General features: G+C 46.0%; 28 protein-coding genes, 8 tRNA genes and 1 pseudogene (2 of these 37 cut by a window edge). 20 read left to right on the forward strand and 17 right to left on the reverse strand.

What is annotated here, in order from left to right:
• The 4 genes in view from HJG39_RS07120 to HJG39_RS07135 are tightly spaced (at most 15 nt apart) and all read left to right on the forward strand, a layout consistent with a single transcriptional unit that may run on beyond the window.
• Positions 1 to 216, forward strand: the 3' end of a protein-coding gene (locus HJG39_RS07120; protein WP_268408209.1) for a TauD/TfdA family dioxygenase. Its footprint begins 618 nt before the window's first position; 216 of the gene's 834 nt are visible here — the last part of the coding sequence; the start codon falls outside the window, past its left edge; its stop codon occupies positions 214 to 216.
• A gap of 3 nt (positions 217 to 219) precedes the next feature.
• Positions 220 to 888, forward strand: a complete 669-nt coding sequence (locus HJG39_RS07125; RefSeq protein ID WP_268408210.1) for a class I SAM-dependent methyltransferase — start codon at positions 220 to 222, stop codon at positions 886 to 888.
• Between the two features lie 15 nt (positions 889 to 903).
• Positions 904 to 4,401: an ATP-binding cassette domain-containing protein gene (locus tag HJG39_RS07130; protein WP_268408211.1), complete on the forward strand. Its 3,498-nt coding sequence runs from the start codon at positions 904 to 906 to the stop codon at positions 4,399 to 4,401.
• A gap of 7 nt (positions 4,402 to 4,408) precedes the next feature.
• A complete protein-coding gene (locus HJG39_RS07135; RefSeq protein ID WP_268408212.1) occupies positions 4,409 to 4,852 on the forward strand; it encodes an ATP-binding protein in 444 nt (147 codons plus the stop codon).
• A gap of 95 nt (positions 4,853 to 4,947) precedes the next feature.
• On the opposite strand, the gene HJG39_RS07140 is transcribed toward HJG39_RS07135, so the two are convergent.
• Both HJG39_RS07140 and HJG39_RS07145 read right to left on the reverse strand, forming a co-directional pair.
• Positions 4,948 to 7,455: an ABC transporter permease gene (locus HJG39_RS07140; RefSeq protein ID WP_268408278.1), complete on the reverse strand. Its 2,508-nt coding sequence runs from the start codon at positions 7,453 to 7,455 to the stop codon at positions 4,948 to 4,950.
• 4 nt (positions 7,456 to 7,459) lie between these two features.
• Complete coding sequence (locus tag HJG39_RS07145) at positions 7,460 to 8,170, reverse strand: ABC transporter ATP-binding protein (RefSeq protein WP_268408279.1); 711 nt, start codon at positions 8,168 to 8,170, stop codon at positions 7,460 to 7,462.
• Between the two features lie 40 nt (positions 8,171 to 8,210).
• Between HJG39_RS07145 and HJG39_RS07150 the strand changes: the two genes are divergently transcribed.
• Complete coding sequence (locus tag HJG39_RS07150; protein ID WP_268408213.1) at positions 8,211 to 8,810, forward strand: arylesterase; 600 nt, start codon at positions 8,211 to 8,213, stop codon at positions 8,808 to 8,810.
• Between the two features lie 42 nt (positions 8,811 to 8,852).
• Here HJG39_RS07150 and HJG39_RS07155 read toward each other — a convergent pair whose 3' ends face one another.
• Positions 8,853 to 9,350, reverse strand: coding sequence for a DUF2721 domain-containing protein (locus tag HJG39_RS07155; protein ID WP_268408214.1), 498 nt, complete (start codon positions 9,348 to 9,350; stop codon positions 8,853 to 8,855).
• Between the two features lie 205 nt (positions 9,351 to 9,555).
• Between HJG39_RS07155 and HJG39_RS07160 the strand changes: the two genes are divergently transcribed.
• Positions 9,556 to 9,849 (forward strand): hypothetical protein, encoded by a 294-nt coding sequence (locus HJG39_RS07160; protein WP_268408215.1) that lies wholly within the window; start codon positions 9,556 to 9,558, stop codon positions 9,847 to 9,849.
• Positions 9,850 to 10,174: 325 nt separating this feature from the next.
• Positions 10,175 to 11,026, forward strand: coding sequence for a CPBP family intramembrane glutamic endopeptidase (locus tag HJG39_RS07165; RefSeq protein WP_268408216.1), 852 nt, complete (start codon positions 10,175 to 10,177; stop codon positions 11,024 to 11,026).
• A 190-nt stretch (positions 11,027 to 11,216) separates the two neighbouring features.
• On the opposite strand, the gene HJG39_RS07170 is transcribed toward HJG39_RS07165, so the two are convergent.
• The 13 genes from HJG39_RS07170 to gltX form a co-directional block, all read right to left on the reverse strand.
• A complete protein-coding gene (locus HJG39_RS07170; protein WP_268408217.1) occupies positions 11,217 to 11,765 on the reverse strand; it encodes a hypothetical protein in 549 nt (182 codons plus the stop codon).
• Positions 11,766 to 12,094: 329 nt separating this feature from the next.
• Positions 12,095 to 13,396 (reverse strand): amidohydrolase family protein, encoded by a 1,302-nt coding sequence (locus HJG39_RS07175; RefSeq protein WP_268408218.1) that lies wholly within the window; start codon positions 13,394 to 13,396, stop codon positions 12,095 to 12,097.
• Positions 13,396 to 14,781 carry an amidohydrolase gene (locus tag HJG39_RS07180; RefSeq protein ID WP_268408280.1) on the reverse strand — a complete coding sequence of 462 codons (1,386 nt, stop codon included), beginning with the start codon at positions 14,779 to 14,781 and terminating at the stop codon, positions 13,396 to 13,398. Before HJG39_RS07180 ends, HJG39_RS07175 begins: the two co-directional genes overlap by 1 nt.
• 162 nt (positions 14,782 to 14,943) lie before the next feature.
• A complete protein-coding gene (gene dusC, locus HJG39_RS07185) occupies positions 14,944 to 15,876 on the reverse strand; it encodes a tRNA dihydrouridine(16) synthase DusC (protein ID WP_268408219.1) in 933 nt (310 codons plus the stop codon).
• Positions 15,877 to 15,934: 58 nt separating this feature from the next.
• The gene (locus HJG39_RS07190; RefSeq protein WP_268408220.1) at positions 15,935 to 18,037 is read right to left on the reverse strand and encodes a pyridoxamine 5'-phosphate oxidase family protein; all 2,103 of its coding nucleotides are present in this window, start codon (positions 18,035 to 18,037) and stop codon (positions 15,935 to 15,937) included.
• An 87-nt stretch (positions 18,038 to 18,124) separates the two neighbouring features.
• Positions 18,125 to 18,748: a glutathione S-transferase family protein gene (locus HJG39_RS07195; RefSeq protein ID WP_268408221.1), complete on the reverse strand. Its 624-nt coding sequence runs from the start codon at positions 18,746 to 18,748 to the stop codon at positions 18,125 to 18,127.
• Positions 18,749 to 18,918: 170 nt separating this feature from the next.
• A complete protein-coding gene (arfB, locus tag HJG39_RS07200; RefSeq protein WP_268408222.1) occupies positions 18,919 to 19,335 on the reverse strand; it encodes an alternative ribosome rescue aminoacyl-tRNA hydrolase ArfB in 417 nt (138 codons plus the stop codon).
• Between the two features lie 156 nt (positions 19,336 to 19,491).
• Positions 19,492 to 19,567, reverse strand: a tRNA-Glu gene (locus HJG39_RS07205).
• Between the two features lie 70 nt (positions 19,568 to 19,637).
• Positions 19,638 to 19,713 (reverse strand) — tRNA-Glu (locus tag HJG39_RS07210).
• 70 nt (positions 19,714 to 19,783) lie between these two features.
• Positions 19,784 to 19,859: transfer RNA gene (locus HJG39_RS07215), tRNA-Glu, on the reverse strand.
• A 161-nt stretch (positions 19,860 to 20,020) separates the two neighbouring features.
• Positions 20,021 to 20,096: transfer RNA gene (locus HJG39_RS07220), tRNA-Glu, on the reverse strand.
• 67 nt (positions 20,097 to 20,163) lie between these two features.
• Positions 20,164 to 20,239: transfer RNA gene (locus HJG39_RS07225), tRNA-Ala, on the reverse strand.
• 86 nt (positions 20,240 to 20,325) lie between these two features.
• The gene (gltX, locus tag HJG39_RS07230; RefSeq protein WP_268408223.1) at positions 20,326 to 21,735 is read right to left on the reverse strand and encodes a glutamate--tRNA ligase; all 1,410 of its coding nucleotides are present in this window, start codon (positions 21,733 to 21,735) and stop codon (positions 20,326 to 20,328) included.
• Between the two features lie 328 nt (positions 21,736 to 22,063).
• Between gltX and HJG39_RS07235 the strand changes: the two genes are divergently transcribed.
• The 3 genes from HJG39_RS07235 (at position 22,064) to HJG39_RS07245 (ending at position 22,342) form a co-directional block, all read left to right on the forward strand.
• A tRNA-Val gene (locus HJG39_RS07235) sits at positions 22,064 to 22,139 on the forward strand.
• 25 nt (positions 22,140 to 22,164) lie between these two features.
• Positions 22,165 to 22,240 (forward strand) — tRNA-Val (locus HJG39_RS07240).
• A gap of 26 nt (positions 22,241 to 22,266) precedes the next feature.
• Positions 22,267 to 22,342 (forward strand) — tRNA-Val (locus HJG39_RS07245).
• A 75-nt stretch (positions 22,343 to 22,417) separates the two neighbouring features.
• Here HJG39_RS07245 and HJG39_RS07250 read toward each other — a convergent pair.
• A pseudogene (locus HJG39_RS07250) lies at positions 22,418 to 22,552 on the reverse strand (transposase); the annotation flags it as partial.
• A 1,098-nt stretch (positions 22,553 to 23,650) separates the two neighbouring features.
• On the opposite strand from HJG39_RS07250, the gene HJG39_RS07255 reads away from it, so the two are divergent.
• The 10 genes from HJG39_RS07255 to HJG39_RS07300 form a co-directional block, all read left to right on the forward strand.
• The gene (locus HJG39_RS07255; RefSeq protein ID WP_268408224.1) at positions 23,651 to 24,493 is read left to right on the forward strand and encodes a 3-hydroxyacyl-CoA dehydrogenase family protein; all 843 of its coding nucleotides are present in this window, start codon (positions 23,651 to 23,653) and stop codon (positions 24,491 to 24,493) included.
• 63 nt (positions 24,494 to 24,556) lie between these two features.
• Entirely contained in the window at positions 24,557 to 25,603 is a 1,047-nt protein-coding gene (locus HJG39_RS07260; RefSeq protein WP_268408225.1) for an HAD-IIIC family phosphatase, read from the forward strand.
• A gap of 28 nt (positions 25,604 to 25,631) precedes the next feature.
• Positions 25,632 to 25,892 (forward strand): acyl carrier protein, encoded by a 261-nt coding sequence (locus HJG39_RS07265; RefSeq protein WP_268408226.1) that lies wholly within the window; start codon positions 25,632 to 25,634, stop codon positions 25,890 to 25,892.
• Between the two features lie 2 nt (positions 25,893 to 25,894).
• On the forward strand, positions 25,895 to 27,055 hold the full coding sequence (locus HJG39_RS07270) for an acyl-CoA dehydrogenase family protein (RefSeq protein ID WP_268408227.1): 1,161 nt from the start codon (positions 25,895 to 25,897) through the stop codon (positions 27,053 to 27,055).
• Positions 27,056 to 27,161: 106 nt separating this feature from the next.
• Entirely contained in the window at positions 27,162 to 37,931 is a 10,770-nt protein-coding gene (locus HJG39_RS07275) for a non-ribosomal peptide synthetase/type I polyketide synthase (protein WP_268408228.1), read from the forward strand.
• On the forward strand, positions 37,928 to 39,181 hold the full coding sequence (gene fabD, locus HJG39_RS07280; protein ID WP_268408229.1) for an ACP S-malonyltransferase: 1,254 nt from the start codon (positions 37,928 to 37,930) through the stop codon (positions 39,179 to 39,181). The genes HJG39_RS07275 and fabD overlap by 4 nt, the downstream gene beginning before the upstream one ends.
• A gap of 34 nt (positions 39,182 to 39,215) precedes the next feature.
• On the forward strand, positions 39,216 to 44,171 hold the full coding sequence (locus tag HJG39_RS07285; protein WP_268408230.1) for an SDR family oxidoreductase: 4,956 nt from the start codon (positions 39,216 to 39,218) through the stop codon (positions 44,169 to 44,171).
• A gap of 45 nt (positions 44,172 to 44,216) precedes the next feature.
• A complete protein-coding gene (locus HJG39_RS07290; protein WP_268408231.1) occupies positions 44,217 to 48,986 on the forward strand; it encodes a type I polyketide synthase in 4,770 nt (1,589 codons plus the stop codon).
• 18 nt (positions 48,987 to 49,004) lie between these two features.
• Positions 49,005 to 55,964, forward strand: coding sequence for a non-ribosomal peptide synthetase (locus tag HJG39_RS07295; RefSeq protein WP_268408232.1), 6,960 nt, complete (start codon positions 49,005 to 49,007; stop codon positions 55,962 to 55,964).
• Positions 55,965 to 56,013: 49 nt separating this feature from the next.
• A protein-coding gene (locus HJG39_RS07300) for a non-ribosomal peptide synthetase (RefSeq protein WP_268408233.1) crosses the window boundary here: on the forward strand, positions 56,014 to 57,671 show its 5' portion. The gene runs 1,624 nt beyond the window's last position; the window shows 1,658 of its 3,282 coding nt (coding positions 1-1,658); it begins with the start codon at positions 56,014 to 56,016; its stop codon lies off the right edge, out of view.

Consider the following 57,671-nt stretch of genomic DNA (forward strand, 5'->3'; position numbering starts at 1 on the left):
GAGAAAAACGAAAAACAACCTTATGAAGAAAGCAAAATGATATTTAACTTCTTACAATATGCTAACAGCATAAAAAAGGCTCTTTTCTTAGAAGTTGGCGATATTTTAATACAAAACAATAAAGAAACTCTGCATGATAGAGGTGAGTGCTCGATTGAAATAGGGACAAATGGAAAACTGAATAGTAGAGAAATACTAGTAAGTTTTGCTCGATAAGATATGGAAACTTTCAACATACCTAAATATATTAAGAATGATAGAAGCTTCCCGTTCTGGTATTCAATGCTCATTGAAGCGAAGAAGCTTATTGATTTCTATAAAGTAAATAATATATTAGATTTCGGCTCTGGCAACGGAAAATTTTTACATTTACTAAATCATTTTAAACCAGACTTAAATCTTACTGGTATAGAGATTGATGAAGATTTATTGCAACTTTGCTCAAATGAAGCCAAAGTAAATATGCTTTTTGAAAAGAAGGTAGATTTAGATGGAACAAATTCGGAAAACTTCGACCTCATTTTTTCTCAAGAAGTCGTTTACACCATACCAAACCTATTAGAACACGCTAAAACCACTTTTTCTTTATTAAGAGGTGGTGGGTATTATATATTCACTATGGGATGTCACGTAAATAACCCAACATGGAAAAAAAGAAAAAAGGCCGTTCTATCTGAAGAGTCTTATCCTGCACATGACTATTCTGCCGAAGATATTTCATCTGCTTTTTTTAGAGCAGGTTATAGAGTTTCAGTTAAAAGGCTACCTGTACACTACCCTTTGAAATATGTACCGAATGAAAAAGGTGAGTTTAAAAGCATTGATGAGTTGTTAACTTCTACCGAGGAGCATAAATTACTTTTTGTGATGCTAAAACCTAGAAAATAGAATAAGGATGTCGCTTTGAAAGACTTAACTATAGTTAATGCCTATGAAAATAATCTAAAAAACATCAGTGCAAGTATTAAAGAGAATAGCGTCACTGTTATAAATGGAATTAATGGTTCTGGTAAGTCAACTTTGGTCAAGTCAGTTGTATATGGGGCATACTTACGTCAGGAAAGACTTCAAAATAAAAGTACGGATTATGATCTTTTAGTTAGACCTAAATTCGATTCAATCGTTAATCCATATAAAACGATTTATATAGGCCAGAAATCACCAAAGCAAACAGAGAAATCTAATGTATCAACGATCTCTGGTGTTAATAACATATTGAAGACGCAATTGGTCAACAAAGGGGAGATATGGTGTGGTAAGTGTTCAGTAAAAGTAAGTAACTTCGTATCAGAAGAAGTCATCAAGGCATTATTAAAAAAATATCCTAATGCAGAGCTAAGGTATAATTTAATAACTAATGAATATCCAAATGAAGTACATTTACGAGATAAGCTTCAAAAGCTAAAATCAAATAGCATATTAGTTGCAGGGCAAAGAGTTATTAGGGATGCAAGTTACATCCAAAAACTCAATGTTAATAAAAAGCTCACGATCGATTGCATAATTGATTTTGATAGCTTTAATTTTAGCCTTATAACTGAATTTAAAAAGCTGAAGCTATATTGCAAAGAGGAGTTGCTCTATGATTTTTCTAAACAGACATTTTGTGCTTGCCTTAAAGAGTATTACACTAAGCGACCACCATTATTTAGCACATCAACTTTAGGCGAATTTAATGGTTCTTGTACCAAATGTGAAGGAAAAGGACATGTTACCAAAGTAGATTTCGACTCGTTGATAAATGAAAATCCGCTTGACTCAACCTTTTTGAATTTGCCGCACAATGGTACTGCATACAAATATTGTTATATCCAAGACTCAGACATTCGAAAAATAGTTAAAACATTTTGCTCTTCTCTTGACATCCCCTTCGCCAAATTAGAGAGGCCACTGCAAGAAGAGCTTAAGCGCTACATAGAACCCAAGCTCCTCAGTAAAGGAACTAATAGTAATATCTCAAATTACCTTATGAAGGGGGTATGCGATTGTTGTGAAGGTACAGGTTTTAATTACCAGTCACGAGCGGTAAGTTATAAAGGACTTAACATAGCAGACATGCTATCACTGGATATTGATACACTAGCAAAAGCTCTTAAATTCGATCAACTTGAAGTCATCAACGAAAAGTTTAAGTTACTAGGTCTCCCGAAGTTTGAGCTAAGCAGGTGTTCAACAACTTTAAGCGGTGGAGAACTTCAAAGACTTAAACTTATTAAGTATTTGACAGATGAAATTGAAGACTCGCTAATTATAATTGATGAACCTTCAAAAGGGCTTAGTGTTAAAGATATATCAAACTTATTTATTGTCTTAAGAGGCTTAGCAAAGAAGAATACTATTTTGCTGGTTGATCACTCAGAGTATGTTATTAAAAACTCAGATTATAGCCTTACTTTAGGCCCATATAGTGGGGTTAATGGTGGTTATATCAGTGAAAGTTTACCTTCTTTCATAAACTTTCCTGAGCCTAATAAACAAAGCAGTAATGAAATATGTACATTTGAAGGGATTAACTATAATTTTGTAAAAAATCAAAATGTAAATATATTGCTAAACGGATTAAATGCAATTTTTGGTATATCTGGTAGCGGAAAAAGTAGCTTGGCAAAAGGTCTTTTTGATATTGTTCAGGATGAAAGCAAACATTTTCAACATAAAGCCTTACTTGAACAGACCGAAATTAGTGGGAATATTCGATCTACCATAGCTTCTTATCTAAAGGTTTCCGAGCCTCTTAGGGCTATTTTTTCCAGTCAGCCTATTTCTCGCTCATTTTGTTTGAATAAGGAGCATTTTTCTTCAAATACTGAAGCTGGAATGTGTAAAGTTTGTAATGGAACTGGTTTCGTTGACTCAGGGCGATGCCAATCTTGCCTTGGTACTAAATTAATACCTCTAGCCAATTATGTTTATTTTGGAAATAACACTCTAAATGAATACCTGTCAATGACAGTTGAAGAGTTAAAGTATAGTCAAATTTATGTTGAGTTAGAAGACGTAATTGAGCTGTTAATAAGTTTAGGCTTAGGCCACCTATCCTTGGGAAGAACTACTTCTACGTTAAGTGGAGGTGAATCTCAAAGATTAAAAATGGCTAAATATTTGATTGAAATGGCTACTGTTATTAATTCTGAAAATGATCATGTCTTAATGCTGTTGGATGAACCCATGAGGGGGTTAAGCGACCAAGATTCGTTACACATATTCTCAAAACTTAAATCACTAACTCATCTTAATAACACTATTTTAATTATCGAGCATAACCCCAAAGTAGTTCTGAGCTGCGACTATCTAATTGAGATAGGCCCGAAAGCAGGTGAATTAGGTGGTAAAGTTACTTTTAACGATTACAGCACACAATATCATCTAGATGTTTCAAATGATTTCAGTTTTAATACTGTTACTTCACTAAAAAATTTGGATGTTAAGAAGTTTCATTTTAATGAAGAAGATTTAGCGTTTCTGGCACAAAAAGAGTTCAATGGGAGCTTTAAAGTAAAGGATATTATAAACACCAAAATATTTTATGATAAACAAAGCCTCATTGAAGCTATTAACTTTGAAGTAGATAGTACATATTACTTCAATCCACTATACCCTCTGTTGCTAAACTCTTCTTCTGTACCCTATAGTGAGCTTAAATTTCTCACAACTAATTTGGTTAAACTAGGATTTGAAAGTTGTTTAGTAGATGGGGTCAATCTACCTCTAAAAGAGCTACCACAAGTATCGTCTTCTAAAAACTTCTGGGATATATTTATCCCAACTAAAAGCTTAGAGTTAGCTTTTGAACTTGGAGCTGGAATTATTATTCTAAAGAGAAATGGAGATATTACTCATTACTCTTTGAGAGTTATTGACAATGAAAACCACGTAATAGGTTCAAGGTTAGACAAATTAGATGATGACTTCTTTAATCTATATTTTCACAAATGCCCACAGTGTTCAGGAAGTGGTAAGGTAGAAATAATTCAAAAATTAGAACTCGATACAAAAAAGGCATATACTGATCTCTCGTGTTACCCCAAATTCTTACAAAAGGATATAAAAAAGTTATTTTTTCGACTAAAAGAGGCGTTAAACAAGTTCTCATCTGAGAAAATATTTGATTCAAATATGTCGATTAGCGAGCTATCAAATGATGACCATAGGAAAATCTTGTTTGGAGAGTTTGGGTTATCTTTTTTTAAAAATAGTGGCCGGAAAAATGCCATGGAAGATATGATCGAATGGGAAGGGCTTTATCAATTTATTTTAAAAAGAGCCTCTAAATTTAATGCTCAAAACCGTGAGTTTATCGAAAATAATATTACTACCAGTACGTGCCATCAGTGCAAAGGCTCACAATATAAAAAGGAGTTTAACTACTATATATACAAAGGTAAAAACATTTGGGAGTGAAGAGTGAATGGAAGTATTTTTAATCATGGGTGCTCCCGGAGCCGGAAAAACAACTTATATATCTGAAAAATTGAATGGTTACTTTGTTATCTCATGTGACAATATTAGAGAAGCAAAATATGGTTGTATACGCTCATTCGAAATTAGGCAAAAAGTTCTTCAAGATATTTTACTTTTGATTGAGTTTTGTATAACTCTCAAAATTAATTTTGTCATTGATACTACTTACTTCAATGATATCGAAAATCGGCAAAAACTTGTTGAGTTAGGCTTTTCAAAATATATAAATGTAATAATTATTGATACTTCATTAGACAAGTGTATTGCGAATAACCAGAAAAGAAAAAAAACAAGGGTTATTAATGAGAGAATGGTGAGAATGTTACATGAGCGAATGTCGGCCCCAACAATATTTGAGAAATTCCAGTCTTTAAAAAGGATTGCAAGCTAGCCTTATCAACTCTAGCTTTTTTAAAAACAAACCCGTATTCACTTCCCTCGGTATCCCATTACCTTCCCTTACGCATTTCAGCCAGACCTTACTTCCTACACCATCTGCCTTAATAAGCGTGTGGTGTTTAATGATAACAGTCGCCAGCAGCTCATTGCGCCGAGTAAACCGACAACGGCAGCGCCAACCACAGGGGCAACAACCCAATAAGTGTAATGGAACGACACCTGCATCTGGAACAGTTCGGTTTGTAAGAAGTACAAGGTGACTTCATTGGCGAGTGCGGCCATAAAGCCTGCAACTACACCTAAAATCACGAACTCAAACACCACACTTGCGCGAATCACTGAACCTTTTGCCCCAAGTGTACGCAAAATAGCGAGTTCCTGCTGACGCTCATCCATACTGGCTTGCACTTGCGCGATCAGCACTAACGCGCCCGCAACCAGCACCAATACCAGAATGAATTCCACGGCTACGGAAACTTGATCGATCACTTCGCGAATACGCTCAATACGCGCATCAACGTCTATCAAAGTAACGGTGCCAAAGGATGCCATGATTTTCGGCACCTCAGGCTTCATTTCTGGCGCAACGTTAAAGCTGGTAATGTAGGTTGGAATGTAGTTTTCCATCGCTTTAGGATGCAAAATAAAGAAGAAGTTGGGCTGAAGTGTTTGCCAATTCACTTCACGCAAACTGGTAACGGTAACGTCTACTACTTCGCTACCAATGTTGAAAGTCAATACATCACCAAGGGCAATATCCATGCGTTTTGCGGCTTGCTCTTCCACTGAAACAGGTAACGGTTCGCCTTCTTGCCATTCAGTTAGCCACTTGCCTTCAACAACCTTGTTTTGATATTGCAGTTCTAGGTTCCACGTTAAGTTGGCTTCGCGCCCTAAACCGTCGCGCTGCGCTTGCTCATCTTCATCGTTTTTGGCAACGGATGTACGTACACTTTCCCCATTCACAGCAACAAACCGCCCTCGCACCACGGGGTAAAACTGCTCTACGGTTATCCCGTTTTCCTCAAAATCTTGCTGAACTTGTTTAACCTGATCTTGCTCGATGTTGATCATAAAGTAGTTTGGCGTACCTTCTGGAAGTTGATCGCGCCATTGTTGAACCATGTCGTTGCGCATCACCAACACGATTAACAGCAACATGATAGTGATGGCAAAGCTAATGAGCTGCACGCTGTTATCCATTGAACGGCGCTTGATTCGGGCCCACGCTAATTGCCACGGCCCCATTCGGCCTTCACCTAGTCGACGACCAACAGCAATTAATCCAAATGTCACGAGCATTAATGCCGCCACCAATAGCACGCCTGAGCCAAACAAGATAAAGCTCATTTTCAAATTGCCGCTGTATACCCACATTAATGAGAATACACCGGTTGCGGAAGCAAAGAACTGCAAAGTTTTTGAACTTAGCTGCGCGCCTAAGTCTTTGCGTAAAACCCGTAATGGAGGCACGGAAAATAAGCGCATTAATGGGTAAACGGAGAACAACACCGCGCACACTAAACCGGTGAAAATGGCAATCCAGACCGGCCCCCAAAACCAAGCTTGTACGGCAACCGGTACTTGATCGGCTATGGCCCACACCACCACTTGTTGAATCACAAAGCCCATTGCGCAGCCAATCACAATGCCTAACACAGTGACGAGCAACACCTGCAATAAGTACACTTTTTGTACCAGTTTTTTGCTTGCGCCTAATGTTTTAAATATGGCAACAGGATCGTAATGGCGCTGGCTATATCGCTGTGCAGCAACGGCAATCGCCACCGACGCTAACACAATCGCCAACAAACTCGCCAACAAGAAGAATTGCTCGGCACGCTCCACGGAACGACCAATGCCGGAGTTGTCATCACCAACCGAACGCCAATTATGAATGTCGCGGGATAATTGCGGCTCTAACCATTCATAATATTGCTCGAGTTGCTCTGCTTCGCCAGTAAAATAAGTGACAAAGTCCACCCGTGCACCCGGCCCTAAAATGTTAGCGGAAGGCAAGTCTTCTATGCGCATTAATACCCTAGGATTAATAGCAAACACGCTAAAACCGCCATCGGGAATTTCCACCAACACTTTGCTGACTTTTAAGCTGGCATCACCAATGTCTATCGACTCTCCCAAGGCAATGCCAAGGGTTTCAAAAAGCTGAGACTCAACCCACACTTCACCCACACTTGGCAGGTTTTTGGTAACTTCACCTGCGGCAAAGGGAGTGTCTGCTACTTTAATGTCGCCTTTTAACGGGTATGCGCTGTTACTGGCTCTTACGGTCACTAACGACATCGACTCAGCGGCAAACGCCATTGAATTTGTGCGGGTTTGCGCGGCGGTTGTTAATCCTAAACTGTGTGCTTTGTTTAACCATTCTTCGCTGGCTGGGGCATTAGAAAACAACACGCTATCTGCCGCCAAAAATTGTGCAGAACGCTCGTTAAGCGCCGATTGCAAACGCTCGCTGAACAAGGAAAGCGACATAACAGAGGCAACCGACAACACAATCGCCAATAGGATAACGGTTAATTCGCCGCGTTTGGCTTCATGTTTGAACAAGCGCCACGCTAAATTTGCCCACATCACGCTACCCTGCTCTTAGTTTTTCGATATTGGCTGCGCCATCGGCATTTTGGGTGACTTCAGTAAGCTGCCCTGCTTCCATATTTAATTGCCTTTGGCAGCGATGCGCTAAACGATTGTCGTGAGTGACTAACACCAAGGTGGTTGCACTGGTTTTATTAAGTTCAAATAGCAAAGATTGGATTTTGTCGCCATTAACTGAGTCTAGGTTGCCTGTGGGCTCATCGGCAAACAAAATGGCAGGCTCGGTAATAAAGGCTCTGGCGATAGCAACACGTTGTTGTTCACCGCCTGAAAGTTGATTTGGATAATGTGTCGCACGATGCTCTAATCCCACTTTGCTAAGTAAAGACTGTGCCAGTTGTTTGGGGTTATCTAAGCCTGCTATTTCGGCCGGCAGCATCACGTTTTCCAGCGCGGTTAAGCTTTGCACTAGCATAAAGCTCTGAAAGATAAAGCCAACGTTTTCGCCACGAACACGGGCTCGCTGTTCTTCGTCCATAGCGTGTAACGCTTGTTCATTTAACAGGATTTCACCGCTTGATACTTCGTCTAATCCGGCAAGTAAACCTAGTAACGTGGATTTCCCTGAGCCTGAGGCCCCAACAATGGCAACAGATTCTCCTTGCTTGACATCGAAGCTAATCGGTTGAAGGATCTGTAACGAACCTTCCGAGGTGTCGACCGTTTTCGTTACATTACGGGCTTGAATCATAACTTTTGGAGAATCAGTCATAGTGTTAAAGCGTCTCTTTTTGCTGATAGTACTTATACCTTTTTTCGCGCATTCGGATCAATCCAACACGTCTGGGCATAAATTACTCATACTAGGGGATAGCCTAAGTGCAGCCTACAATTTAAAGCAAGAACAAGGCTGGGTTTCTTTGTTACAAAATGCATGGTCCAACAACGACATTCACATCGTTAACGCTGCCATTAGCGGCGAAACCTCTTCTGGCGGATTAGCGCGTCTTCCTAGACTACTTGAACAACACGATCCCACACATATGCTAATTGAGCTGGGCGCTAACGATGGACTAAGAGGTTACTCCATCACCAAGATGAAAGCGAATCTGGTAAAAATGATTGAACTTGGTCAAGCCCATGGTGTGCAAATTGCCTTGCAAGAAATGCAAATTCCGCCGAATTACGGCAGACGCTACACACAAATGTTCACGCAAACATACCATGAATTAGCTGAGGAATATCAGCTCACGGTTATTCCTTTTTTCATGCAGGATGTGGCGCTTGATAAATCGCTTATGCAAAAAGATGGTTTACATCCCAATGCGAAAGGCCAACCGATTATTGCAGAATTTATGCAATCACAACTCGGGACTTGGCTAGCCGAATAACGATGCTTTTAAGCTACTGAATCGGAGCGTGAAAGCCGCTAGTTAGGGCTTTTCTTGCTCCTTCAACTTGTTACTAGCATAGTGTGCATCATCCGTTTTTTGTGGCGGAAAGCCCGGTTTTAACACATCCGTTGCTAAGCGAATTTCACGTAAGAAAAGCAAAAGCGATACGATAAGAGAAACGAGTGCAAACACAAACAGCACCACCACGGCTTGGGCGATGGGTAAATGCCAAAAGTCACCAACAAACACGCCCACTACGACTGTACACACACACAAACCTGATGCCACACAATACCAAATAGATTTGTTGATAATGTCAGTTCGACGCCAAAGCACACGAAGCTCTGCGTCTGCCTTTTTAAGGAGTTTTTCATCAGTAAGTGCACGTAACATGCCCTCAACCTGACGCGCTCTATCGATAATGCGACCGAGTCGGCCCGACATAACATTTAAAAAACCTGCAATACCTGCCAACAAAAAAACGGGTCCAATTGCTAGCTGTATAACGCCTGCCAAAGCGGCGATTGAATTATCCATAGTTACTTCATCAAAAAAGGATTTAAATCACTGATTACTGATTACTGATTACTGATTACTGATAATAGTAATCTATAGCAAACATTCAGCAAACTAATGACTTAGATAAGTTTCTCCTTAGTTAGAGCGTATCTTATCGTGATATTGAACGTTTTTTGTTCTAGACTGAATACAGGTGAGTCATTCAAAAAGTGAGGTAAGTTCGATGGAAATAGGTGCATCAGGCGGCTCAGGTAGTGTGCTTTCAACACTGCAAAGCCGACAAGAGCAACAACAAGCTCAAAACGCCGAGAATCAAACTCAGCAATCTCAGGCGAATACGCAAGAAAACGCTCGAATTAGTACCGAGGATCAACAATCAAACGAAGCGCTCCAAGCGGCAAGTGCAGAGCCTGCTGAGTCTAGCGAGGTTGCTCAAGCTGAAACCGCAGCGGAAAATCAGGAAGTAGAGCGCGATCCAAACCAACGTGTTGGCACAGTGGTAGATACGCAGGTTTAAGCTGATAAGCAATACACTTTAAATTCGGATTAAATATGGAACTTCCACCTGCGTATAGTGGGTGGTTGTTTTATCCTTACTTTATTTTTGCCCACATTCTTTTATCTGCCGGCATCACTGCCTTACTCTGATTCTCTGTGTTTAATTGCCGGTCAACCATTCCATTTATAGCGATTGATACTTTTCTAAACATTTGAAAGCTTGCTCACTGCAAATAAACAACATACTTTGAAAGCGATTAGGTTTTACTGACTTCATCACTCTTACTCATCACAGCTAAAATAATCCAATTAAACTAGCCATCACCAAGTTAAAAGGAACTCACTTGAAACAGCATTCAGAAACTCTGTTCACGCTCATTACCTTCTTGGTTTTGATTGTCGCTTTTTACTTTTTAGGTTACTGGTTAATTTACCGGATGGGGCAAGCCACGCCTTTAATGCTGTCGGTAGGCGCAGCAACCATTACGACTTGTTTGATAAGAAAACGAAAATTTTCAAGCTTAGGTTGGCAATGGAGAAGTGGACAGGAAGGGTCGAAATATCAGTATATAAATTACCTCATTCCACTGCTGATTGCATTGGTTTCTTACTTGGTCATTTGGCTGTTTGGCTTTGGTGACGTTTATAACGCCGATTTTCTCTCCACACTAAAAGATAACTACAACCTTAGCCATTGGAATAACCTTGCCATATTGCTTCTGCATATTGGCATCATTGCAACCATCAGCTTCGTCGTGTCACTACCCTCTATTTTGGGTGAGGAAATAGGTTGGCGAGGCTTTCTGGTTCCTGAACTTGCGAAAATAATGCCTTTCGCGGGCGTAGCGTTAGTCAGTGGTTTGATTTGGTCTTTGTTTCACTGGCCATTAATTTTCCTTGGTTTGTACGGTAATGATGTCACTCCCTTGCCTTACCAATTGCTGGTATTTTCTGTATTTATTACATCAACAGGCACGATAATGGCCTATTTCCGGCTAAAAACGCAAAGTGTTTGGCCAGCCGTTTTTTATCATGGCAGCTCGAATATTTTCATTCAAAAACTCTTTACACCCATTACCGTTACCACAACAAACTCAGCTTGGTATATTGATGAATTTGGGGCTGTGTTAGCGATAACGGCAACCTTGGTTGCACTGTACTATTTGAAAAAAGGGAACGCTGAATTTACGCGATGAGCAAAGCGAATAAAAACCGCTGTTAGCACTATAGTAAGGAATCGGATTTATAAGAAATGCAATTCTAGACACCAGAAAAATGGAGCCTAGAATTGTTAATCGAAATTAAAGCTGCAACAGCTTGTTTTATACTTCTGAAACTCAGCCCTGAATTCATCAGGTAAAGAAGGTTTCACTAATACTTAAGACGCTATTTACCAGCGTTAATCAATTCTTCAACAATAAGTTTCGATATGAGTTCGATGTCTCTTGGTTCATCTTCTTGATCCCAAGAAAACGCTGCAATTTCCAAGTTAACGGCTAGATCTTCGAGATAAGCATATTTAGTTGTGTAATTCCTTTTACCAAAACTAGCTAACGCTTTATCTCCGTCTTGAATGACTACGCTGTGAGAAACCTCAGGTTTGCCCAAAGCACCGCCGCCCAAATGAAATCTTCTCTTGAAGTCGATGCTGAAAGAAACACTCAAACCTTCCGTATTTTCGGCAGCTAACAGGCCTTTTTCTTTAAGGCTTGCTTCTAGATAGTTTCTAAATTGACTCTCTAATTCCGTTTTATTTGCAAAAGTCGTGTCTCCTTCAATGGCTCCATGCCCTAACGTTAAGTTAACGGAAACTTGAGAAACTTTGTAAGGCGTCTTTTGTTTTAATATTGGTGTTGGCTCCACATGATATGTATATGGAGATGAGGCGCAGGCACTTAATAATACTGCCAAAGTGATAGCGATTACTGTTTTCATTAAAACTCCCAAACAGGTAATTATTTTGCTTCAACTTATACCCTGTATAAGCTGAGCTGCATAATATATACACAAAAGAAATAAAACAATCAGATATAAAGATGTAGGAGTAAAAGCCACATAAAAAGCTTATCCAATGGGTAATTCAACCACTCAGCACAACACCCGAGGGATATAAATATATCATCCTAAAAAGGAATTGAATGACCAGCAACGAAAAAGCCAGCAATGAGCGCTGGCTTTCATTTATTTAAGCACTTTTTATAAGCTCTTCATGTAAACACTTTACTTAAGAGCTTTGAAAGACACTTGGTATATCAAAATACCTATTACGGACGATTATAACGATACGGCATGTCCTGCCCTAGCGTCATGTATCGATCACGTAGTTTGGTTTGGCGAGATTCCATTGTAATCGGCTCACCATTGATGATAACCACTTCTGCGTAGGTCATGACTTCTAACGGGTCGCCAGACCAAATCACCACATCCGCTTGCTTACCTTTGGCTAAACTGCCGAGTGTGTCTTCTACATCGAGCAATTCTGCTGGATTAACCGTAAGCGCGGCCATCGCATCGGCCCACGGCATACCGTTAGCAACAGCATTACCCGCAAGTTGTGTCACCAAGCGCGTGTTGTGGCTATCAGCACTATATTTGCCCACATTGGCAATACTGACTTTTACCCCAGCACGAGACAAACGCCCAGCATTTTTAAGCGTTGCACCTAGCTCATCAAAATCAAACGGTAAGTTAGACTCAGGGTTCACCACCACAGGAATACCAGCTTCGGCTATTTCCTCGGCTACCAACCAACCCTCTGTGGCATGGACTAGCACTAAATCAAGATCGTCAAAGCGCTGTTTTAACGCAATGACTTGACGAATATCGGCAACACGATCGGCCGACACAAACAAAGGCATATCGCCTTTTACCACTGGAATTAAGGCATTAACATCGGTTTTAGCAAACTCCCCATTCCATTCTTGATTGATTCCCAGCGTTTTGCCATTTAGGGAAGCCGCTTCTTTCAGCACACGAATCAATTTAGGCCAAACCACCGCACGAGAACCACCCTCAGAATCAACAAAAGCACCTGAAAGATTAATCGACATAAACGCGTTAGTTTTAAGTAAGGGGCTATTTATGTCACCCAGTGAAATAACGCTGCCCTGCCCTTGGAACAAGGTATTACTATAATTCGCGCCAGTTGCGACCGTGGTTACACCTTCAATACGGGCCACGTTAATTAGGCTGGAATTCATGTTAATGCCAAATTGGCTATCAACACTGGCACCAAGCTCCTTCGCATCTTTTAGCTCGAAGTTGGCATCGTTAATACCGGCTGAAAAGCTCACTTCTTCAAGCCCAAGTCCAGATTTAGCAACAATTAATCCCGGCGTAACGATTTTGCCGCGCGCATCAATGCTGTTATAACCTTTCGGCGCTTCACCATCAGCCATAATGCTTTCAATTTTGCCATCTCGAATGAGAACCGTGGCGTTTTCAATGGAACCTTGTTTATCGAAGGTATGCACCAGCGCGCCAGTAATCGCGATATTTTCAGCCATCGCTGCCGCGCTTAAGAAAGTACCGGCAACCACGGCTGCAATTTTATTTAATCCGCTCATTATCGTTCTCCTTCACCGGGTTGATCTACTTCGAAATCGCTAACAGGCCAGATGTCAGGGTTGTTGGCGTCATAAACCAACGCGCCATCAATATAAACGTGTTCAGCCAAAGTGTAAGTCGAGAACGGGTCGCCACTCCACAATACTACGTCAGCATCTTTACCAGCTTCTAATGAACCTGTTTTATCGAATACGCCCATGGATTTGGCAGGGTTAGCAGACAACCATTGCCATGCGTCTGCGCGGCTAATACTGATCCCCGCACGATGTGCGTTCCCCAACACTTTTGCAGCTTCTTGATTCAAACGTTGAATACCCAAGTCGCTGTCGGAGTGAACGATGGCACAAGCTTTAGCTTGATGTACCAAGGCGATGTTTTCCTGAATGGCATCGTATGCTTCCATTTTGAAGCCCCACCAGTCAGCCCACATGGACGCACATACGTTATTTTCGGCTAAGGTATCGGCAATTTTGTAGGCTTCAACCGCGTGATGGAAGCTACTGATTTGATAATCAAACTCTTTCATGACATCCATCATGACCATCATTTCATCCGCCCGATAACAGTGCATATGCACCTTAATTTCGCCGTTCAATACCCCGGCCAAAGTATCTAGTTTCAAATCTTGTTTCGGCGGCTCGACGTTCTCACCGTTGGCGTGTTTTTCGCGATAATCATCCCACTTTTTCTTATATTCTTGGGCATCGATCCACGCTTGACGATAACCAGCTACGTTACCCATACGGGTTGAAGGACCACCTTTTTCGCCGTATACCCGTTTCGGGTTTTCACCACAGGCCATTTTCAAACCATGGGGAGCCTCTGGGAATTTCATTTCTTGTACGGAGCGATTCGGTACGTTTTTCAAGGTAACGGTGCGACCACCCACCAAATTCGCAGAGCCGGGGAGAATTTGTAAAGAGGTGATACCGCCGGCTAATGCGGCTGAAAACCCTGCATCCTGCGGCCAAACCGCATGCTCTGCCCATACTTCTGCTGTAACCGGTTTAGTGGCTTCGTTGCCATCGGAATGCGCGTTTACATCTGGCGTTGGATAAACACCTAAATGACTATGGGTATCAATAATGCCGGGCGTTACCCATTTGCCACTGCCATCAATCACTTTAGCGTCTTGTGGAATGGAAACCGTTTGACCAACGGCTTTAATGTCACCATCTTGCATCAGCAACATGCCGTTTTCAATTAGGCCGCCAAGGCCATCTAGAATGGTCACATTTTTAATAACCGTCGCTACGCTAGGTAGCGGTTGATAGGTACTTGGGAAAGGATTGGATTTTAATTCAGCGAGAGGTTTTTGTTCCGGTGGTTTTTCACTGCAAGCCACTAAAAATGCACCTGATGCAGCCACGAAAGCAAGCTTCATTGCCGCATGCAAATTTAATAAGCGAAGACCACCTTGAGTGCGATTATTCTTTTTCATCATTATTCATTCTCATAGGTTATGCCGCTGAGACAAGGTAAGGAGTTCAACTTCACATTGCAATGATTTTGATATTTTGAAACAAATTCGCCGTAAAATTCAGGATTATCGGTAATGATTTAACACACTTACGATAGTGTCGGCACAATGTAAGGTGCGAACTTCGCGATATAAAGCATCCGCTTGAGGATATTGTAATATGATGTATCGCAGCCATTGTTTGATGCGATTTGGGTAATATTTTCCCTTACTACCGTAAAGTTCATAACCAGAATATTTCACCAGTAAATCAATCACCTCCTGCCACGGCATTTTTGTTTGTTGGCCTTTAACTACTTGCGCCAAATTTGGCATAGCTAACGCGCCTCGTCCAAGCATTAGGTCAGTGCATTGGGATTCCTGTTGACAGCGTAAGGCGTCTTCTTTATCCCAAATTTCACCATTGGCGATAATGGGTACAGTAACGTGCTGTTTTATTTTCGCAATCCAATCCCAATAAGCTGGCGGTTTGTAGCCTTCTTCTTTGGTTCTAGCATGGATCACCAGATGCGCAGAACCTGCTTCTGCGAGCGCTTGAGCATTTTCAATGGCAAGCGACTTGTCACTAAAACCCAAACGCATTTTCGAGGTCACAGGATGAGCATCAGGAACCGCCTCTCTTACCGCTTTTACTATGTTGTAGAGGGTGTCGGTTTCTTTAAGCAATACCGCACCACCCTTACTTTTGTTCACGGTTTTTGCTGGGCAGCCAAAATTAAGATCAACACCATGCGAACCTAACTCAATAGCTCGCGCCGCATTTTCTGCTAGCCATTGTGGGTCCTGACCGAGTAATTGCACTCTTACAGGGGTGCCGGAAGCCGTGAATCCATTAGTTTTCAGTTCTGGGCAAATACGGTGAAACACACGCATTGGCAATAGTTGGTCAACCACACGAACAAATTCAGTAACGCACAAATCGAAGCCTCCAATTTGTGTCAGCATGTCTCGCATTAAGTGATCAACCACCCCTTCCATCGGGGCCAAATAAAGCCGCATTGTGTATTATCGCCAAGGTCGTAATAAACGAAAGGCGCGCAGTCTATCGACCTTCTACTTACAATGCAATTTCCACATGTGCCAAGCTTTCATTGGCGCTTTGATCAGCACTGGGTTTGGCTGGTTTTGCGCAACACATCACCACCTCATCTTCAGCAAAGTCACACACAGGTTGCGTTTGGTAATGCACTTCGCCGGAAAGCTTCTTCACTTTACAACTGCCGCAACGCCCATTTCGGCATCCATAAACGGCCTCTACACCATGCGCTTCCGCAAATTCTAGTAATGTGCCGGATTCTGGTGTCCACGCCTGTTCAAACTCACTATTTCTGAATGTAACGACGGCGGTGTCTGCTACTTCTGCCTTCGAAGCATGAGACTTCTGTTGCGACTCCGCTGTTGCAAGTTCCACAGGTTTTGCACGCTTTAATTGCGCATCGCCAAAGGATTCAGCAAAAATGCGCTCATCACGCACACCCAAACGCAAGCAGGTGTCGTACATATCCTGCATAAAGTCATTCGGTCCACAAAGGTAGAAGTCGTAATCGGCTAAAGGCAGCACTGCTTGAATAAAGCCTTCCGAAATACGCCCTCGACACTGAAAGTCAGTTTTTGGTTCGTCGTTATCAGTTGGTTCACTAAAAGCCCAAAACACACGAATTAAGCCTGCGGCCATGTTTTCTAGGTGTTTTAATTCTTCTTTAAAGCTCTGTTCTTCGCCATTTTTAACGCCCACTAAAAGGGTGATGGGACGTAAGTGGCGTGTTTTCATCGCATCTTGAATGGCTTCGGAGATCATCGCCATCATTGGCGTAATACCAATGCCAGCAGCTAGCATCGCCGCTGGACGCTGAGACGTCATATCGAGAGTAAAATCTCCTGTAGGGGCTAAATAAGTTAGCGTATCGCCTGCTTTAACGTTGTCGTGCAGATAACGCGAAAACGTGCCCTGCTCCTCTCTTTTAACGCTAATGCGATAGTGACTTTCCGTTGGCGAATTGGACAAGGTGTAGCAACGAATTTCTTCTTTGCCATTGATAATTGCTTTTAAGGAGATAAACTGGCCCGCCTTAAATTTTGGCAGCTTACTTGTAGATTGACCATTGTGCGTCAAATAATAGGAATTCACCGAATTGCTTTCTTGTTGAACCTTAGCAACGGTTATTTCCTGCCATGAATCAGCATTCGCCACAGCCGCTTTATTCTGCTGCGCATCTTGCCAAGTGCCAGTGAACCTTGTGGTATCGGCGTAACTTTCGAACTGCCAACGAAAGGGCAAGACATGTTCAAGCCATCTTCCCTCCGTAATATGAAAACGCCATAAGCGTTGCGCGCCTTCAAAATGCTCGGTGTCTGGGTCGTCCCAAAGAATTTCCGCATTACCGGTTAAAGAAAGCACGCTGCCGGTTTCAAAGTCGATAAATAGCAAACCCGTTGCTGGATTCGATTCGATATTTCCCAAGGTGAAAAACATGTAGTTGCCAAGGTAATCAGGAATAGTCAACGTGTTGTTATCATCCACTCGGATAAAGCCCGGCTTACCGCCTCGGTGAGACACATCTGCTCCCGTACTTGGCTCACCTTCCACTTCTTTAGAGTGCGTTGCCACAAAAAAGGTATCTGCTTGTTCAATAACCTGACGCGTTATCTCGTCTAATTCGGTGATTGAAGAGATTTGTGGCGACTTGGGATTAGGCACTGACTCAATGTGGCGAGTTTGAATGTATTGAGGACAATTGCCACAGGTTTGGATAACATCTAATGTCAATGTATCGTCAAAAGACGCGAGCTTCCCAGACAGTCGATTACGACGCCGTGTTGGTAATTCAATTCCCAACATGCCCACATACATGTCTTTTCTTAAGGCATCAATTAATGGATCGCCCGCTACAGGTTTTGCATTCAATAGCAACGTTTTCGGATCGGGAGATTGAGCAAATCCCGGTTCACCATGTAAAACCGAGGCCCAGACTTGCCCTTTTAGGTCTTGGTAACCAACAAATAAAAACGGAAGTTGCTGATAGAACAATCGATGTTGATCTGGCATGAAATCCCGAATCATTCTAGGACCAAAACTTGCGAGTTGGTTTTCAATACCAAGTCTCTTGTGAATGCGCTGTTCACCTTCGTGAAAAGGTGATGATGCTGTACCTGCTGCCATGAACGAAACCTTTTAATTTAACCTGTGCAGAGGCCGCTTAATGTGTGTATCTGGCTATTCATCATTAATGCGGCCATTAAAGTCGATTTATTTAACTAAACCCACTTTAGAAACCATCATAGGAACAAAACCATCTAGTGCTTCAATACGCGCTAGCCAGTCAAGAATGTTGCTATATTCCGATAAGTCGACATTACCCTCTGGGGCTTTTGCAATGTATGAATAATGCGCAACATCTGCGATGGTTGGATGATTGCCCACTAACCATTCTTTGCCCGCTAACATTGCGTTAAATGTGGTTAAAAATGCGTGAGATTGGGTAATTGTGGCATCAGCATCGTAAGGTGCATTAAAAAGTGTGATAAGACGAGCACGCGCCGGACCGTAAGCTAACAAGCCCGCTGCCATGGATAAAAACTGTTGAACTTGTGCTGCGGCAACGGGTTCTTCCGGCAACCATTGACCCGATTTATCATAGGTTTTGGCGAGGTAAACAAGAATGGCGTTTGAGTCGAATAGTGTCACATCGCCGTCAATCAAAACAGGAATTTGACCAAATGGATTTAAAGCAAGGAAGTCCGGTTGCTTATGCGCACCTTTCATTAGATCCACATCTTGCAATGTGAAATCTAAACCTAATAGTGATAAGAAAAGTTCTGCACGGTGAGCGTGGCCCGATACTGGGTGGCGATGAAGCGTGATATTCGACATATCATAAATCCTGTGTTGAGGTTAAAAATACGAGGAAGTTTATTCACTTTTCTGTGAAAAACCTCCGTGACTACAGGACCTCAGTTTCAGGGATTTATTTCACTCATTGCCACACTCATTCGTACTTACTTATAAAAAGAGCAACTTATAAAAATGGCCAGCGCGTTTGCTTAAAAGTCAGACACTTTTCCTCTAAGTGTTTTGACTCTTCCTCGCTTGGCTTTGGAATTCATTCGTTTTTCTTTTGAAGAACGAGTGGGTTTGGTCGGCCTTCTTACTTTTTCAACTTTAGAAACCTGTTTGATAAGTTCCACTAGGCGTTCAACGGCATCTTCCCTGTTCTGTTCCTGCGTTCTAGCTTGTTGAGCTTTGATAACAATCACGCCATCTTTAGTAATACGGTGATCAGAAAGCGCTAAAAGTCTTTCCTTGTAAAATTCTGGCAATGAAGATGCACGAATATCAAAACGCAAATGAATAGCGCTAGACACTTTATTCACGTTTTGCCCGCCAGCGCCCTGCGCACGAATTGCGGTCATTTCAATTTCATCTTCAGATAAAGAAACGGCATTACTGATTTTGATCATATTACGGCTCTGCTCCAAAAGCTCCTGAGTATTGTTGGAAATTCATTAATAGAAAGCAAGGATGAACAAAAAGACTTATGTATATAAAGGGTAGAAGCTAGCGCTGGAAAGCAAAAAAGCCGCTAAAAAGCGGCTTTTTCGTCGGTTTCCCGAATATGGCGTCCCCTAGGGGATTCGAACCCCTGTTACCGCCGTGAAAGGGCGGTGTCCTAGGCCTCTAGACGAAGGGGACAGAATGTTTTGACATATTCATTCAACTTTCACTGAACCGCTATAAAGCGTTGGCTATGTCTACCTTAAAATGGCGTCCCCTAGGGGATTCGAACCCCTGTTACCGCCGTGAAAGGGCGGTGTCCTAGGCCTCTAGACGAAGGGGACAGAATGTTTTGACATATTCATTCAACTTTCACTGAACCGCTATAAAGCGTTGGCTATGTCTACCTTAAAATGGCGTCCCCTAGGGGATTCGAACCCCTGTTACCGCCGTGAAAGGGCGGTGTCCTAGGCCTCTAGACGAAGGGGACAGTAATTCTGTCTCTGGTAACACCAAAATATAAAATATTTTCACCAAGTTGGGCCGCTTATTATATTAAAGCTTCCCGAATCAGCAAGCTTTAATTTCATTTTTACTAAAATTTATTTTAGTATTTTTTAAATAAAATCAAAGCTATAGCTTTAAGTTAAGTGGCGTCCCCTAGGGGATTCGAACCCCTGTTACCGCCGTGAAAGGGCGGTGTCCTAGGCCTCTAGACGAAGGGGACAGCGTTATTACTGCCTCGGTAGATACCTTGACTTAACTTAACTTAAAACTCTCAAAGCAAATTGCTTTGGTGGAGCCAGGCGGGATCGAACCGCCGACCTCTTGCATGCCATGCAAGCGCTCTCCCAGCTGAGCTATGGCCCCGATGTACCAAGGAACAATGATTGGCCTCTGTTCCTCAGCAGCGGGGCGCATTCTAGGTGGAGGCACTTTTTCTGTCAACGCTTTTTTTACGAATTTTCTCTGTCTGCTATATATTTAAGCGCCTTGTTTATTCGTTGCTCAACATCTGATTGTTTAAGCAACGCAAGGGTGACATCTAAAGAAGGAGAGTTACCAGACCCAGTCATTGCAACTCGCAGAGGCATCCCAACCTTGCCCATTCCAACTTCTAATTCTTCCGCTGTCGCATTAATTGCAGCCTGAATAGATTCTGGATCCCATTGTTCAAGTGCCGTTAGCTTCTGTGAAACGAGTTCTAGAGGAGCTTTAGCTACAGGACGCAAATGCTTCTTCGCCGCTTTTTCGTCAAACGCTTGATAATCCTCGTAGAAGTAGCGACTAATCTCAGCTAATTCTTTTAAGGTTTTGACTCGCTCAGCTTGAATGGCAATCACCGCTTCAATTTCAGGACCGTTGCTTGTATCAATCCCCTGCTCGTTAAAATGCCATTTTAAATGTTCAGCAACCTCTGAAGCCGGTAAGCTTTTCATATAATGCTGATTTAACCACTGTAACTTCTCCGTATTAAAGGCAGAAGCAGATGGACTAATGGCATCTAAATTAAAGAGTTCAATCATTTCTTCGCGAGAGAAAATTTCTTGGTCGCCGTGAGACCAACCCAAACGCACTAAATAATTCAGCAACGCTTGAGGCAAGTAACCTTCATCACGATACTGCATCACGCTCACTGCACCATGACGTTTTGATAGCTTTTTACCATCGTCGCCCAAAATCATAGAAACGTGGGCATACTCAGGCACGGGCGCGCCTAACGCTTCTAAGATGTTAATTTGGCGAGGAGTGTTATTGATGTGATCTTCACCGCGAACAACATGAGTAATGCCCATGTCCCAATCATCAACCACAACACAGAAGTTATACGTTGGTGTACCATCGCTACGTAAAATCACGAGATCGTCTAGCTCGCTGTTGGCAATTTCGATTTTTCCGCGAATATGATCATTAATGACCACACTACCCTCTAATGGGTTTTTGAAGCGAATAACGTAAGGCTGACCTTCTGGATGATCGGTACGCTCGCGCCATGTTCCCGGGTAACGCGGCTTTTCGCCCTTTTCTTTTTGCGCTTCACGAATGGCGTCCAATTCATCTTGAGGCATAAAGCATTTGTACGCTTTGCCTTCTTCCAATAATTGTTGAACTAGCGCTTTGTAACGCTCAAAACGTTTGGTTTGATAATGTGGACCGTCATCCCAAGTTAAACCAAGCCACGTCATCCCTTCTAAAATGGCATCGATAGCCTCTTGGGTTGAACGTTCAATATCCGTATCTTCAATTCTTAGTACGAATTTACCACCTTGGCTTTTTGCGTATAACCAAGAATAAAGCGCTGTTCTTGCGCCACCAACGTGTAAATAGCCTGTAGGGCTAGGTGCAAATCGCGTTACAACTGTCATTTTTAAACCCTGTTAAAAAAAGTGGCGCAATGATAACAGTGACGCCTGCTTTCATAAAGCGACTTACGCACCAAGACAGCAGGTAATTTGTGTTATCGGAATGCTCTAAGAAAGCGAAGAAGTTGCGCACGTAATTAATGCTTAGCGGGATGAAATAACCCACTATTTGAGCATTTTGATTTGGAACAAGCCGAAATGTTCAACATTTCACCGAACAAACACATATTTAGAAAAATAGTGTTGACTCTAAAAAGGGCTTCCCTATAATACCGCCCCACTTGAGGCACACAAGCACAGCTTGTTAAAACTCACCGTTTTCGAATATCGTGGACGCTTAGCTCAGTTGGGAGAGCATCGCCCTTACAAGGCGAGGGTCACTGGTTCAAGTCCAGTAGCGTCCACCACGAAACACCTCAAGTACGAAATATCGGACGCTTAGCTCAGTTGGGAGAGCATCGCCCTTACAAGGCGAGGGTCACTGGTTCAAGTCCAGTAGCGTCCACCAATTTCGCATCAAAATATATTCCTTATGGACGCTTAGCTCAGTTGGGAGAGCATCGCCCTTACAAGGCGAGGGTCACTGGTTCAAGTCCAGTAGCGTCCACCAATCTTTAACGACATCCGCTTTTTAAAAACGTAATTCGTTAAAAACAAAAAACGGCTCTACCCCATTATCGGGGGATCAGCATTCATACCTTGTTCGATTAATTATTCCATCCCATCCACAATGGGTCATCACTCTTAACCGATAATTCTCAAAATTCCTGAAACCATACGCTCTTCTTGAAAGCATTTCCATTTTCGTATGGAAGCCTATAAGCGCCCTCTCCTTCTTCACATAGCCAAAAGTCAAACTTTGTCACGCAAAATATCACATTAACCAAAGCGTTTTCACACCAAACACACCAAGATTAACGTTTACGCAACCAAGGCATTCAAAAAGCAAAATGATGGCCAATACAGTAAAAATGGGCAACAAAAGAAAATCAATTGAGCTACAAGTATAAATCCCCGTCCAATCAACTCCTTATATTTACGAATTTGAGAAACCGCAATCATACATAAATCAATATAAAAATTAACCTTTGTGAAAAAACTCAAAATCAAAATTATGTCATATAAAGTCAATACATTTTAATAATTATGCCATTTTTATATTTACAGACTTCAATTTAAATAAAACAAAACCCTGATTATTAATATATTTACCATAGGTAAAACGCTTTCATATTAAACTTTTTTATATCCTTACACTTAATATTGTTATTACGTTATGGTTAATTTTATATTGTATACAAATCATATTTGAATATGTTAAACCATTAACATTTAAGCGAAATTTTTTCGAAAAATATCACGAAATATTGATAGTTTCGGGAAAGTGGTATAAAGCCGTATTGGTAATATTTATGTATAAGAAATAATCAAGGCTGAGTAGTCTCGATCTATTTTCAATATAAGCAAAAAAATCCTATATTCATGTTATATAAGGTTTTTTATACACTTCCTCAAATAAAAAAATAAAAATTACACTGTTCAGTTTACTCTTTAGTGGAAAGCGTTTGCTCCGTTTGTGAAACCCTCAATTGATGAAAAAATAAATGTAACAAAATGGTTGCAATTAAATCTGAGGGAAAATATTATCCCTTAAAGCGCATTTAGATAAATGACAATTTCATTAAACTTAGCTATGTGGAATTTACTTTTTACCCGGTCAGATTAATGATTAAGCCATTACGAGTTGTACAGAAGTGCCCGAACAAAACATACCAACAAGAAATAATATTGGGCATGTTTGCAATGTTCTAAGTGACAATAAGGATAAAAATGTTTTTAATGGACAATAAATAACAACTGAATTTTTTCGGGTAGCGTTATTAGCTGCTTGATCTAGTTATCGATTAGGATAAAGAAAATGAGAGTTGCTGTTGTTGGAGCAGGTACCATGGGGCGTGATATTGCCCTTAATCTTGCAGCCTTTGGCATCCAAACCATATTAAAAGATACAAATCCAGCCGCTTTAGACGAAGCACGTACAACGATCCGTCAAAACTTGCGCCTGTATAAAATGACCAATCCTGCCTACAAAGCAGTAAGCAAAGATGATTTAGACTCACTTATCCAATACACAGTCAATTACGATGATTTTTCCAACCTAGATTGGGTCATTGAAAATGTTCCTGAAGAATGGGCATTAAAAGAACAAGTCTACAAAGAACTTGCAGAGGTTTGTTCGAAAGAAACCGCTTTTGGTGTTAACACGAGCTGCATTTCCATTACCAAAGTCGCTGCACTCATGCCACAACCTGGCAATGTCATCGGGATGCATTTTATGAATCCCGTTCCAATGAAGCCTGCGGTAGAAACTGTAAAAGGCTTCCACACCAGCGATGACACCATATCTCGTGCTAAAGCCCTTCTCAAAGCAATGGGCAAAAAAATGATTCTGGTTAACGACTTCCCAGGGTTCGTTGCTAACCGTTTATCTCACCTATTCATGAATGAAGCGGCCTTCTTGGTTCAAGACCAAGTCGCCGATCCGGTATCTATCGACGCAGTATTTAAAGAAGGATACGGACATGCAATGGGGCCTCTTGAAACAGCCGATCTTATCGGCCTTGATACCGTCGTTAGTTCTCTAAAAGTGCTTTACGACAGCTATCAAGATCCGAAATTCCGCTGTTGTCCATTACTGCAAAAAATGGTTGATGCTGGCTTGCTTGGTAAAAAGAGTGGACGCGGCTTTTACCAATATTGATTGTAAAAAACCACATTGAATTGAGTAAACACAACGACTTTAACCGACATTAGGTAAATTGACATGACCAGTGCATCTGAAAATCGTAAAAACGTTAAATGCGTTGTCTGGGACTTAGATAATACCCTCTGGAGCGGCGTTCTCGTGGAGGGTGATGAACTTATTCTAAAGCCTGAGATTGTAAATATTATCAAAGCCCTAGACGCGCAAGGTATTTTGCAATCGATTGCAAGCAAAAATAACTACGAAGATGCAATGGATAAATTGCGCTCAGTAGGACTAGATGAATACTTCCTCTATCCACAAATCAACTGGAATCCAAAGTCGTCAGCGATTGCTACCATCAGAGAAAAACTCAATATCGGTATCGATACTTTCCTATTCATTGACGACCAACCTTTCGAACGTGATGAAGTACAGGCTTTACATCCAGAAGTGGAATGTGTCGATGCATTGGAATACGCAGCCCTGCTGCACCATCCTCGCATTGTTAACATCAAAAAAACCGACGATGCCGCGCAGCGCCGAGTGCGTTATTTAGAGGATATGCAGCGTCAAAATGATGAAGAAGACTACCAAGGCACACCTGAAGCATTTTTAGCAGCGCTCGACATGGAATTCACCATTTCATCCGCGCAGCCTGAAGATTTACTGCGCGCAGAAGAACTCACCGAACGCACTAACCAATTGAATTCCACAGGCATTACCTACGACAAAGAAGAGCTTGCCCACTTCATGAATTCAGACACCCACGAACTACTTGTGTGTGAATTAAAAGACAAATACGGCTCCTACGGAAAAATTGGTTTGGCGCTTATCGAAATTGGTGAAAGCAGCGACATGATCAAACTGCTGCTCATGAGTTGCCGCACCGCCGCTCGAGGAGTAGGAAGCGTGTTACTCAGCTACCTCATGAAGCAAGCACAATCGCGCGGTCACACACTGCAAGCGCAATTCAAACGCACCAGCAGAAATCGCCAAATGTTAGTGACATATCAGTTCGCCAACTTTAAAGAAATCACACGGGATGATGAAGGTAACATATTGTTTGAAAACGATTTATCCCTAGTAAAAGACTACCCTGACTACATCAAGGTCATCACCCAATAAGTCAGACAGATTAACGAGAGAAAACAGCATGTCACACAAAGAATTTAGCCGAGAAAGCGTCAGAGAGTTCATCGAAAGCAACATGAATGTATTTGACGAAGATGTCGAACTTAACGATGACACCAACATCTTTGCCAGTGGTTACGTTAACTCCATTTTCGCCATGCGCCTGTTGAATTTCCTTGAAACCGAATATGACCTTGAAGTGCCTGATGATGACATTGTGATGTCTAACTTCAGCTCTATTGAAGCGATGCATTCATTAGTGAGCAAATTACAAGAGGCGTGATCATGGCAAACTCAACCCACCCACTACTAGACACCGCAAAACAATTCTCCAAAGAAGTGTTACGCCCAAATGCAGCGCAATTTGATGCAGAGCAAGGTGTACCCGAATCTGTGCTTCGCGAAATGTGTACCTCCGGTTTAGCGGGCGCAGTATTACCTGAAGAATATGGCGGCGGCGGTGTTGATGCCCTCACATGGGGCCTTATCACAGAAGAGATTGGTGTGGGTTGTTCAAACACCAGAGCCTTACTCACCGTACATTCCAGTTTAGTTGGCGAAACCATCGCCCGTTTAGGCACCGATACACAAAAGCAAGATTGGCTACCGCAACTTGCAAAAGGCGAACGTATCGGGGCCTTTGCTCTCTCTGAGAAAGACGCCGGTTCCGATGCCAGCGCTGTTGCGACGCGCTTTGAAGAAAAAGACGATCACTTTGTGCTAAACGGCAAGAAAAAGTGGATTACCTACGCCGCTGTTGCCAACTTATTTTTGGTGTTCGCCGCGTCCGAAGATGGCAGCACTAACGCCTTTTTAGTAGAGCGTGAACGTGAAGGCTTAAGCACCACACCAATGACAGGCTTATTTGCCAGCCGTGGCGCACATCTTGGTGAAATCACCTTCGACAACGTAAAAATCCCTAAAGAAAACCTCTTTGGTCGTCCCGGTATGGGCTTTACGTTTGTTGCCAACCAAGCGTTATTTTATGGACGATTCAGCATTGCATGGGCAGGTGTTGCTATTGCCCGCTCGGCACTAGAAGAAATGGTCACATGGTCACGCACACGCAAACAATTCGGCAGCAAAATTGGTCAGCATCAATTAGTACAAGCCATGATTGCCGATGGTGTCACCTCCGTACATGCGGGTCGTGCCATGTGCGAAAAAATCTCACACATGAAACAAGCTAACGACGATGCTGCTGTGATGGAAACCAATATCACCAAATTATTCACTTCTCGCATTGCGACCGAAGTGGCAAATAACGCTGTGCAGATTTTCGGTGGAAATGGCTTATGGCAAGCCTATCCGGCAGAACGACTTTACCGTGAAGCGCGTGTATTAGAAATCATTGAGGGAACCACTCAAATCCAGCAAATGATGATTGCGAATTACGGCCTCAGGCAGTATTTCAAAACGGGATTGAAGAAACTTTATCCTGAATAGGTTTTAGCAATAGTTCCCTTTAATCAGTGGTGTCTAGAGGCATCACAGGGGCAGTTGCAACCTGAATTTAATAATGACGATTTCATCAACCAACGTGTAAATGGCTATGTTTGAATTTAAAACGCTAAACGACGCACTCATTTCCAGTGCGAAAACCGACAAAGGCATTTGGTTTGTGTCTAGCTTCACCGATGAAGAATTTTTGTCGTACAAGCAAATACTCGAAAATGCTAAGGCTTGTTTAGCAGCATTACAAAAGCATGGCGTAAAACCCGGTGATGAGCTGGTTTTACAATACACGTCATTACAAAAATTAATTGAAGCCTACTGGGCATGTTTGCTCGGTGGCATCGTGCCTATCCCGTTGGAAAAAGGCGAAAAGCCCGATAACGGCATGAAAGTGTTGCAAGTGTGGCGTCAGCTAAATAACCCATTCCTTGCCACAGACAACGAAAAGATTTACGACAAACTACTTAAGCATGCAACCCGCTTTGACGAAGAATTAGATTCGCTAGCATTGTGGCACAACGACATCGTACCCCGCTGCTTCAACCCAGATGATTTAAACGCCACTGCCGACGAAGCAGAATTACCGGATGTTTCCGAACAAGCTATCGCCTTTATTCAATTCTCGTCTGGCTCAACCGGCTCCCCGAAAGGCGTTGCCCTCACTCACAAAAACTTGTTGGTGAACATTCGCGACATCATCAAAATGTCGGATTGGGAAGAAGGCGACGTGTTCTGTAGCTGGAAACCGTTATCCCACGATTTCGGTATGATTGGTTACAACCTTGCAGCAGTCGTAGCGCAAACCAACCAAGTGCGTATTCCAACCGACAGCTATATTTGGTCTCCCGCACTGTGGATGCACGCGGTTCATAAATTCCGCGCCGCCATTTTAGGCTCACCAAACTTCGGGTTCCGCCACTTTTTGAAGCTTTACAACCGCCGTAAAAAGCAAGAATGGGATTGGGATTTATCCTGTGTTAAAGCCATTCTTAACGGCGCAGAACCCATTTCTGCCAAGCTCTGTAACGAATTCATGCAGGAAATGGCGCAATACAAAATGCATCCCAAAGCCATGCGCCCAATTTACGGTTTAGCGGAAGCTTCGTTGATTGTGTCTTCGTGCCAATTCAACGATGGCGTGATTGAACATTTCGTACACCGTGAGTTTTTGCATATTGGCGACAAAATTCAGCCGTTAGAGGCTTCCGATCCAGCGGCAGTAAGCCTTGTTGATTGTGGCGTGCCCTATCCTTCTACCGAAGTCAGAATTACCGACTCACAGCGCCAGCCGTTACCAGAAGGCGTGGTTGGGCAAGTGGAAATTCGCGGCGATAACGTCACCTCGCAGTATTACAACAATCCCGAAGCGTCCGCACGCAGCATTGACGCCGAAGGCTGGTTAAACACCGAAGATTTAGGCTTCTTACAAAATGGCCGCTTGGTTTTCGCAAACCGCATTAAAGAAATGATCATCATCGGTGGCGTAAACTACTTCCCCCACGACATCGAAAAAGCCATTTTGCGCGTGAAAGGCGACGATGCGTTAAATACCTACATTGCTTGTTCTATCCCACACCCTGAGCAAGAAGGCGAACAGCTTGCGGTTTTTGTGTACCACAAACGTGGGCCTGAAGAATTTGCGCCGGATGTGCCTGTGGTTAACGACATTGTGATGGAAAATTTTGGCATTCCGGTAGATTACGTGGTGCCGACTAAATCCATCCCCAAAACCACAAGCGGTAAAGTGCAACGTTATGTTTTAAGAAAACGCTTCCTTGAAGGCGAATTCGACGAAGATTTAGCAGCAACAGGACAACCGCGCCAGCTTCCAAGCAACCAAACTCAAGAAGCAGAAAGCGCGCAAGATAAAAACACAACGTCAAACAGCTTAGCCGACATCCAACAATGGATTCACCGCCTAGTGCTAAAAGAAGCGCAACTAGACGCACTAGATAACCGCGCCAGCTTCTTCGACATCGGCCTTGTCAGTATGCGCCTTATCGATATTCAAGAAAGCGTGGAATCGCACTTTAACGTGCAGCTTTCCGACACTTCTGCACTGGATTACCCCAGCGTGGAAGGCTTAGCCAAATGCGTTTATGCCGAGTTACATCAAAGCGACGATAGCGCAGTTCTAGAAGGCACCGTAGATGAAACCGACAACAGCACCTTTGCCCAAGAGCCCGTGGCAATCGTTGGCATGGCGTGTCGTTTTCCCGGCGATGCCAACACACCAGACCAATTCTGGGACTTATTAGCTAGCGGTAAAGACCCAATCACTAAAGTCAGTTATGACCGTTGGCCCGGCGTTGATAGCGCACAAGCTTTAGCGACGCGCGAAGGCGGGTTTATCTCTCACCCTGAACTATTCGATCCGCATTTCTTCGGTATTTCCCCCATTGAAACCGAAGCGCTGGATCCGCAACAACGCTTGTTATTGGAAGTGACTCACGAAGCCTTCGAAAACGCAGGCTATTCTGTTCCCGCATTACGCGGCTCAGACACCGGCGTTTACATTGGTATTTCCATTACCGATTACCTTGCTGTTGGCAAAGAGAATGGTCATCAAACTGGCGCATACAGCTACACTGGCACCATGTTTAATACCGCCGCAGGCCGTGTGGCATGGGCGTTCGACTTAAAAGGCCCTTGTATTGCCATCGACACCGCGTGCAGTTCTTCATTAACTGCGGTCCACACCGGTGTGAAAGACTTACAAACCGGCAGTTGCGACCTTGTTGTTGCCGCTGGCGTTAATATTATGACCACCCCAGACGGTCACGTTTGTTTCTCGCAAATGAACGCCCTTTCCGCTACCGGACGCAGCCGCAGCTTCGACGACAACGCCGATGGCTACATTCGCAGCGACGGTTGTGGCGCAGTGGTGCTTAAGCGTTTGTCCGATGCCCAACGTGATGGCGACAACATTCTTGCTATCGTTAAAGGCGGCGCAGTGAATCACAATGGTCACAGCGGTGGCTTAACTGTGCCTAGTGGTATCGCCCAAGAAAAGCTCATTCGTAAAGCGCAGAAAAACGCCAACGTCACACCAGCACACATCGACTTTATCGAAGCCCACGGCTCAGGTACTAAGCTTGGCGACCCACAAGAAGCTTCGGCTCTTGCTCGCGTATTTGGCGAAACTGGCAAACCGTTATTAGTTGGCGCGGTAAAGTCCAACATTGGTCACACTGAAGCGGCAGCTGGCATGGCAGGTTTACAAAAGGTGGTGATGAGCTTAAATCACGCACACATTCCACCTAACCTGCACTTTCACACGCCAAATAGTTTAATTAATTGGCAAGATAGCCCGGTTAAAATTGTTGATCGCCTAACGCCAATTAACAGCAGTAACGATGCGCCCATTGCCGGTATCACCTCCCTTGGTATTAACGGCAGTAATGCCCACATGATCATTGAAGCCTATCGCCAACAAAGCGAAGCGGCATCCTTACCCACGCATCAAACTGAACAGCATTTAATTACCTTGTCTGCAAAGTCACCCGCCAGTTTAGCGGTCACGGTGAAGCAATTTGCGGATGCCGACTTATCGCATTTTACATTGGCAGAATTAGCAAGGGCGACACAATTCCAGCGCGCCGATTACGGCAGTCGTTACGCTACCCTAGCCAGCAGTATTGAGCAGTTGCAAACCAAGCTAAGTAAATACGCCAGCAAACAACTTGAAAGCAACCCTTCTGGATTAAGCGTGAACCTTGAAGCGCCGCGCGTGGTGTTTGTATTTACCGGACAAGGCTCCCACTACCTAAACATGGCAGACGCCTTGTATCGCGACTTCCCTGTTTTCCGCGACACCCTAAAGCAATGCGACGATGCCTTTGCTAACCGTATGCCAAGCCAAGCGAAAGTATCGATTTTGTCATTAATTTATGGTGATGCTGAATCACAAGACGCGCGTGCCGAAGCATTAAAAGACAGCGCCAACGCCCAAGCAATTATATTTAGTGTGGAATATGCGCTTGCCAAATTATGGCTATCGTTCGGCGTCAAACCCGACTTAATGCTCGGCCACAGCATAGGCGAATACGCCGCTGCTTGTATTGCTGGCATTATCGGTTTCGATGATGCCGTGCGCATGGTGGTGGCCCGTGGACAAGCAATGAAAGCCATTGCGCCCAACGGCGAGAAAACCGGCAAAATGGTGGGCATTTTAGCCAGCGAAAGCACGGTTTCAGAACTTATCGCAGAATTCGACAAGGTATGGATTGCGGCGGTAAATGCGCCGGAGAATGTCACCATTTCGGGTGACATTGAGCAAGTGGATTCCGCATTAGCTAAAGCCAAAAAACAACGTATTTTCACCGAGAAACTGGATATTCATCACGCCTTCCATTCACCCATGATGGCAGGCTCAGCGGAGCAGTTAAATCAAACCCTCAAAACGGTGCAATTTAACGATCCAGAAATTCCGGTGTTATCCACGCAACATGGCAAAATCATCACCTCTGCCAGCGACATGGATCAAACCTACTGGAGCCAGCATTTATGCCAGCCTGTACAGTATTTGAGTGCGTTAAAGACAATAGCCGAAACCGAAGCGAATGCGTTAATTGAACTTGGCGGTACAGCCACGCTTACCGGCCTTGCCGCACAAGTTATTGATAACGGTAAGAACCTGTTTTTACCGAGCCAACGTAATGGTCGCGAAAGCGGCTTACAGTTTATCGAAACCCTTGCCCAAGCATGGAAATGCGGCATTGAAATTGACTGGGAAGCATACCACGGTGGTCGCCCTCGCCCATTAGCAGGCTTGCCAAATACCGGCTTTAACCGCAGCCCGTGGTGGTATCAACCGCTGAATAATGCCCAATCATCAACGCAAACTAATACCGCTGCGTTAGCGTGCAACTTAAGCCCGCAATTAACGCAGCCGGTCGAGAATTTATCTCAACCTGATTTATCTGAAAACACTCTATCTCAACCTACCGGGGAGCAAACATACGCTATGACGACCAATACTGCGTCGGCAAGCTATGGTGTAGACGCAATCAAGCAGGAAGTGCGCGTGATGATCGCGCAGATTACCGGCGTAGACGAATCGGAATTAACCGATGATTTCAACCTGTTCGCGCTGGGTGTGGATTCACTCATGCTAGTGCAGCTTGATAAGCGCATCGTCGCTCGCTGGGGTACTGAAATCACGCTTGCACAATTCTTCGCCGAATTGCATACACCAGAGGCACTTGCTGAATATGTCAATACCAATATGAGCAACGAGGTGCGTAACGGGCTAACACAAGAGCTCACTCCTGAACAAGCAGCTGAGCAAGCGCCTGCGGCATCTCAACAGGTAGCGCCAATGGCAATGCCAACGCAAGCGGCAGTGCAAGGTTCGCCTCAAATGCCGATGCAAACCGCAATGCAAATGCCCGCTATTGATGCTAACGCACCAGCGAGCCAGCAAATTATTCAGCAGCAGTTGCAACTTATGCAGCAGCAATTGGCGCTGCTTGGTGGCGCAGGTATTGCTCCGGCTTCTGCGCCAGTTTCAAGCTCCACGGCTCAAGCGCCAGCGCCAGCAGCTTCTACTCCGAATGCAGCAGCGCTAAAAACCCCTTCTCTAAAAACACAAGTTTCCAGCGTTGCCAAAGGCGTCAATAAAAGCCGCGACATTGTGTTAGTGGAAGATGATTTAACCGAACAACAACGTGACTTTGTTAAGCGCTTGTCAGATGAGCTTATCGCCCGCACGCCAAAATCCAAAGCCAATGTGCAAGAGCACAGAGCATACTTTGCCGACTGGATTTCAACCCTGAACTTCACCATGTCGACTAAGGAATTCACTTATCCCTTAGTGGCAGAACGTTCAAAAGGTTCACGTTTTTGGGACATCGACGGTAACGAATACATCGATACCGCGATGGGCTACGGCACCTGCTTATTTGGTCACAACCCCGATTTCATTAAAGAGCCCATGCAAGCCCAGCTTGAAAAAGGCATTGAGCTTGGGCCGCAATCGGCCATTGCTGGTGAAGTCGCAGGCTTAGTAAAAGACTTAACCGGCTGCGAACGTGTTGCCTTTGCCAACACCGGCACAGAAGCCGTTATGGTGGCGATTCGCTTGGCGCGTACCGTGACCAAACGTAAGAAAATCGTGCGCTTTGTTACCTCATTCCACGGCTCCTTTGATGGCGTACTCGCGGATATGGGCGAAAACGGCTCGCAACCAATGACAGCCGGTGTTATCGACAGCATGATTGAAGACACCATCGTGCTGCAATACGCTACGGAAAAATCCTTAAAAGAGATTGCCGCCCAAGCCGACGATATTGCGGCGGTGTTGGTTGAACCAGTACAAAGCCGTAAGCCAAGCTTGCAGCCAAAGAAATACTTACAAAAATTACGCGCGTTAACCGAACAAAACGGCATTGCCCTAGTGTTCGATGAAATGGTAACGGGCTTCCGTTGCCACCCCGGCGGCGCACAGCACGAATTTGACGTTCGCGCGGATTTAGTCACCTACGGAAAAGTCGTCGGTGGCGGTATGCACATTGGTGTTATCGCGGGTCACGCACACTACATGGATGCCATTGATGGTGGCTACTGGCAATTTGGTGACACCTCTGGTCCGGGCGCAGAAACCACCTTCTTTGCGGGTACGTTCTGCAAACACCCGTTAACCATGACCGCCGCCAAGGCCGTTTTACAGCGCTTAAAAGACGAAGGTCCATCCTTCCAAGAACGCATCAGCGCCATGACCACAGCATTTGTTAATCGCTTAAACGATTACTTCGACGAAATGCAAGTGCCTATTACGATGGAATCGTTCGCGTCGGTGTACCGCTTCGATTCTGGCGTCGCCGCAGATATGCCACGTCATTCATTGGAAATGAACTTGTTCTTCCGCTTAATGCAACTTAAAGGCATTTTTGTGTGGGAACGTCGTACTTGCTTCTTCTCAGAAGCCCATAGCCAACAAGATGCAGACCGCATTTTCGACGCCGTGGTTTGGGCCACAGAACAGCTTCGCGCTGGCGGCTTTAGCTTCCGCAAAGCCGGTGCTCCCGACCCGCAGGATCCTAACGGTGGTGGAAACGGCGGCAAAAAAGTGGAAGTGGCCGACTTTAGCAAAATCACACCAGAATCAACCCAAGCAGAAATGACAGCCAGCGCACAAGCGTTGGCCTCTGCGGTCTCGTCCGAAGAAGGCCGCATGTTCGTGCTCAGCCAAATGAACGGCGGCGACCTTGCCTATCGCATCACAGGGGCGCTAACCCTTGAAGGAAACCTCGACAAAGCGCGTCTTCACGACGCCTTTGCTCAGCTTTCTGTGCGCCATCCGGTGTTGCGGTCAAGCTATCAACTGCAAGATGGTCAATTAGTGCGTGCCATTACACCGATAGAAAACTTCATGCCAAGCATTGTTGAAGAACAGCGCGACAGCTTAGAAGGCGCTATCAATCAAGACAAAACGCCGTTCTCCGTGAACCAAGCGCCACTTTGGCGTATGCGTTTAGTGCAAATTGGCAGTAGCGAAGAAAAGCACGTGTTAGTGTTCGAATTTCACCACATGGTGGCCGATGGCATGTCGGTATCCATTTTGGCAGAAGACCTAATAAACCTATACCAAGGCAATGCACTTGAACCTGTAAAGGCAAGCTATCAGGACTTTGTAGCGTGGGAACAACGCTTTGTAGGCTCAAACACCTTCAACGAACAACTAAACTGGTGGAAGGATAATCTATCGCCGCTCCCTGAGCCGCTAAATTTACCCTCCGACAGATTACGCAGCCCCACTAACGACTTTGCAGGCGCCAGCTATAACCTTGTGCTTAACGAAGCACAAACCAACAAAATGCGTACACTTGCGCGCGAGCTTAAAACCACGCCATTTATGGTGTTGTACTCGCTGTTTAGCACACTGGTTTACAAGCTCAGCCGTCAGCAAGATCTCTGCATCGGGATTCCGTTTGATCGCCGCAGCAATGGTCACTTCGAACGCACCGTTGGCATGTTCGCGCAAACACTCGCTATTCGCACCCACATTCAGCCTGATGCTGGTTTCGACCAACTCATCAAACAGGTGACTCAACAATGTAGTTTGGCTTACACCCACTGCAATACTCCGCTTGAATACATTGTTGAAGCACTTGACGTTAAACGCGACATCAGCCGCAATCCGCTGTTCGATGTGATGTTTATTTACGAAACTGGCGACCGTCGCTTACAGCACGCACCAGAACTCACTTTCTCACCATGTCAGGTCGACATTGCCGGTGCATCATTTGATCTTACCTTAGAAATTACCGATCAAAACCAGCAACTATACTGCAACTTTATTTACGCCACGCGCTTGTTCGATGAAGCCACGATTGCGTCTTGGGCGAACCAGTTTATTGAGCTATTAAGCTTATTTAGTGAACAACCGCAGCGCCCGGTTATTGACGCAGCACGTTTAACGCAGGACGCCATCGACCAGCAATTGATTACCTTCAATCAATCGCAAGAAAGCTACAACACTACGCCGCTGCCAACTTTATTGAAGAAAGTCGCTAAGCAAAACGCCAAACACACAGCACTAAAAGCCGTGGATGCCGAACTTACCTACGCACAACTCATTGAAAAATCAGAAAAGTTAGCCCATGTACTCATGGCAAAAGGCGTGACCACAGGGCAACACGTTGCCATCTTATTACCACGCAATTCACAATTGATTATTGCCATGTTGGCAGTGTTACGTACTGGTGCTTCCTATATTCCACTAGACCCAGAATACCCTGCCGCACGCATTAACTACATGTTGGATCACGCCAAAGTGAGCATCATGATAGCCGACCCCGAGCTAGTCACCGATCCAAGCTGGGAGAAAAACGCAGGCAATACGCTGATTAACCCAGCAAAAATTCGCGCCGTAGCCGCCAAAAATCGCTCATCGTTACCTGAACTAAGCGACGAGATGTTGGCCTACGTCATTTATACCTCCGGCTCTACGGGCAAGCCCAAAGGCGTGATGATTAATCACGGTGCCATGACCAGCTTTGTCACCAGCATTGCTGAGCGCTTAAATTGGCCAAAACAAGCCACCACATTAGGGTTAACCACGGTCAGCTTCGATATTTTCGTACTTGAAGTGTTTGTCACCTTATTACGTGGCGGCACACTGGTATTAGCAAGTGAAGCACAGCAGCAAAACCCTTCTGCATTAGCAGAAGTGATTGCCGAACAGAATGTTAACGTTGTGCAAATCACTCCAAGTCGATTGCAACTGCTGGCACACGCTACCGAATTAACCACCGCCTTTGCTAACGTCGAGCGCGTATTAATTGGCGGCGAAGCCTTCCCAGCCGAATTACTGCCCACGTTACAAGCCTTACCAAATCTGCAAATCTTTAACGTATACGGTCCAACCGAAGCCACCGTATGGGCCTGTGTGAAAGACTTAACCCAAGCCTCGCAAGTCACCCTTGGCACACCACTGGCAAATGCCAATGCCTATGTGCTCAACGAAGACAAACAATTGATGCCCGTTGGTAGCGTAGGCGAGCTTTACCTTGCCGGTGATTGTTTAGGTGTAGGTTACTTGTTAGACCAAGAAAAAACCGATGCTGCCTTTGTTGCCAACCCTTTCGATGCAGGCAAACTCATGTATCGCACTGGCGATTTAGCCGCATGGAATCAAGAGGGTGAATTGGTGTATCACGGACGCAACGATCACCAAATCAAATTACGCGGTTATCGCATTGAACTATCGGAAATTGATAGCGTGCTCAATGAATGCCCAGAAGTGGCACAAGGTGCAGTGGTAGTACGCCAACTTTCTGCCAATAACCCTGCCCTCGTAGCATTTTGCATTGCCGCAGGGCAACAACAGCAACACCAATTTGAAGCCAGCGTGAGACAGCATCTTCGCGCCACCTTGCCAGACTACATGGTGCCGGGATTAATCATCTCGCTCGACGAATTACCATTAACGCCCAATGGCAAAATTGATCGTAAACAACTGCCGGAAGATTTGTCGCAATGGCAACAAGCTAACGACCATTCAGAAAGCGCAGGCGAACAAGATACCCAAGAAGACGACGCCATTGTTAAAGCTATTCGCGAAGTGTGGGAAAACCTACTCGGTCACAACCAAATAAGCCGCCATGTGAGCTATTTCGATGTCGGCGGCAATTCATTCAGCCTGATGTTGATGCACAACGAGATAGACAAAATCTGGCAAGGGCTAATTCACGTTACCGACATTTTCGCCAACCCGACTATTGGCGCATTAGCCGACTTAGTTAACGCACGCTTAGCCGCTCGCCAAAGTGCTGATTATCAGGCGCTTACCTTGCCAGCCGACTGGTTCGATACCAGCGCTAACAATGCCGACAACGAAGGTCAACTATTGGTTGAACCGGGTGCAGAATTTTCCGCACAATTACACCACCTTGCTAGCGCGAATCAGGTATCTGCTTTGGATATCATGATTGGCTTACAAGGTTTCTTCTTGCACAAACGCTTTGAGCAAGAACAGATAGCGTTATATCTAGAACAAACGGGTGCAGGCTACCGCCCTATTCAATTGGACTTTAGCCGCTTAAACAAAGTCGAAGAAATTTTCACCGCAGTGAAACAACAACGACAAAACGCCACCCTGTTCCCTGTACCGCCTGAAGCGGACAGAGACTTTAACCAAGATTGCCTGTTTTTGGTGCGTCGCTACGGCGATCCGACATCAACACAACACAAACGATTCGATTTCCAACTCATTATTGATGACAGCGAACAACACCCTGTCGCTTTGCGGGTAGATTTCAATCACCAGCGCCTAAACCAACAATCGGTTTTCGGCCTGATTAACGATTACGTCCGCTTAAGTAAAGCCATCATCGCAGCTTCTCAGGAAGGTTTAACATCATGAAAAAACTCGCCATTGTATTTTCTGGACAAGGCTCACAATACGTGGGCATGGGTAAAACCCTGTTCGAGCAACACGAAATTGTTCGTGACATGTTCGCCAAAGCGTCCGACACCCTTGGTTTAGATATGGAGCACCTGTGTTTCTCCGAGTCTGCGGATGTGCTCAACAGCACGGAAAACACCCAACCGGCTATCTTGTTATGCAGCATGGCAGCGTGGCAAGTCTTCCAGCAGCAAACTGGCTTAACGCCGGGCGCAATGGCAGGCCACAGTCTAGGTGAGCTCAGTGCGCTTGTTGCCGCAGGAGCCATGCGTTTAGAAGACGGCTTAAAACTGGCACGCGCGCGTGGTTTAGCCATGGCGCAGTGTGGTAACGATGGCAAAACCGGCATGTCGGCAGTCACTAAGCTAACACGCGAACATCTAGAAAAGGTATGCAACAGCGTTGATGGCTTCGGCAGAACCTTCGTGGTAGCGAACTACAACTCACCGCGCCAGCAAGTCTTATCCGGCGATGTTGAGCAACTCAAAGCCCTTGGCGAGCAACTTAAAGCCGAAGGCGGCAGTGTTATCCCATTACGTGTGAGCGGTGCATTCCACAGCCCGTATATGGCTCCTGCGGCAGAAGCCTTTACCGATGTTATCAACAACATTGATTTAACCGAACCCCACATTCCGGTGATTGCTAACGTCACGGCCAAGCCACACGGTGATGCCGCCAGCATAAAAGCCTCATTGATTTCGCAAATCACCAGCCCTGTATTGTGGCAAGACACCTTAAATTACTTGGCCCAAGAAGCAGGAATCGACACCTTTGTTGAAGCCGGTCCAAAAGATGTATTGAAGAAATTGGCGACCACCACCCTACCCAATGTCACCGCTTTTGCGCTCGACAAACAAGAAGATGAAAAGGCCATGCAAGACGCACTACAAGCGGCAATTAAGTCGTTAAAAGAGCGTCCAACGGTTTTAGGCAAATGCATGGCGGTTGCCGTAGCAACACGCAACACCAACTTTGACAACGACACCTACCAACAAGGGGTGATTGTGCCTTATCAACAACTCAAAGAAATGCACGAAAAGCACAGTGCAGAAGGCTCCGTTGCTAGCCCAGCAGAAATGGTTTCTGCCATGAAACTATTGCAGCAAATCATGGTTTGCAAAGGCGCAACAGAACAAGAACAACAGCAGCGTTTTCGTCAGGTTGCCGAGCAAACTGGCTGCGAAAAAGAATTGGCACAATTCATTTAGTGCTGGCATTCAAACAGGTTGATGAGGACGCATAATGGACATTAAAGATCTCGCACTCGACAGCTTGCTGAGCAAGCAAGACGCCAAGGCAGATGACATCACACTGGTGAAAACCGGTGACACTTCCCCCCAAGGTTCAACGGAAGTTGCGATCATTGGTGCCTCTGTGCGAATTGGTGCAGCGAATGACCTCAATGCGTTCTGGGAGATGCTAGCAAAAGGTGAAACTGGCACGCGTGACTTACCGCCAGCGCGCCGTGCCGCCTTCGAAGAATACTTACACTTACGCGGTGTGTTTCATCGTATTTCCGAAGGCGATTACCAACGCGAAACCTTCCTCGATGACATCGACAACTTCGATTACCGCTTCTTCGGCATGTCCAAGCAAGAAGCCAACCTGATGGACCCAAACCAGCGTTTGTTCTTACAAACCGGTTGGTCTGCCCTTGAAGATGCGGGTTACGGCGGCGACAGCATTCGCGGCAGTAAAACTGGCGTATTTTGTGGTTACAGCGCCGACTTTGGTCAAGACTACCGCCACATCATTCATACCTTTGCCCCAGACGCCCCGGAAATTGCCGTTGCCGGTAACGTAAAGTCCATCATTGCTAGCCGCTTGGCCTATCAAATGGATTTACGCGGCCCAACCATGATGATCGATACAGCCTGTTCTTCTGGCCTTGTGGGTGTGCATTTAGCGCTTCGCTCCATTCGCAATAACGAGTGTGACATGGCGTTAGCCGGCGCAGTGAAAATCGACTTCTTACCGGTAATGGACAGAGACAACACCGGCGTTGGCACCAAAGATATTCAAGACACCATTGCCGCCGATGAGCGCACCAAAACCTTCGACGATTTCAGCGATGGCACCTCAGCAGCCGAAGGCGTGATTGCCTTTGTGTTAAAACGTTATGACCAAGCGCTAGCTGATGGTGATAACATTCTCGCCGTGGTGGCAGGCAGTGCCATCAACCAAGATGGCCTTTCAGTTGGCATTACCGCGCCAAATTCCGATGCCCAAGCAAGATTAATTCAAGACGCCCTACAAGACGCTAACTTAGAGCCGGAGCAAATCAGCTACATTGAAGCCCACGGTACGGCAACACGTCTTGGCGATCCCATTGAAGTGGCAGGCGTAAGTAGCGCATTTTCTCGTTTCACTCAGCGCAAACAATTCTGCGCCATTGGCAGTGTAAAAACCAACATTGGTCACATGGACAACGGCGCTGGATTAGCAGGTTTAGCTAAAGTCATTGCCTCGTTACAACATGAACAATTACCGCCAAGCTTAAACTTCAATACCCCGAACCGAAATATTCCGTTCGAGCAGTCGCCAGTGTATGTCAACGACATGCTGCGTCCGTGGTCAGTACCCGAAGGGCAACAACGCATTGCGGGTATTAACTCCTTTGGTTTAAGTGGCACAAATTGCCACGTCATTGTGCGTCAAGCGCCTTCGATGGCATTTAATGAAAGCGATAAAACCGATACAACACCGCATTTATTGGTACTTTCAGGCATTAACCAAGATGCCCTTACGCGCCAAGCCCAGAACTATTTACAACATTTAAGCAGCGAGTTTGGCAAGCAACAACGCTGGCAAGACATCTGCTTTACTGCGGCTGTTGGTCGCGCACATCATCAAGCGCGTTTAGCCATTGTTGCCGACTCCCAGCAAAGTGCCGCAGAAGCGTTGACTGCTTACTTAGAAAATTCGACAAACGCAAACTGGCAAGCCAATCAATTTAAAGTGGTGCCGCAAGCGTCAGGCAACGCCCAAGAGCTAACAGAAGCCGAGCAACAACAACTCAGCCAACAAGCTGATGCGTTAATTGAAAAAGCCCTGAAAAACCATTCCTTAGCAAACGAGCTTAGCGCGTTACAAGCATTATGGGTCAAAGGTGCAAATCCCAATTGGTCTGCTGCATATAAGCAAGAATCTAAAGAAAATTCGCCGCAATACCGCCGCGTATCCTTACCCACCTACCCCTTCGCCCAAGAAAGTTGCTGGGTAGAAGCCACAGTTGCCGCAGAAAGAGCCGTGGCCCAAGGTGCCAACGCCAAAACCTTTAATCACCCCTTGCTCGACCAATGCGTGGTCGATAGCTTTGGTTTAAGCGTGTATCGCGTGAATTTAAGCGCGCGCAAGCATTGGGAATTGGCAGACCACATCGTCAAAGGCGTGTGTGTATTACCGGGAACCTGTTACATCGAAATAATGCTGCAAGTGGCAAAACAACTGCGGGGCGCGCACTATCACGACCAACCTTGGCCGTTGGTATTTGAACGTGTTCAGTTCTTGTCACCGTTCGCGATCTACCCCAAAGAAAACCGCGACTTACACATTCAAGTGCAAGAAAAACAAGCACGCCAGTACGACATTCGCATTGTTAGCCGCGACGACAAAGGCATTAACGCCCACGCACGCGACATTGAGTGGGACGTTCACGCCGAAGCCAGCATTCGTTTAGAGCAAGATGCGCCGCAAATGGGCAGCGTGAACCCGGTTGATTTAATCCCCGGCTTCTCGCGTCATTTATTATTCGCCCAAGCTGATGATGTACGTCGAGGTTTAGAAATTGGCGACCGTTGGAATCACTCTTACGAAGATGGCTGGCACAAAGACGACATGAGCGAATTCATGGTGAAATTAGCCTTGCCTGCACCTTTTCATCATGAAGGCGAAGTTTACGCATGGCATCCAGCGTTACTCGATGTTGCTGTTAACGCTGCTAACCACGTATTAGGTGAAGACGATTTATACCTGCCCTTCTCCTACAAAAACTTCACGGTCATCAGCAAAATGCCGGAAGAAGTATACGTCTGGTTCACCACCAAAAACGCCTCGGGCGAAATGTACAGCTTCGATATTCGCTTAATGGATACCAAAGGTAACGTCTGTGGTCGTATCGACGAATACACAGTAAAACGTGTACCAGAAAGCGAATCATTCGACCAATCTGCCTCGTTACCACAGGTGTTTGCGCTAAGTGCGACAAACGCCGGAGAAGCTTCCCAAGAAACGGCGGGTGATCAAGAAAACACCAACATCAATATCAGTGGCGAACCCATTTTGTTCATGCACAATGGCAGCGCTTCACAACGCGCATTATTGGCCGTATTGAAGCACCAATTTGGCGATGTTGTTGACTTATGCTTAACGGAAGCCGCGTTAAATAGCGAAGATGAGCAAGCACAGAACGCGGTTCGCGAACAACTCCAAAGTGTAAATAATCAAACTTTTGCAGCCGCGCTCTATGCAGCCACGTTAACTGACGCTTTTAACCATGATGGCGTTAGCCAACTCACGCAAACCTTGGCGTCGCTTAAAAATAGCATCAACGCCTTAGTACAGGAAAAAGTGCTAGTAAACGGCCCTGCGTTTGTATTGACATCTCAAGGCGTAACTGCCGCCTTAGATGACACCAAAAGCTATCAAGTTGAGCCGGACCAAGCCGCCATTGCCGCCTTTGTACGTATTGCTGGTATGGAAAACCCGCAACTTAAACTTACCTGCCTTGACGTCAGTCGTCAGGATTTACAAAACAAAAACGCACAATGGTTCAGCAATGCGTTAGCTGCTTTCGATAGCAACCAAAACCAAAGCCAGTTGATGTGGCAACGCGACAACACCCGTTTGGTGGAACAGCTTGAAGTGCTAAACCTTGGGGCGGATAAATCCCTAAACCTTAGTGATGACGGTGTTTACCTCATTACCGGGGGGACGGGCGCATTAGGTTTAGAATTGGCCGAATGTTTAGCCTACGAATTCCAACAACAAGATGCCAACCAGCATACGGGCAGCCTAAAACTGGCGCTTATTGGTACAACCGCATTGCCGCCCGAAAATGAGTGGGATTCGCTTCTCAACGAGAGCAACGGCAGCAACGATGCGTTAACAACCAAACTCAGCAAATTGCAACACATTCGAAGCACAGGCGCAGAAGTCAGTTGCCATGCCGTGGATTTAGCCGACAGCAAGGCCATTCAAGCTCTAACCGAGCAGCTTCGAACACAGCATCAAAAAATCAAAGGCGTGGTTCACGCCGCAGGTCGTGCAGGTGCGGGCTACTTAATGAATAAAACCGACCAACACATTCATGATGTAGTGGACGGTAAAGCCCTTGGTGCATGGTACTTACATCAGCATACTTTAAACGACGATCTACAATTCTTCGTGATGTATTCCTCTATCGCTACAGTGCTACGCAATCCGGGCCAAAGCGACTACACCGCCGCTAACAGCTTCTTAGATGCCTTAGCAGAATATCGTCGCGACCAAGGCTTACCCGCGCTGTCTGTGTGCTGGCCTGCATGGCGCGAAACCGGTATTGCCGTGGAATGGAACGCGGTAGACGAAGACGAATTCTTCGCACCTATTAACACCGCACAAGCCTTAAGTTTACTTGCCAGAGCCATGCATTCCAGTGAACAGCTCCCGGCAAGCATCGTGCTAGCGAGCTTGAATAGCAAAGCCACCTTGGCCGATCTACAACAGCTTGGTTTACAGGCATCGGCTGGCTTAGAGCGCTATCTCACACAAAACGAGCAGAAAAATGCCAATGATGGCAGCGCAACAGGCGATGCCAGCGACATGCCGGATGTCGTGCTAAAAAGCATAGCCGACCCAGACGAAATAGACCGTTTGGTAGCGGGTACATGGCGCAAAGTGCTGGGTATGCCGGAGTTCGATTACGAAGAAAGTTTCAGCGATTTAGGTGGCAACTCCATTTTAACCACACAGCTTTACAAAGAATTCGATCGCCTGCATCCGGGCATGATCGAAATGGCGGATTTGTTCAGCAACACCACCATTAAATCGCAAGCAGAACAACTGAAAAAAGCCCTTGGTTACAACAAGGCAGATGACACGGACAACGCTGCATCAGGAGAGGATGCTAACGCCGAGGATGAGCAAAACATGGACGACATTCTGGCAAAACTGGCCTCTGGCGAACTCTCCGCTGAAGAAGCGCAAGATTTGCTATGAAGCGTGTAACAACCGACATCAGATTAACCGGAAAAGTGAACTATCATGAATTCGATTAAAAACTACATCCTGCAACAGGTCGCAACCAAAGCTATTACCCAAGAGCAGGCCAAACAATTCCTGTTAGAGCTGAGCCAAGCACAAGCGGCGTCATCCGAAGCAGCAAGCAGTGACGACGACAACGCCGTGGCAATTATCGGCATGTCTGGGCGTTTTCCTAAAGCAGAGAATGTAGATGAATTCTGGCAACTGCTGCGCGATGGGGTGAACTGTGTTGACGATTTTCCAGAAGAGCGTCAAAAAGACTTCGAGCACATCTTACGTAACCCCTACTACACCGAATTTTTGATTGGCGATGCCATCGCGGAAAAAGACATTCACCGCGCCCACGCCAAAGCCGGTTACATGAAGCAAATCGACAAATTTGATGCTAACTTTTTCGGCATTCCACCGAGCGAAGCCACTCACATGGACCCAAATCAGCGCCAAGCATTAGAGTGCGCGTGGGAAGCCATGGAAGATGCCGGTTACGGCGGTGAAACGCTTTACGGCAAAGACGTTGGCGTCTACATCGGCAAAGAAAACACCAACTATTCCTTGTACCGTTACTGCGCGGAAAAAGACCCGATGCAGCTTACTGGTACGTGGGAATCCATTATGGCAAGCCGGATTTCCTACTTATTTAACTTCCGTGGCCCGTGCATGGTGGTCGATACTGCTTGTTCTGCGGGCTTAGTGTCGGTACACATGGGCGCGGCAGCCGTGCTTAACGGCGACTGCGACCTCGCCATTGCAGGTGGCATTAACTTGTCGATTGTGGGCGAGCTTAACACCGAATTCCAAGGCGGCATGACCATGGATTCGGTGGAGTCATCCGACGGTAAAATTCGCACCTTCGACGCCAAAGCCAACGGCACCGTATGGGGTGAAGGTGTGGCATTAGTGCTACTCAAGCCGCTGAAAAAAGCGCTTCAAGATGGCGACCACATTCACGCCATCATTAAAGGTAGCGCCATCAACAACGACGGTGCGTCCAACGGGTTAACCGCACCTAACGCCGATGCCCAAGAAGACGTTATCGTAAAAGCATGGGAAAACGCTGGCATTAACCCAGAAACCCTCAGCTACATTGAAGCCCACGGCACAGGCACCGTATTAGGCGACCCTATCGAATTTAAAGGCTTAACCGGCGCGTTTCGTCGTTACACTCAGAAAAAACAATTTTGCGCCATTGGGTCACTCAAAACCAACATGGGTCACTTAGTCGCGGCATCGGGCTGTGCGTCACTGTTTAAAGTCGTTAAACAGATGCAACATAAGCAATTAGCGCCCACCATTAACTTTAGTGAGCCTAACCCCTACATTAGCTTCCAAACTAGCCCTTTATATGTAAACGATCAGCTCAACGACTGGAAACCTAACGGACCAAAACGTGCCGCCATTAGCTCTTTCGGCTTCAGCCACACCAACTGTCACATGGTCATTGAAGAAGCACCCGCTTATACGCCAGCAGAAGCTACGCGTCCGGCTTATGTACTCAGTATTTCGGCCAAGAAGCCTGCACTATTATTGGATTACATCGAACGCTATCAAGACCGTATCAACCATAGCGACGAGTGGAACTTAGCAGATTTATGCTACACAGCTAACATTGGGCGTGGTCATTACGCCAGTCGTATTGCCATTGTCGCTAACAGCGAACAAAGCTTAAGCGCACAATTAGAAGCCGCGAAAGCATTAGTGGAAAACAGTGAAGCCGCTAATGCCGACAGCACCGTATTTTATAACACCCACGGCATCGTATCGGAAAAGAAAACCCAGCGTGAAGCCGGTGAAATTACCGATAAAGAGAAAAAACAAATCACCCAAAATGCCGCGGCAGCACTCAGTCATTGGCTAGAATCTGGAAACGCATCGGATATTACCGAAGTCGCGCAACAATATGTGGCCGGCGCAGATGTCAATTGGTCGGAAGTTTACAAAGGTGAAAAACGCCATCGTTTAGCCATTCCCACCTACCCATTTGAACGTGTGCGTTTATGGGCAGAGCCGAAAATCACCAAAATTGCCGACTTCACTTCACGTTTGCATCCCTTGGTGGACCGCCAAAGTGCGCAAAGTGACAACGCATGGACATACGAATCAGTATTCACGCCAGAAAATCACTGGGTACTATCGGATCACAAAATTAAAAATACCTGCGTTGTACCGGGCACAACCTATTTAGAAATGGCCCGTTTTGCTGTTAGTCACGCCCTAGGGCTAGGCGCTATCGACATGCAGAACATCTTCTTCCTACAACCCATGGTGGTAGAAGAAAATGAGCAGCGTTTAGTGCGTATTACCGTCACCAAAGAAAACGATACCGCCAACTTCAGCATTGAAAGCCGCGACAGCGACAGCAGCGACGACAACGACTGGCAACAGCACGTTGAAGGCAAAGCCGTAGCATTGACCGATGCGCCTTCTGCCGCGCCGGATATTCCCACGCTGCAAAAACAATTGCCGGACTTTGAAGAACACTACAGCCCAGAAATGGACACCGGTGTGTTCCAATTTGGCCCACACTGGAACAGCGTGCGCAGCTCATGGACGCACAACGAGCGTTTCGATATGGATGCCTTAGCTAAACTCTCGCTGCCGCAAGAATTACAAGGCGAGCTCGACAGCTTCCTGATTCACCCATCTGTGCTTGATAACGCCATGAACCTGACCTCGCAAACCAGCGGTCACACCTTCTTGCCGTTCATGTACAAATCCTTCCGTTTCTACCGTCCGTTCAGCACCGTAATGTACAGCTACATTAAGCCGGGCGACATTAGTGACGAAACCCACAATTACGATGTGGTGTTAGTGGATGAAGAGGGTCAAGTCTTAGCAGAAATTAACGGGTATGTGACCAAGAAAGTACACAGCTTTAATTTCAGTGGCGATGCACAAAATGAATACCTTGCCCTACGCTGGGTGCCTGCTGGCGAGTTATCTGAAAAGCCGGTGATTCCAAGCACGGTGAGCGTGTTCGCTCAAGAAGTGAATAGCGACCTAAGCGACGCCTTTGCCGACGCCGGTATTAAGGCGCAAATTCACAGCCTTGATAGCCTCACGCCAGAACGCGCCGCAGAACTTGCTCAAGGCGAATTGCAATCGACCGATGCCATCGCCATTGTGATGAACCAACCGGTGGATTTTGCCAAACTCACTAACGACCAAAGCGCAGCGTTACAAAAACACAGCAACGATGCCCTGTTTAGCCTGATAAAAGCTAACGCCGAGCACAAAGTGAAGCTAAATGCGGGCTTGTTAGTCTTAACCCAAAACAGTGTTGCAGCCGGGCATGACGATAAGGTTAACAACCCGTGGGGCGCGTCAGTTACTTATTTAGCGCTCACCGCCGCCCAAGAAGATGCCGACCTAAGCGCGCGTGTATTAGATGCCGACAGCATCGACAAACAAAGCATTGCGCAACTCATTGCGTTACCAGTAGGCAAACGCTTTGCTTTGCGCAACAGTCAGTTAACTCAAGCGGAACTTTACCCAACCGAGCTAGCAGCGGTTGACTCAAGCCGCATTGATTCTGGCGTGTATGTGATCACCGGTGGTTTAGGCGGCCTTGGTTTAGCCACTGCCGACTACCTTGCACAGCAAGCACAGCAACGTAAATTGGACATCCACATCGTGCTCACTGGCCGCTCAACACTAGCCGATGCTGCACAATGGGGCGAACTTGCCACGCAAGCCAACGATGAAAAACAAGCTAGCCGCTACAGCAAGCTTGTCGACTTGCAAAAACGGGTGAAATCCGTGCGTTACCTTGCCACCGACATAGCCAACCCAGAAAGCGTGCATCAGCTTATTAGCGACGCAAACAGTATAGGCAATGGCATTCGCGGTATTTTCCACACTGCGGGGATTGCCGGAGATGGCTTTATTTTGCGTAAAACCGCCGAAACCTTTGAGTCGGTATTAAGCGCGAAAGTCAACGGCACCGTGTTTATGCTCAACGCATTACGTGAACTCAAGATTTCGCCTGATTTCGTCTTACTGTTCTCCTCAACAACTGCCCTAACCGCAGGCGAAGGTCAGAGTGACTACGCTGCCGCCAACGCCTTTATGGATGCCATCGCCAGCAATAACAACGGCGTGTACGCCATCAACTGGCCAAGCTGGGCAGAAGTGGGCATGGCTGCGGATTACGGTATTGGTGATGAAAACTCCCCATTTGCGTTAATCGCTCCAGCCCAAGCCTTTGCCAAAATGGAAGCCATTTTTGCGGCCAGCAACGAACAAGCAGTGAATAACATCATCCCAAGTGATGTGAACCCAGCGGTACTGGCTGACGAATTAGGCCATTTGCCAATTGCCCTTGTGCCAGAGCTGGAAACTCGCTTAAAACGCGCCGCTAGCAGCAATGCCGATGCAGGGGTAGACGATGTAGATGTGGATATTCGCGGTAAGAGTGAAGACGACCTCACCGAAACCGAAATCACCCTTGCCAAAGTGTACGCCGCTGTATTGGGCCTAACCGAAATCGACATTTTCACCAACTTCCAAGACATGGGCGGCAACTCCATTATCGCCACCCACTTATTGAAAGTCATAGATGAATACTTCCCAAGCGTGGTGGATATTTCCGACGTGTTCTCCTACCCCGCAATTGACGTAATGGCCGAATACATCGACGAAAAACGGGGTGTGGAATCCAAACCCGCCGCTGGCGCAAGTGAAGAAAAAGCAGAAGATAAAGACTGGGACAACATGCTAGACAGCGTGGTTGATGGCGAAGGTTCCATCGACGATTTACTGGACTCATTCTAACGAGTTGGAGATAAGCGAGTGACTCAACAAACGGCAGACAACAAAAAAGACCTCATGCGTTACCTGATTGAACAGGTAAAAGCAGGTTCGTTGCCAAAAGACAAAGCGGTGGAATTCTTGAAGGTTGTGGACGGAGTAAAACCCGAAAACGCGGCCGCTCAAGACATCGCCATTGTTGGTATGGCCTGCCGTTTCCCCGAAGCCGACACCAAAGAAGCCTTTTGGGACAACCTTGCTTCAGGTAAAAACAGCATTCGCCCTTTCCCAGAAAAACGCCGTGAACAGCTTTTATCTATTGAAGATGACGACATTGAGCTATTTAACGGCGGCTTTTTAAACTCCGTTGAAGACTTCGACAACGACTATTTCAGCATTCCACCCGCCATTGCCAAGCACATGGACCCTTACCACAGGCTGTTCTTACAAAGCCTGATTGAGACCATTGAAGATGCCGGTTACAACCGCACCGACTTGCAAGGCAAAAACGTGGGTATTTACGCCGGTAACGACCACACCCACCGCTTATTCAGCAACTATTTAAGCTTTATTGAAGACAAAGATTTCAATTCTATTACCGGCTCATGGACAGCCGTATTCGCCAGCCGTTTGGCGTACTTGCTGAATTTACAAGGCCCCGCGCTGGTAATCGACACCTCCTGCTCTTCTGGCCTTGTGGCCATGGATTACGCCATTAAAGGCTTACAAGCTGGCGATTGTGAATCGGCACTGGTTGGCGCGGCGAACCTGTTTTTTGCGCCGGGCAAAGGCATTGTTGGCGATGTAGAAAACGACGACTTTATGGTGCGCACTTTCGATAACCGAGCTTCCGGCACGGTTTGGGGAGAAGGCGTTGCCAGTTTCCTACTAAAAACCGTGGAACAAGCGGAAAAGGATGGCGACGACATTTATGCCGTGATTAAAGGCATTGCCGTTAACAACGATGGCGCATCCAACGGCATTACCGCACCCAACGCCAGAGCACAACAAGATGTGCTGCAAAAAGCGTGGAAAAAAGCAGGGATTTCGCCAGAGCAATTGTCCTACATTGAAAGCCACGGCACAGGCACCAATTTAGGCGATCCGATTGAAATTCGCGGCTTAAGCAACGCCGTTGCCAAACACACGCAGCGTAAGCAATTTTGCGGCATCGGTAGCGTAAAAACCAACATTGGTCACACGGTTGCCACTGCGGGATTGGCATCACTAAGCAAAGTATTGCTGAGCTACAAACACCAGCAATTACCGCCCAGCTTGAACTTTAATGTGCCCAACTTATTTATCGACTTCACCAACAGTCCGGTGTATGTCAACGATACCTTGGCAAGCTGGCCGGTGAGCGATCAGCCGCGCTATGCAGGCATTAGTTCGTTTAGCTTAAGTGGCACAAACTGCCACTTGGTGTTGCAAGATTACGTGAAGCAAACATCAGAAGTGAAAAGAAACAGCAGCGAACAACCGCTATTGTTAGTGATCTCGGCGCGAAATAACGCCTTATTGCAGCAAACTGCGCAACGTTATTTAGATTTTATTGACGCTGAACAACCAGATTTATATCACCTATGCTTTACTGCTGCTCACGGGCGTGAACAACACCAACACCGCATTGCTATTGTGGTGTCTTCTTTGAACGAGGCAACGCAAGCCTTGGCCTTAATTGCTCAAGCCGACACAGCGGGCATCGACAAAAACAGCAACATCATCACCTTGCAAAGCGCAGGCGAAAGTAAGCTTTCCGGCAGCCAACTCGACAAGCACGCCAAAGCGCTGATTCAAGAGGCTGAAACGAATCGCCAATCTATTGATGTAAAAGCCATCGCCACCGCCTTTGTCCAAGGTGCGCGCGTGAATTGGTTGCCGCTGTTTGCAGAATCGGATCGCAAACGAGTTCACCTTCCTGCACAACCCTTTAAAGAAGAAGCCTTCTGGTTATTGCCGAAAAAACGCGTGGTAAGCACGCAACAAGCACAGAACGACGCCGATGAAACTGCGGAAATTCTTGCCGAAATTAGCGGCAAACCTGCGCGCATTGAAGGCGTTGCCAACGACGACAGCTTAAACGGATTAGCAGCCAAATTTGTGGCTTATGTGATTGCCGAAACCCTAGGTTATAACGACTTAAGCGTTAGCAGTGATTACTACGCACTGGGCGGTGATTCCATTACCAGCACAAAAATCACCCATATTTTAAGCGACTTGTTACCTATTGAAGTGCAAGCCAACGATTTACTGGCAGCCGAAAATATTGGCGCTTTTGTTGCCCGTGTTACCGAGATTATTCTTGTCTCTCCTGAAGCGTGTAACATGCTTACGTCAAAACAGCCCAAAGGCCAACAACAGCCCTCAAGCGGGGCAAATGCCATTGTCACTTTGCCGAAACAAGCACACTACCCGCTTTCTCGCGCGCAACAACGCATGTACGTGTTGGCAGGGCTTGCGCCTAATTCCACCGCTTATAACGTCAACGCCGTGGTGGAAATTAGCGAGTTACCGGACTTAACCGAAACCGAAAACCTGTTTAATCAGCTTATTTCACGCCATGAAAGCTTGCGCACCGGTTTTAAAATGCAAGGCGAAACGCCGGTTCAGGTCATTGTGCCTAAAACCTCAACCAGCGCCCACATCAAGGTCACGCACACCAAGCTTAGCAATGCACATGACAGCATCGACGCTGCCGTGCAGCAATGGGCCAGCGACTTTATTCAGCCTTTCGATTTAACCACACCACCATTGATGCGTTTGGGCTTTGCCTCCAGCACCGATAACAGCCGTCATTACATGATCCTCGATATGCATCATATCGTCACCGATGGCACCTCAATGGGCTTGCTCATTGGCGAATACATGCAACTGGCCGCCGAGCAAGAGCTTGCGCCGCTCACCTTGCAATACAAAGACTTCGCCCAGTGGCACAATCAGCAAATGCCGCTTCTGGAAAACAAACATCAGGCTTATTGGCTTGAACGTTTTGCCGAAGAAGTGCCCGAAGCGCAGTTGCCGCTCGACTTCCCTCGCCCAGCATTCCAGAAGTTCGATGGACACAAAGTGCAATCAGTATTAAGCCGCGACCTGTTAGCGCGCTGCAAAACCTTTGCTGCAAGCGAAGGCATATCGTTATTTATGATGCTGTCAGCCGTGTTCCGCGTGTTAATGGCAAAATACCAAGTAGCCAACGACCTTGTGCTAGGCACGCCAGTCGCAGGGCGCAACCGTCGCGAACTGCAATCCATGATTGGTATGTTCGTTAACACCGTTGCCTTGCGTTATCAGCTAGACCAAACCCATAGTTTCAGCGAGATTTTACAAGGCGTAAAACAACACACTTTAGCGGATTTTGCGCATCAAGATTACCCGTTCGAATTGCTACCAGAACAACTGGATATTCCGCGCAATAACGCTAAAAACCCCTTGTTCGATATTTACTTCGTACTGCAAAACGAAGACATGGGCCTTGATGGCGATGGCGTGAACATGCTGCCCGTGGATACCGGCATTGCCCGTTTCGACTTAACCGTTGTCTGCCGAGAGTTGAAAAACCAATCGGCGCAGCACGGCATGACCATTGATTGGGAATACGCCACCAGCTTGTTTAGTGCGCGCACCATTGAACGCATGGCAATGCATTTTGAGCAAGTGCTGGAACAATTACTCTCACAGCCTAACGTTGCCGTAAGCGAAATCAGTTGTTTAACTGTCGACGAATACCAAAAGCTGGTAGTCGATTTCAATCAAACCGAAACCGATTACCCGTCCGATGCGCCAGTACAGCAGTTGTTCGAACAGCAAGTGGCGCAACATCCCGACGCGGTGGCGTTTCGTTATGTGGAAAACGGCGATAACGTTGCCGTTGAATTAACCTACACGCAACTCAATAACGCAGCGAATCAGCTCGCACATAAGCTCATTGCCGAAGGCATTCAAACGCAGCAAGTAGTGGCCTTGTATTTACCTCGCTCGGTGGACATGGCAATTGCCATTTTGGCGACGCTTAAAGCAGGCGCAACTTATGTGCCTATCGACAGCGCTAACCCAGAAGATCGTAACCAAGGTATTTTAGAAGACAGCGGCGCGGCGTTAATGCTCAGCCATTCCAGCATGACGCCGTTGAATGCCCCCGTGCCCACATTGCAAGTCGATGAACTGGATTTATCCGCGCAAAGCACCGAGAACCCGCCAACCTTAAACAACGGCGAAAGCTTGATTTACTTGATGTACACATCCGGTACAACGGGCAAACCCAAAGGCACGCAAATTCGCCACAAGAGCGTCACCCGCGTAGTCTGCAACACCAACTACATGACGCTTTCACCAAGCGATGTGTGCTTGCAGATTTCCAGCTTCGCTTTTGATGGCTGCGTGGCAGACTTTTACGGCGCATTATTAAACGGCGCAAAAGTCATTCTTACTAGCAAAGAAGACACCCTAGAACCAGCGACATTAGCCAAGGTGATCCGCAGCCAGCAAGTAACGTCGATGTTCGTAACAACGGCGCTATTTAACATTATCGCCGACAACATTTTAGATTCCCTTGGCAGCATCGAAAACATCATGTTTGGTGGCGAAGCGGTGTCGGTACAACATGTGGTCAAAGCCTACCAACAACTTGGCGCAGGCAAACTGATCCACGTATACGGCCCAACCGAAAGCACGGTATTTGCCACAGGTTATGTCATTAACGACCTGCCGGATTCGCCGGTAACGATCCCCATTGGTCCAGCCATTGCCAATACCCGTGTGTACGTGTTGGATGACTTCTTAAGGCCAGTTCCCGCAGGCATTAGTGGCGAACTCTTTATTGGTGGTGATGGCATTGCCCTTGGCTACCTGAATCGCCCGGATTTAACCGACGAGCGCTTTATTGCGTCACCATTTGTTGAAGGCGACCGCTTGTATCGCACGGGAGATGTGGTCACTTGTTTAGACGATGGCAGCATCGTGTATCAATCACGTAAAGATCATCAGGTGAAAATTCGTGGGTTCCGCATCGAGCTAGACGAAATCAAAGCCATTTTGAATCAATATGATGGCGTGATTGATAGCATTGTTACTGCTGATCCAGACGACAGCGGCACGCGCCAATTATTAAGCTGGATTATGGTCGAATCGCCAGAAAGCTTCGACGCTCAAGCCTTGTTAGCGCACCTACGTAGCACCTTACCGGACTACATGATCCCTGCGGCAATCACGCCAATGGCAGAATTCCCGCTGAATAATAATGGCAAGCTAGACAAAGCCAAACTGCCAGCACCGCAACTGAGTTCAGGCGAAAAAGTCGCTGCCCGCGATGACGTAGAGCAAACCATGTTGGATGTGTGGCAGGATATTTTGCAAACCCAAGAAATTGGCGTCACCGACAACTTCTTCTCTATTGGCGGCGACTCCATTAAAGGCATTCAGGTGGTAGCTCGTTTGCAAGAGCGCGGCATTAACCTTGATACCGCCACCTTATTCCAGCATCAAAATATTGAAGCTTTGGCGAAGCACACCGCGCTAAACAACCAAAGCATGCAAATATCCCAAGCGCCGTGTGAAGGCGAGCTAATTCTCAACCCAGTACAGCGCTGGTTTATGGATTCGGTCAACCAACAAGGCTTGTCGGCTGCGGCATACAACCAGTTTAACCAAGCCATGTGGATTGCCTTAGATGCCTCAGAGGCCATCGGCGAAGCACAGCTTGAGCGCGCCTTGCAACAGCTTTGTGAGCATCACGATATGCTGCGTGTTGCCTTTAGCGTGAACGCCAATGCTGACCAGCCTGCGATATTCGATTCACTATCGCACCAAGCCTTTGTGATTAACAGCACCAACGTTAGCGACACGCAATTAGCCTCGTCAGAAACCCAAGCATTCGCGCAAAGCATACAGCAACACATCAACATTGAGCGTGGCATTCATGTGAGTGCAGGCTTGCTTAGCAGCACTAAAGACTCTGCCCAACAAGCGTTAATCATTGCGATCCACCACCTTGTGGTGGATGTAATCAGTTGGAGCGTGTTATTGAACGATTTAATGACTCTGCTTTCTTCCGACAACGCCTCTGGCGAGCCTACCCCGTTGCCAGCAAAAACCCTGAGTCAACAAGTGTGGAACCAAGCCTTGTTAGCGCATGCAGATTCCGCGCAAGTGCAGGATAACAAAGATTACTGGCTGGAAATGGCGCAACAAAGCTGGACTTTCCCTGAGCTAGATAAACCCGCCGGTAAAGTAGCCGACGCGCAGATCATTCATCAACGCCTTGAGGCGTCGCTCACGCACCAATTACTGCACGATGCGAATTCGGCCTTCACCACCGAGCCACAGCATTTGTTAATTAGCGCGCTCACCCTTGCCACAGACAACTGGGCCGGAGTTGGCAAGCGTTTATTGAACTTGGAAAGTCACGGCCGTGAGCCTTTGGCTAATACGCCAGAGCCTTCAGCTAATAAAGAACCGGGTAGAACCGTTGGCTGGTTTACCAGCACCAGTCCATTCCTGCTAACCAGTGAAGGCGCAAGCAGTGAAAAACTGAGCACCGCAGATTTAATTAAAGACGTAAAAGACCGACTGCGCCGCGTGCCGGGCAACGGTCGCGACTACGGCTTACTGCGCTGGTTATCCACACAAACCAGCGACGCCGAAAAACAACAACTGGCACAGCTACAACCGCACATCGGCTTTAACTACCTTGGTTTGCTTGATGGCAACCAACAGGTGCAGCCGTTAGATCGTAGCGTAACCACCAGCAGCGAGTTTGAACAAACGCTGCCGTTAGATTTAGTGCTGTTCGTACGCGATGAGCAATTAACGTTAGAACTCATGTACGACAGCCAGCGAATTGATTCGCAACAGGCCAACGCGTTGTTAACTCACTACACCGAAGCATTAGCACAGATTGTTAGCTTCTGTACGGGTCAGCAACACAGTGAAAAAACGGCCACTGATTTTACCGTCACTGAACTGGATCAGGACGAGTTTGACGACATTCTGGATGACATTTTCTAAACACGGTTTAGATCTAATTTCGCTATAAAAACTATTACCGGAAAGCATTATGACTGTATCGCAAAACTTGGCAAACGAACTTAGCAAAGAGAATATCGAAAACATCTTCGGTCTTGCGCCCATGCAACGCGGGATGTTAGTGCAATATGCTAAAGACCCTGAAACAACAGCCTATATTGAACAGTTTGACTTTCAGTTAAGCGGACCGGTTGACCATAAACGGCTCGAACAAGCGTTAAATTTGGTGGTGCAAAAATACGCGGTTTTGCGCACGATTTTCAGTTTTCGTAAAACCGATGAACCTCGCCAAATCATCCTGAAACAGCGCACAGTCACGCTCAATCAACAGGATTTTTCCAGCGCAGACGAGCAAGGCATTGAGACATGGAAAACACAGGAAAGAGCCAAAGGCTTCGACCTATCACAAGACTTACTCATGCGTACCGCCTTGTTAAAACACGGCGACAATCAACACCGCTTAGTCGTGACGTTCCACCACATTATTCTTGATGGTTGGTGCATCGGATTAGTGTTTGGTGATCTATTTAGTTTTTACGAGATGTTAGCGGAAAAACCCGTTGAAGCACTAGCCAACGACCCTTCCGTACCGCTCCAAGAGCCGCATCAATACGCAAGTTTCATTCAGTGGTTAGGGCAACAAAATAACGAAGCGGGTAATACCTACTGGAAAGAGGTGCTTGCCGATTATGAAGCCGAAGTAGGTATTCCGTGGTACGACTGCGCTGTAACCGACAGCCCAGAAGACAGCATCACACAAACCCATTTGTTCGAACTGGACGACAAGCTCACAGCCCAAATTGATGCCATTGCCAAGCAGCATCAAATTACCTTTAACAGCGTATTCCAAGCCGCTTGGGGCGTGTTATTGCAAAAGTACAATAATACTCAAGATGCGGTATTTGGTGCCGTCGTTAGTGGTCGTCCGGCGGCACTGGCGGGCGTGGCCGATATGGTGGGTTTGTTCATTAACACCCAACCTTTACGCGTAAAGGCCGAATCAACAGACAGCTTTATTACTGTAGCCAAAGCTGTTCACCAACAGTTGATTAACTCTAGCCAGTATGAATTTATGGCCTTGCACGACGTGCAAAAACAATCGCCCTTAGGTAACGACTTGCTGAATCATGTGGTGGCATTTGAAAACTACCCGATTGCTGATCGCATGAAGGAGGTTGCCAGCAGCGACGATCCAAACCTATTGAGCGTGAACGACGTAGTGGTTTACGAGCAAACCAATTACGATTTCAATCTGATCGTCAACCCCGGCATACGTACCAAAATTAACTTCACTTACAACGCTGCACGTTTTAGTGAAAACCAAATGTTGCAGCTTCAGCGTGGACTCGAAACCCTTATTCAAGCCATTGCCAATCAACCAGAATCTGCCATTAGCGCACTTTCGATTTGCAGCGAAAATGAACGTGACACGGTATTAAATCGCTTTAACGATACCAAAGTAGATTACCCTTCCGACCTCACAGTGCCGGAGCTTTTCGAACAAACTGTAGCAGAATTTGGGGATCGCATAGCCCTGACAGGTGACAAGCAAAAATACACCTACAACGAATTACGCCAACACGTCATTAACATGGCATCACGCTTAGTCGCGCAAGGTGTTCAACCGGGCGATACGGTGGCGGTTTTGTTGCCCCGCTGCCCCGATGTCATCATGACCATTTTAGCCGT

It is taken from the genome of Alteromonas sp. a30, assembly GCF_026788005.1.
Taxonomy (GTDB): domain Bacteria; phylum Pseudomonadota; class Gammaproteobacteria; order Enterobacterales; family Alteromonadaceae; genus Paraneptunicella.

What these genes read in the sequence shown, in the direction of transcription:
- HJG39_RS07145 (WP_268408279.1), bottom strand. Translation starts at nt 8,170, where the DNA reads ATGATTCAAGCCCGTAATGTAACGAAAACGGTCGACACCTCGGAAGGT.
- HJG39_RS07180 (WP_268408280.1), bottom strand. Translation starts at nt 14,781, where the DNA reads ATGAAGCTTGCTTTCGTGGCTGCATCAGGTGCATTTTTAGTGGCTTGC.
- HJG39_RS07195 (WP_268408221.1), bottom strand. Translation starts at nt 18,748, where the DNA reads ATGTCGAATATCACGCTTCATCGCCACCCAGTATCGGGCCACGCTCAC.
- HJG39_RS07155 (WP_268408214.1), bottom strand. Translation starts at nt 9,350, where the DNA reads ATGGATAATTCAATCGCCGCTTTGGCAGGCGTTATACAGCTAGCAATT.
- HJG39_RS07170 (WP_268408217.1), bottom strand. Translation starts at nt 11,765, where the DNA reads ATGAAAACAGTAATCGCTATCACTTTGGCAGTATTATTAAGTGCCTGC.
- HJG39_RS07285 (WP_268408230.1), top strand. Translation starts at nt 39,216, where the DNA reads ATGGACATTAAAGATCTCGCACTCGACAGCTTGCTGAGCAAGCAAGAC.
- dusC (WP_268408219.1), bottom strand. Translation starts at nt 15,876, where the DNA reads ATGCGGCTTTATTTGGCCCCGATGGAAGGGGTGGTTGATCACTTAATG.
- HJG39_RS07270 (WP_268408227.1), top strand. Translation starts at nt 25,895, where the DNA reads ATGGCAAACTCAACCCACCCACTACTAGACACCGCAAAACAATTCTCC.
- HJG39_RS07290 (WP_268408231.1), top strand. Translation starts at nt 44,217, where the DNA reads ATGAATTCGATTAAAAACTACATCCTGCAACAGGTCGCAACCAAAGCT.
- HJG39_RS07260 (WP_268408225.1), top strand. Translation starts at nt 24,557, where the DNA reads ATGACCAGTGCATCTGAAAATCGTAAAAACGTTAAATGCGTTGTCTGG.
- gltX (WP_268408223.1), bottom strand. Translation starts at nt 21,735, where the DNA reads ATGACAGTTGTAACGCGATTTGCACCTAGCCCTACAGGCTATTTACAC.
- HJG39_RS07190 (WP_268408220.1), bottom strand. Translation starts at nt 18,037, where the DNA reads ATGGCAGCAGGTACAGCATCATCACCTTTTCACGAAGGTGAACAGCGC.
- HJG39_RS07275 (WP_268408228.1), top strand. Translation starts at nt 27,162, where the DNA reads ATGTTTGAATTTAAAACGCTAAACGACGCACTCATTTCCAGTGCGAAA.
- HJG39_RS07160 (WP_268408215.1), top strand. Translation starts at nt 9,556, where the DNA reads ATGGAAATAGGTGCATCAGGCGGCTCAGGTAGTGTGCTTTCAACACTG.
- fabD (WP_268408229.1), top strand. Translation starts at nt 37,928, where the DNA reads ATGAAAAAACTCGCCATTGTATTTTCTGGACAAGGCTCACAATACGTG.
- HJG39_RS07175 (WP_268408218.1), bottom strand. Translation starts at nt 13,396, where the DNA reads ATGAGCGGATTAAATAAAATTGCAGCCGTGGTTGCCGGTACTTTCTTA.
- HJG39_RS07265 (WP_268408226.1), top strand. Translation starts at nt 25,632, where the DNA reads ATGTCACACAAAGAATTTAGCCGAGAAAGCGTCAGAGAGTTCATCGAA.
- arfB (WP_268408222.1), bottom strand. Translation starts at nt 19,335, where the DNA reads ATGATCAAAATCAGTAATGCCGTTTCTTTATCTGAAGATGAAATTGAA.
- HJG39_RS07135 (WP_268408212.1), top strand. Translation starts at nt 4,409, where the DNA reads ATGGAAGTATTTTTAATCATGGGTGCTCCCGGAGCCGGAAAAACAACT.
- HJG39_RS07255 (WP_268408224.1), top strand. Translation starts at nt 23,651, where the DNA reads ATGAGAGTTGCTGTTGTTGGAGCAGGTACCATGGGGCGTGATATTGCC.
- HJG39_RS07125 (WP_268408210.1), top strand. Translation starts at nt 220, where the DNA reads ATGGAAACTTTCAACATACCTAAATATATTAAGAATGATAGAAGCTTC.
- HJG39_RS07140 (WP_268408278.1), bottom strand. Translation starts at nt 7,455, where the DNA reads ATGTGGGCAAATTTAGCGTGGCGCTTGTTCAAACATGAAGCCAAACGC.